This is a genomic window from Sphingomonas melonis DAPP-PG 224, from assembly GCF_000379045.1.
GTDB lineage: Bacteria > Pseudomonadota > Alphaproteobacteria > Sphingomonadales > Sphingomonadaceae > Sphingomonas > Sphingomonas aquatilis.
The window spans coordinates 1993692-2051362 of record NZ_KB900605.1 but is presented as its reverse complement, the minus strand read 5'-3'; the positions used below and the strand labels follow the sequence as shown (position 1 = coordinate 2051362).

At 66.8% G+C, this 57671-nt stretch carries 44 protein-coding genes, 1 tRNA gene and 4 pseudogenes (2 of these 49 cut by a window edge); 26 read left to right on the top strand and 23 right to left on the bottom strand.

Annotation, left to right across the window (positions count from 1 at the left end):
* The 4 genes from panB to SPHME3_RS0110040 all read left to right on the top strand — a co-directional run.
* A protein-coding gene (panB, locus tag SPHME3_RS0110055; RefSeq protein WP_017979294.1) for a 3-methyl-2-oxobutanoate hydroxymethyltransferase crosses the window boundary here: on the top strand, positions 1–548 show its 3' portion. It extends 313 nt beyond the left edge of the window; only the last 548 of its 861 coding nucleotides appear in the window; its start codon lies beyond the left edge, outside the window; the stop codon is at positions 546–548.
* 106 nt (positions 549–654) lie between these two features.
* Positions 655–1377, top strand: coding sequence for a tetratricopeptide repeat protein (locus SPHME3_RS0110050; RefSeq protein ID WP_017979295.1), 723 nt, complete (start codon positions 655–657; stop codon positions 1375–1377).
* A gap of 31 nt (positions 1378–1408) precedes the next feature.
* A complete protein-coding gene (locus SPHME3_RS0110045) occupies positions 1409–2734 on the top strand; it encodes an outer membrane protein assembly factor BamB family protein (protein WP_017979296.1) in 1326 nt (441 codons plus the stop codon).
* 233 nt (positions 2735–2967) lie between these two features.
* Positions 2968–4155: a DUF2252 family protein gene (locus SPHME3_RS0110040; protein ID WP_024310293.1), complete on the top strand. Its 1188-nt coding sequence runs from the start codon at positions 2968–2970 to the stop codon at positions 4153–4155.
* 25 nt (positions 4156–4180) lie between these two features.
* Here SPHME3_RS0110040 and SPHME3_RS0110035 read toward each other — a convergent pair whose 3' ends face one another.
* Complete coding sequence (locus SPHME3_RS0110035; RefSeq protein ID WP_024310294.1) at positions 4181–6649, bottom strand: TonB-dependent receptor domain-containing protein; 2469 nt, start codon at positions 6647–6649, stop codon at positions 4181–4183.
* Positions 6650–6773: 124 nt separating this feature from the next.
* On the opposite strand from SPHME3_RS0110035, the gene SPHME3_RS0110030 reads away from it, so the two are divergent.
* Complete coding sequence (locus SPHME3_RS0110030) at positions 6774–7493, top strand: response regulator (RefSeq protein WP_017979298.1); 720 nt, start codon at positions 6774–6776, stop codon at positions 7491–7493.
* Positions 7490–8863 (top strand): sensor histidine kinase, encoded by a 1374-nt coding sequence (locus tag SPHME3_RS0110025; protein ID WP_017979299.1) that lies wholly within the window; start codon positions 7490–7492, stop codon positions 8861–8863. Before SPHME3_RS0110030 ends, SPHME3_RS0110025 begins: the two co-directional genes overlap by 4 nt.
* 124 nt (positions 8864–8987) lie before the next feature.
* On the opposite strand, the gene SPHME3_RS0110020 is transcribed toward SPHME3_RS0110025, so the two are convergent.
* The 6 genes from SPHME3_RS0110020 to SPHME3_RS0109995 form a co-directional block, all read right to left on the bottom strand.
* Positions 8988–9542 (bottom strand): DUF4189 domain-containing protein, encoded by a 555-nt coding sequence (locus SPHME3_RS0110020; RefSeq protein WP_231292027.1) that lies wholly within the window; start codon positions 9540–9542, stop codon positions 8988–8990.
* A 3-nt stretch (positions 9543–9545) separates the two neighbouring features.
* A complete protein-coding gene (locus SPHME3_RS0110015) occupies positions 9546–10415 on the bottom strand; it encodes a hypothetical protein (protein ID WP_017979301.1) in 870 nt (289 codons plus the stop codon).
* A 121-nt stretch (positions 10416–10536) separates the two neighbouring features.
* A complete protein-coding gene (locus SPHME3_RS0110010) occupies positions 10537–11103 on the bottom strand; it encodes an outer membrane protein (protein WP_231292028.1) in 567 nt (188 codons plus the stop codon).
* Positions 11104–11188: 85 nt separating this feature from the next.
* A complete protein-coding gene (locus SPHME3_RS0110005; protein WP_017979303.1) occupies positions 11189–13462 on the bottom strand; it encodes a TonB-dependent receptor in 2274 nt (757 codons plus the stop codon).
* A complete protein-coding gene (locus tag SPHME3_RS0110000) occupies positions 13428–14387 on the bottom strand; it encodes a FecR family protein (protein WP_017979304.1) in 960 nt (319 codons plus the stop codon). Before SPHME3_RS0110000 ends, SPHME3_RS0110005 begins: the two co-directional genes overlap by 35 nt.
* A gap of 3 nt (positions 14388–14390) precedes the next feature.
* A complete protein-coding gene (locus tag SPHME3_RS0109995) occupies positions 14391–14903 on the bottom strand; it encodes a sigma-70 family RNA polymerase sigma factor (RefSeq protein ID WP_017979305.1) in 513 nt (170 codons plus the stop codon).
* Between the two features lie 283 nt (positions 14904–15186).
* On the opposite strand from SPHME3_RS0109995, the gene SPHME3_RS0109990 reads away from it, so the two are divergent.
* Entirely contained in the window at positions 15187–16455 is a 1269-nt protein-coding gene (locus SPHME3_RS0109990) for an MFS transporter (protein ID WP_231372467.1), read from the top strand.
* A 16-nt stretch (positions 16456–16471) separates the two neighbouring features.
* On the top strand, positions 16472–17596 hold the full coding sequence (locus SPHME3_RS0109985) for a metallophosphoesterase (RefSeq protein ID WP_017979307.1): 1125 nt from the start codon (positions 16472–16474) through the stop codon (positions 17594–17596).
* A 649-nt stretch (positions 17597–18245) separates the two neighbouring features.
* Here SPHME3_RS0109985 and SPHME3_RS0109980 read toward each other — a convergent pair.
* The 4 genes and pseudogenes from SPHME3_RS0109980 to SPHME3_RS0109960 form a co-directional block, all read right to left on the bottom strand.
* Positions 18246–19268 (bottom strand): annotated as a pseudogene (locus tag SPHME3_RS0109980) (IS110 family RNA-guided transposase).
* A 135-nt stretch (positions 19269–19403) separates the two neighbouring features.
* Positions 19404–21806 carry a TonB-dependent receptor gene (locus tag SPHME3_RS0109970; RefSeq protein ID WP_017979310.1) on the bottom strand — a complete coding sequence of 801 codons (2403 nt, stop codon included), beginning with the start codon at positions 21804–21806 and terminating at the stop codon, positions 19404–19406.
* A gap of 102 nt (positions 21807–21908) precedes the next feature.
* Positions 21909–22280, bottom strand: a complete 372-nt coding sequence (locus tag SPHME3_RS0109965; RefSeq protein ID WP_017979311.1) for a winged helix-turn-helix domain-containing protein — start codon at positions 22278–22280, stop codon at positions 21909–21911.
* Between the two features lies 1 nt (position 22281).
* Positions 22282–22488, bottom strand: a complete 207-nt coding sequence (locus SPHME3_RS0109960; RefSeq protein WP_017979312.1) for a TOBE domain-containing protein — start codon at positions 22486–22488, stop codon at positions 22282–22284.
* A gap of 392 nt (positions 22489–22880) precedes the next feature.
* Between SPHME3_RS0109960 and SPHME3_RS0109955 the strand changes: the two genes are divergently transcribed.
* From SPHME3_RS0109955 to SPHME3_RS20040, 8 genes and pseudogenes are all read left to right on the top strand, one after another.
* Entirely contained in the window at positions 22881–23930 is a 1050-nt protein-coding gene (locus SPHME3_RS0109955; RefSeq protein WP_017979313.1) for a potassium channel family protein, read from the top strand.
* A complete protein-coding gene (locus SPHME3_RS0109950; RefSeq protein ID WP_017979314.1) occupies positions 23927–25486 on the top strand; it encodes a DUF389 domain-containing protein in 1560 nt (519 codons plus the stop codon). The genes SPHME3_RS0109955 and SPHME3_RS0109950 overlap by 4 nt, the downstream gene beginning before the upstream one ends.
* A gap of 25 nt (positions 25487–25511) precedes the next feature.
* Positions 25512–26711, top strand: coding sequence for a cation:proton antiporter (locus tag SPHME3_RS0109945; protein WP_017979315.1), 1200 nt, complete (start codon positions 25512–25514; stop codon positions 26709–26711).
* Between the two features lie 57 nt (positions 26712–26768).
* Positions 26769–28010, top strand: coding sequence for a DUF2254 domain-containing protein (locus SPHME3_RS0109940; RefSeq protein ID WP_024310296.1), 1242 nt, complete (start codon positions 26769–26771; stop codon positions 28008–28010).
* Between the two features lie 154 nt (positions 28011–28164).
* Positions 28165–28311, top strand: a pseudogene (locus SPHME3_RS0109935) (transposase); the annotation flags it as partial.
* Positions 28312–28934: 623 nt separating this feature from the next.
* Entirely contained in the window at positions 28935–29552 is a 618-nt protein-coding gene (locus SPHME3_RS0109930; protein WP_017979318.1) for an OB-fold-containig protein, read from the top strand.
* Positions 29553–29582: 30 nt separating this feature from the next.
* Entirely contained in the window at positions 29583–31316 is a 1734-nt protein-coding gene (locus SPHME3_RS0109925; RefSeq protein WP_017979319.1) for a flotillin family protein, read from the top strand.
* A gap of 80 nt (positions 31317–31396) precedes the next feature.
* Positions 31397–32826, top strand: a pseudogene (locus tag SPHME3_RS20040) (transposase).
* Between the two features lie 184 nt (positions 32827–33010).
* On the opposite strand, the gene SPHME3_RS0109915 reads toward SPHME3_RS20040, so the two are convergent.
* Positions 33011–33907, bottom strand: a complete 897-nt coding sequence (locus tag SPHME3_RS0109915) for an aspartyl protease family protein (protein ID WP_231292030.1) — start codon at positions 33905–33907, stop codon at positions 33011–33013.
* A gap of 863 nt (positions 33908–34770) precedes the next feature.
* On the opposite strand from SPHME3_RS0109915, the gene SPHME3_RS0109905 reads away from it, so the two are divergent.
* From SPHME3_RS0109905 to SPHME3_RS0109880, 4 genes and pseudogenes are all read left to right on the top strand, one after another.
* Entirely contained in the window at positions 34771–37170 is a 2400-nt protein-coding gene (locus tag SPHME3_RS0109905; protein WP_017979322.1) for a TonB-dependent receptor plug domain-containing protein, read from the top strand.
* Complete coding sequence (locus SPHME3_RS0109900; RefSeq protein ID WP_018250703.1) at positions 37170–38420, top strand: aminotransferase class V-fold PLP-dependent enzyme; 1251 nt, start codon at positions 37170–37172, stop codon at positions 38418–38420. The genes SPHME3_RS0109905 and SPHME3_RS0109900 overlap by 1 nt, the downstream gene beginning before the upstream one ends.
* 774 nt (positions 38421–39194) lie before the next feature.
* Positions 39195–40318, top strand: a pseudogene (locus SPHME3_RS21745) (serine hydrolase domain-containing protein).
* A 139-nt stretch (positions 40319–40457) separates the two neighbouring features.
* Positions 40458–41543: a serine hydrolase domain-containing protein gene (locus SPHME3_RS0109880; RefSeq protein WP_232479834.1), complete on the top strand. Its 1086-nt coding sequence runs from the start codon at positions 40458–40460 to the stop codon at positions 41541–41543.
* A gap of 115 nt (positions 41544–41658) precedes the next feature.
* Here SPHME3_RS0109880 and SPHME3_RS0109875 read toward each other — a convergent pair whose 3' ends face one another.
* From SPHME3_RS0109875 to SPHME3_RS0109845, 7 genes are all read right to left on the bottom strand, one after another.
* Positions 41659–42768, bottom strand: coding sequence for an ABC transporter permease (locus SPHME3_RS0109875; RefSeq protein WP_017979327.1), 1110 nt, complete (start codon positions 42766–42768; stop codon positions 41659–41661).
* Entirely contained in the window at positions 42765–43898 is a 1134-nt protein-coding gene (locus SPHME3_RS0109870) for an ABC transporter permease (RefSeq protein WP_017979328.1), read from the bottom strand. Before SPHME3_RS0109870 ends, SPHME3_RS0109875 begins: the two co-directional genes overlap by 4 nt.
* Positions 43895–44899 carry an HlyD family secretion protein gene (locus SPHME3_RS0109865; protein ID WP_017979329.1) on the bottom strand — a complete coding sequence of 335 codons (1005 nt, stop codon included), beginning with the start codon at positions 44897–44899 and terminating at the stop codon, positions 43895–43897. The genes SPHME3_RS0109870 and SPHME3_RS0109865 overlap by 4 nt, the downstream gene beginning before the upstream one ends.
* Entirely contained in the window at positions 44896–46491 is a 1596-nt protein-coding gene (locus tag SPHME3_RS0109860) for a TolC family protein (protein WP_231292031.1), read from the bottom strand. The genes SPHME3_RS0109865 and SPHME3_RS0109860 overlap by 4 nt, the downstream gene beginning before the upstream one ends.
* Before the next feature lie 145 nt (positions 46492–46636).
* Complete coding sequence (locus SPHME3_RS0109855; RefSeq protein WP_020486546.1) at positions 46637–47788, bottom strand: L-dopachrome tautomerase-related protein; 1152 nt, start codon at positions 47786–47788, stop codon at positions 46637–46639.
* Positions 47785–48891, bottom strand: coding sequence for an NADH:flavin oxidoreductase/NADH oxidase (locus tag SPHME3_RS0109850; protein ID WP_017979332.1), 1107 nt, complete (start codon positions 48889–48891; stop codon positions 47785–47787). Before SPHME3_RS0109850 ends, SPHME3_RS0109855 begins: the two co-directional genes overlap by 4 nt.
* A gap of 73 nt (positions 48892–48964) precedes the next feature.
* Positions 48965–49660, bottom strand: coding sequence for a type 1 glutamine amidotransferase domain-containing protein (locus tag SPHME3_RS0109845; RefSeq protein ID WP_017979333.1), 696 nt, complete (start codon positions 49658–49660; stop codon positions 48965–48967).
* Between the two features lie 203 nt (positions 49661–49863).
* Here SPHME3_RS0109845 and SPHME3_RS0109840 point away from each other — a divergent pair, with 203 nt between their 5' ends.
* Positions 49864–50742 carry a LysR family transcriptional regulator gene (locus SPHME3_RS0109840; protein ID WP_018250698.1) on the top strand — a complete coding sequence of 293 codons (879 nt, stop codon included), beginning with the start codon at positions 49864–49866 and terminating at the stop codon, positions 50740–50742.
* Between the two features lie 198 nt (positions 50743–50940).
* On the opposite strand, the gene SPHME3_RS0109835 is transcribed toward SPHME3_RS0109840, so the two are convergent.
* Positions 50941–51030 (bottom strand) — tRNA-Ser (locus tag SPHME3_RS0109835).
* 131 nt (positions 51031–51161) lie between these two features.
* On the opposite strand from SPHME3_RS0109835, the gene hspQ reads away from it, so the two are divergent.
* Positions 51162–51560, top strand: coding sequence for a heat shock protein HspQ (gene hspQ, locus SPHME3_RS0109830; RefSeq protein WP_051066254.1), 399 nt, complete (start codon positions 51162–51164; stop codon positions 51558–51560).
* Between the two features lie 42 nt (positions 51561–51602).
* On the opposite strand, the gene SPHME3_RS0109825 is transcribed toward hspQ, so the two are convergent.
* Positions 51603–54389, bottom strand: a complete 2787-nt coding sequence (locus SPHME3_RS0109825) for a TonB-dependent receptor plug domain-containing protein (RefSeq protein ID WP_017979336.1) — start codon at positions 54387–54389, stop codon at positions 51603–51605.
* A 254-nt stretch (positions 54390–54643) separates the two neighbouring features.
* Between SPHME3_RS0109825 and rplU the strand changes: the two genes are divergently transcribed.
* From rplU to SPHME3_RS0109810, 3 genes are all read left to right on the top strand, one after another.
* Positions 54644–54940: a 50S ribosomal protein L21 gene (rplU, locus tag SPHME3_RS0109820; RefSeq protein WP_017979337.1), complete on the top strand. Its 297-nt coding sequence runs from the start codon at positions 54644–54646 to the stop codon at positions 54938–54940.
* A gap of 27 nt (positions 54941–54967) precedes the next feature.
* A complete protein-coding gene (gene rpmA, locus SPHME3_RS0109815; protein WP_018250697.1) occupies positions 54968–55237 on the top strand; it encodes a 50S ribosomal protein L27 in 270 nt (89 codons plus the stop codon).
* Positions 55238–55409: 172 nt separating this feature from the next.
* A complete protein-coding gene (locus tag SPHME3_RS0109810) occupies positions 55410–55973 on the top strand; it encodes a GNAT family N-acetyltransferase (RefSeq protein ID WP_029720448.1) in 564 nt (187 codons plus the stop codon).
* 328 nt (positions 55974–56301) lie between these two features.
* On the opposite strand, the gene gmk is transcribed toward SPHME3_RS0109810, so the two are convergent.
* Positions 56302–56967 (bottom strand): guanylate kinase, encoded by a 666-nt coding sequence (gmk, locus tag SPHME3_RS0109805; RefSeq protein WP_024310297.1) that lies wholly within the window; start codon positions 56965–56967, stop codon positions 56302–56304.
* On the opposite strand from gmk, the gene SPHME3_RS0109800 reads away from it, so the two are divergent.
* Complete coding sequence (locus SPHME3_RS0109800; RefSeq protein ID WP_037476544.1) at positions 56966–57568, top strand: DUF2585 family protein; 603 nt, start codon at positions 56966–56968, stop codon at positions 57566–57568. The two genes, gmk and SPHME3_RS0109800, sit on opposite strands and share 2 nt — an antisense overlap.
* A gap of 58 nt (positions 57569–57626) precedes the next feature.
* Here SPHME3_RS0109800 and SPHME3_RS0109795 read toward each other — a convergent pair whose 3' ends face one another.
* Positions 57627–57671, bottom strand: the end of a protein-coding gene (locus tag SPHME3_RS0109795; RefSeq protein WP_017979342.1) for a hypothetical protein. The gene runs 156 nt beyond the window's last position; the window shows 45 of its 201 coding nt (coding positions 157–201); the start codon falls outside the window, past its right edge — the gene reads right to left on this strand; it ends in the stop codon at positions 57627–57629.

Genomic DNA, 57671 nt, shown 5'->3' with positions numbered 1-57671 from the left:
TCGGCAGCTACGAAGCCTCACCCGAAAAGGCGTTCGAAAGCGCCGCGTGGCTGCTGAAGCAAACCGGCGCTGCGGCCGTGAAGCTGGAAGGCGGCGCGGCGATGGCGTCCACCGTTCGCTTCCTGTCCGAACGCGGCATTCCCGTCATGGGCCATGTCGGCCTGACGCCACAGGCGGTGAACGTGCTGGGGGGTTATGGCGCGCGCGGACGGACCGATGCGGAGGCGGAGAAGATCGTCGGCGATGCCGTCGCCGTCGCCGAAGCGGGTGCGTTCGCCGTCGTGATCGAAGGCGTGATGGAGCCGATCGCGATTCGCATCACGCAAGAGATCGCCTGTCCCACGATCGGCATCGGTGCATCGGCGCAGTGCGACGGGCAGGTGCTGGTCGCCGAGGACATGCTGGGCCTGTTCGAACGTACTGCGCGCTTCGTGAAGCGCTACGACGACATGGCCGGCCGCATTTCCGCCGCAGCCGAAGCCTATGCCTGCGAGGTACGGGCGCGCAGCTTCCCCGGCCCTGAGCAGATCTATCCCGCCAAGGGATGATCGACGCGCAGGCCGACAGCCTGCATGACCTTTTGTTTCCCGGCGGGCGTCGCTAAGAGTGCGCGCCAGTCTTTTATCGTCCGCCCCTTATCGTCCGGAGCCCTCCTTGGCCCTTACGCCGCAAAACAACGATGCGTTCCTTCGCGAAGTCGACGACGAACTGCGCCGCGATCAACTGCTGACCTTCTGGGAACGCTATGGCCGCTGGACCATCGTGGGAATCGTCGCCGCTCTCGCGGCGTTCGGCGGATTCCTGTACTGGCAACACCGCCAGACCGAAGCGGCGGGCGTGCAGGGCGAACAATTGCAGGCCGCCTACGACCAGCTCGGCAACGGCCAGCCCGACGCCGCCGCCAAGGCGCTGGCGCCGATCGCGCAGACCGGCCGCCCCGGCTATCGCGCGCTGGCCCAGATGACCGAAGCGGACATCCTGCTGTCGAAGAAGCAGGACAAGGCTGCCGCCGCCAAGTTCGCGGCGATCGCTGCCGACAGCAGCGTCGCGCAGCCGTTCCGCGACCTGGCGCTGATCCGCCAGACCGTCGCCGAATATGACACGCTGAAGCCGCAGGTGGTGATCGAGCGGCTGCGGCCGATCGCCGTCCCGGCCAACGCCTATTTCGGCAGCGCGGGCGAACTGGTCGCGATGGCCTATCTCGACAGCGGGCGCCGCGACCTTGCCGGCCAGATGTTCAGCCAGCTCGGCAGCACAGAGAGCGTGCCCGAGACGATCCGTCAACGCGCGGTTCAGATGGCCGGATCGATGGGGGTGGATACATCCGCCGCCAAGGTTCGCGTCGTTACCCCCGCCAGCGCCGCGACCGCGCAATAACCCGCCGCACGATAGAGAAGGCCTCGCGTAGATGAAGACCACCATTCGTGCCTCGGTTGGCATTGCGGCCCTGATGGCCTTGTCCGCCTGCGGCGTGTTCAAGGGCGCACCGAAGAAGACGCCGACCGTTGGCCAGCGCGTGCCGATCCTGACGTCGGAAAACGGCATCGAGGCCGATCCGTCGATCGCCGACATCCAGGTGACGCTGCCCGCCCCCGCCGCCAACGCCAGCTGGTCGCAGCCGGGCGGCAATGCCGCCAAGTCGATGGGCCAGCTCGCGCTCGCCGAAACCCCGTCGCGCGTCTGGGAAAGCCGGATCGACGGCGGCTCGGTGCGTGAACGGCTCGCCGCCGCGCCGGTGATCGTCGACAACAAACTGTATATTGTCGATGTGCAGGCCCAGCTGCATGCCTTTGCCGCCGACACGGGTGCCAAGCTGTGGAGCGCCAGCGTCGCGAGCGGCGATGCCAATCGCCCCGCGCGCTTCGGCGGCGGTGCCAGCGTCGAGGGCGGCCGCGTTTTCGCCACCGACGGCCTGGGCGACGTGGTCGCGTTCAACGCTGCGGACGGCAAGGAAATCTGGCGCGCCAAGCCCGGCGGCCCGCTGCGCGGCGCGCCGACGCTGGCCAATGGTTCTGTCTATGTGCTGAGCCAGGACAACCAGATCTTCGCGATCGATCAGAACGACGGCAAGGTGCAGTGGGCGCAGTCCGGCACGCTGGAAACGCAGGGCGTGTTCGGCGTCGCGGCACCGGCCGCCAGCCAGGGCACGATCGTCGCCGGCTTCTCGAGCGGCGAACTCAACGCCTATCGCTACGAAAACGGCCGCGTCCTGTGGGGCGATGCGCTGTCGCGCACCTCGATCACGACGTCGGTGTCGAGCCTGTCGGACATCGACGCCGATCCGGTGATCGACAACGGCCGTATCTTCGCGGTCGGCCAGGGCGGCCGTATGGTCAGCCTCGATCTCGCGACCGGCCAGCGGCTGTGGGAACAGAATTTCGCCGGCATCTCGACGCCGTGGATCGCGGGCGACTGGCTGTTCGTCGTCACCGACAACGGCCGCCTCGTCTGCCTCGCCCGCTCGAACGGCAAGGCGCGTTGGATCGCGCAGCTGCAGCGGTTCAAGAACACCAAGAAGCAGAAGGGCCCGCAGGTCATCTGGTTCGGCCCGGTGCTGGCCGGCAACCGCCTGATCCTGACCAACTCGCTGGGCCAGATCGTCTTCACCTCGCCGACCGACGGCAGCATCGTGAACACGATCGACACGAAGGACAGCTTCGCGCTGCCGCCGGTGGTGGCGAACGGCACGCTCTACACGGTCGGCCAGTCGGGCAAGGTGACGGCGTTCAAATAAGCCGCGCCTCCCCGGCGACGGGATCATGGAACGACAGGGACGCCGCGGCCGCCACGGGCCCGGCGTCCTTTGTGTGTCTGACGATACCCTCTCAGGCACGCCGGAGCGCCGCTATCAGGGGGCGTTCACCCCCGAACCTACTAAAAGTACCATATCGGGCCAGCAATCTTTCGTCACTTTCGGGCGCGCCCGGCGTTGTGATGGGGTCTTTCCTGTCGAGGTCCTGTCCGTCCATGCCGCATCCCTCTGATCGTCTTGCCGTTCTCGAATCCCGACGGACGTTAAAGATGGCGCGATCGGCCCATGCCTATGTGCGGGGCAATACGGCAAAATTCTACGAATGGCTGGCAGCGTCCGACGCGGCACGTCGTGTGCCGGTGGGGCCGGCGGTGTGGATTTGCGGCGACTGTCACCTTGGCAATCTGGGGCCGATCGCCAGTGGCAACGGGTCCGTCGCTATCCAGATCCGCGATCTCGACCAGGCGGTGATCGGCAACCCCGCGCACGACCTCATCCGGCTGGGCCTGTCGCTGGCCACGGCCGCCCGCGGCTCCGACCTGCCGGGCGTCGTCACGATGCGGATGATGGAAGCGATGGTCGATGGCTATGCCGCGGCGATCCACGATCCGACCAGCGGCGACCCCGGCGTCGAATCCGATACCGTCCGCAGCGTCGAACGCGAGGCGTTGGGCCGGCGCTGGCGCCATCTGGCGAAGGAGCGGTTGGATGCGGTGGAGCCGCGCATCCCGCTCGGCAAGAAGTTTTGGGAACTGGCGCCCGAGGAACGCGAGGCGCTGACCGCGCTGTTCGCCGACGAACGCGTCGCGGCGATGATCCTGTCGCTGAAGGGCAAGCCGAAGAATCGCGAGGTCCGGCTGGTCGATGCCGCCTATTGGATGAAGGGGTGCAGTTCGCTGGGCCTGCTGCGCTATGCAGCGATCGTTGCGCTCCGGACGCGCAAGGGCAATTGGTCCTATGCGCTGGTCGACCTGAAGGAAGCGACCGCCCCCGTCGCGCCGGCGGCGCGCGGTGCGGCGATGCCGCGCGACCCGGGCGAGCGGGTCGCCACGGCCGCCCGTCACCTGTCGCCCTATCTCGGCGCGCGGATGATGCCGGTCCGGATGCTCGACCGGTCGCTGTTCATCCGCGAGCTGACCCCGCACGACCTGAAGCTGGAGGTCGAGCAGTTCAGCCGCGGCGAGGCGATCCGCGCCGCCCGCCATCTCGCCTTCGTCGTCGGCACGGCGCACGCCCGCCAGATGGACGCCGCCGCGCGTGCGGACTGGATCGGCCAGCTCGAATCGGGCCGGCACGGACAGCTCGATGCCCCCTCATGGCTGTGGGAAAGCGTCGTCTCGCTCTCCGGTAGCCATGAGGCAGGCTATCTCGACCACTGCCGGCGGTACGCGCTGGCGGCGTAGGCGATCGTGGCTACACCGTCTTGCCCTACACCGTCTTGCGCAGCGTGAAGCTGATCGTCCGCCCCAGCGGATCGAGATAGGCGGACTGATAGCTGAGCGGCGTCGCGCCCAGCCGGTCGCGAACTTGTGGCCGGGTGTTGAACAGGTTCGTGACACCCAGCGAGGCGCGCGTCCCCTTCAGCCATGCAGGCGCAGTCTTCCCACCGAACCGATCGGCGAGATTGGCGAACAGATTGACGTTCACCGTGGCGAAGCTCGGGAACCGCAGGTCGCCCGCGCTGCCCGCCCCCTGCAATGTCGTGCCGCTTTGCCACGTCGTCGTAACCCGCGCGCCAAGCCCCCGTTTGAACACCCCCGCCTGTGCCTCGATTTCGTGACGGCGGCGCCCGCCGCGCAGGTCGATCGCACCGCCATCCAGCAGGTCGAGCGTTGGCAGCCGGTCGTTCAGCACGATCGCGTCCTGCAGATACCAATTGTGGTACAGGCTGACGAATAGCCGGCTGCGTAGATTGTCCCCGGTGCGCGCCATGGCGCTGCCCGGCTCCGCGCGCGTCATGATGGCGCCCGGGTTCGCCCGCATCGCCTCCGCCTCGCTGCTGTACACCCGCATCCGGGCCGCCTGGAATCCGGGGGGCACCGCGCCGAGCGGTCGCGTGAAATTGATCCCCCAGCGCAACTGCCGTTGGCGGGATTCGGCGAAGTTGAGCGGCCGCCCGTCGATCCCCGTCAGCCGGCCGCGATCGTCGCGGATGAACCGGCCGGGAAAGGCCGCCTCGATATCAGGCGTCACGATTGGAAAGGCGGCGATGGGGCGATCGATCCGCGTCGCAACATAATCCACGCTGAGGGTCAGGTCCTTCTGCGCCAGCGGGCGGACGTTGACGCCCAGCCGGACGACATGGCGGTCGTCGCTGCGCAGGCCGGGATTGCCGCCCGACACGCGCGTGACATCCACCACTTCCCGCCGCCCGAGGTCGAACGTCCGGACGTTGGGCGTGACGAGCGTCGGGCCGCCGAGTTGCTCCAGCGTCGGCGCGCCCTCCTCATGCGTGGCGGATGCGATCACGTTGACCGCAGGCACGGGTGACCACGCGAGGCCATAGCCGAAGGTCCGCAGCGTCCCGACGTCCGACAAGTGCTCCAACGCGACATTGGCGTTCAGGCTGAGCGTGCCGAAGGGCGACGGCGAACCCGGTTTGCGGCTGAGGATCGGCAAAGCGATGTCGATCTGTGCCGCCCCCCGGTTGCGCGCGAGCTCACTGATCTGCGTGACGCCGCCGATCGACGACCGGCTGTCGAGCCCCCGGAATGCGACGCCCGCCTGCACGCTCGCCGACAGCGGCCCGGCCGGCAGGTCTGCGATCGGACCGTTCAGCAACAGGTCGGCCCCGGCGAGCGTATCGACGAACCGCGCCGAATCGCGCCGCCCCATGCCGCTGGCGACATCGGTGCGGAGGATGCTGCCGATGCGATCATAGGTGCCGGTAACCGTCCATTGCCACTGCCCTTCGCGGCCGCCGAGCGTGGTGCCGAGATGCGCGACCGATCGCTCGCCATCCCGCCGCAGCACCTCGTCACCGACCCGTCCCAACAGGCTGTGGCTCTGGTTCGAATCGAAACGGCCGTTCAGCGTCGCGGTCGAATCGCCCGACATCCGGCCGCTGATCAGGCCGTTGACCGCGATCTGTTCGGTCTGGGGCAGCAGGGTCCGCAGCCGACCCAGATCGGATGCGCCACCGATCTGGACGATATCCCGATCGCTTTCACGCAGCACCGCGGCGCGACTGTACGTCGCCCCCAGGCTGACGCGCGTATCGCCGCGCAGCGCCAGATAATCGGCATTGCCGATCGCACTATCCCGGCCGCCCTCAGTCGGTGCGACATAGCCGAGCTGCCCGACGCGCGACCGGAAATTGGCGAAGGTTACGATGTTCACGACCTTCTGGTCGGCGCGATAGCCATATTGCAGCGCGAGCTCTTCGGGGAACACCTCCATCCGCTCGATCGCCTCGGTGGGAATGCGCGCGATTTCCGAAAAGTCGGAGATGCGTCGGCCGTTGAGCAGCGTCACCGGCGTGCCGTCGCCACGCCCGCGGTTGCTCGTAACCTGCGGCCCCAGCGCCTCAAGCAGCGCGCCTATCGAGTCCGCACCATAGGCCCGCAGATCGACTGGGCTGAACGTGCGCTCCGGGGGCAGGTTGCCGACCACGGAGCCCCGCGGCTTTTGCGCGGCGACGACGATATCGTCCGGCGTGTGCGCCGGCGCTTTGCCAAACCCGGGCGGCGGGTTCTTGCGAAACCGTTCCTCCAACTCCCGCTGAATCTCCGGCGGAAGCGGCTTGCCGTCCGCGCCGCGAAACTCGATCCGCGGCGCCGCCTTGGCCGCGGGTTTTGCCTCTGGCGCGGGCGCGGGCGGTGCCGGCGCCTCCTGTGCCGCGACACCGCTTGCCGCACCCCCCGTCAGCAGCATCGCCGCCCATCCGTGCCGAACCATCACACCGTTCCTCCCTCGCTGGTATCTCGATGGACAGGGAAGCGGACGCGGGTAGCGAGGCGATGGCGCGCTGGTAGCCGTGGTTGATACGCAAATGCTACACAGCGCTGCTAGAAGGGTCGGCATGCAGTCCGCGGCCATCGCCCCCAGTTCGATCCTCGTCGTCGATGACGACGCCAGCATTCGCGATGCGATCGCCGACTTTTTGGGCGGCCACGGCTATGCGGTGCGCACCGCGCGCAACGCCGCGGCCTGCGATCACGAACTGGCCCAGGCGCCCGTCGACCTGATCGTGCTCGACGTGATGATGCCGGGCGAGGACGGCCTGTCGCTCTGCCGCCGCCTTGCCCCGGCGGGGACGGCGATCCTGATGCTCAGCGCGCTGGATGCGGTCACCGACCGGATCGTCGGGTTGGAGGTGGGCGCGTGGGACTATCTGACCAAGCCGTTCGAGCCGCGCGAACTGCTGGCGCGGGTGCGCGCGCTGCTGCGCCGCCCCGGCGCGGAGCGCGCCGATCCCGGTACGAAGGACGGTGTCAGCTTCGCCGGCTGGTGGCTCGACATGGAGCAGCGGCGACTGCGCGATCCGGCCGGACGCCCGCTGGCGCTCAGCGAGGGCGAGCATGCCTTGCTGGCGGCCTTCGTCCGCCGTCCCGGCCGCATCCTGACGCGCGATGCCCTGCTGGATCTGGCCCGCGGTCTCGATGCGACCTCCTATGACCGCGCGATCGACATTGCGGTCAGCCGCTTGCGCCGCAAGCTGGGGGACGCCGATCCCGCACCCCTGATCGAAACGGTACGCGGCGTCGGCTACCGCTTTCTGCCCACGGTGCGGCCGGCATGAGGCGACCGCCCAGCGCGCTCGTCGCGATCGGCGGGTTCGGCGTCGCCGTGGCGACGCTGAGCGTCGCGACGACCGCGGCGATCGTCATCCTGGCGCCGCAACCGCCTGCACCGCGGTTCAGCGCGGCCGAGGCGGTCGCCGCGTTGCGCCAACCCATGCCCGGCTTCGACCGACGCTGGCGTGCCGATCCGCCATCGGGCACGCGCGTGCCCATGCTGGAAGGGTTGATCGCCGGCGCACTCGGCCGGTCGCCGGGCGATATCCGGGTAACCTGGCCCGATGGGACGCGCCGGTCGAGCATCATGGTCCAGCGCACGACCGTCACCCATGTCCCCCCGCCCGGAGCGACGACGATACCGCCGTCCATCGTCCTGCTGCGGCGGGGCGGCACGCGCTTCGACATGGTGAGGCCCGAGGCGGCTGGCGGAGCGATCCGCGCCGCGCTGATCGGCGTGCCGATGACGGCCTTTGCGGCGAGCGTGCGCCAGCCCGACGGACGCTGGCTGACCGTATCGGCGACGCAGCCGCTGCTGGGTGGCTGGCAGCGGAACATCCTCATCGCGTTGGGCGTCAGCCTGCTGCTGCTCGCCCCCCTCGCATGGATTTTCGCCCGGCGGATGACCCGGCCGTTCCGGATATTGGCCCATGCGATCGATCGTGACGATACGGTCGCAGCCCTGCCCGGCGGCCCACGCGAATTGCGCGAAGCGGCGGCGGCGATCGCCTCGATGCGCAACCGGCTCGCCATCGAAGCGGCCGAGCGCGCGCGGATGCTGACCGCGATCGCGCATGACCTGCGGACACCCCTCACCGGCCTGCGCCTGCGTGTCGAGACCGCGCCCGAGCCACAACGATCGCGCATGGTCGCCGATGTCGACCGCATGCAGGCGATGATCGGTGAGGTGCTGGCCTTCGCCCGCGACGCCGCCGCCCCCGCCGCGATCGTCGAGGTGCGCTCGCTGGTCGCCGCGATCGTCGCGGACGCACATGACGCCGGGGCCAGCATCCGCCTGCTGCCCGGTGAGGATGCGTGGGTGCGACTACCCGAACCAGCCTTTCGCCGCGCGGTCGAAAATCTGGTGCGCAACGCGGCCGATTATGCGGGCGGGGGCGACATCGCGGTGCGGCAGGATGGCGCCGCCGTGCTCGTGTCGGTCGCGGACACAGGCCCCGGCATTCCCGCCGCGGATCGCGAGCGCCTGCTGCTGCCCTTCGAACGCGGCGAGGCCTCGCGCAATCGCGGCACGGGCGGGGCGGGTCTCGGCCTCAGCATCGTCCACGACTTCGCCGCGCAGCACCGCGGCACCTTTACGCTGGATGCTGGCCCCGACGGAGGCACGATCGCGACGCTGCGACTGCCCTCCGCTTGAACGGCGCGGGGAACCACCCGCGCGCAACACCCTGATCGCAGCGGGAGACGGCGCCATACGGGGCATCAGACGTGGTATAGCGCCCACCCGACGGCCCTAGCCTGCAGCCGTCACGCGACCGCGCTCAATCGTCGTAGACCCACTCGGACCATTTGACGACATTGTGGTGGCTGCAATTGACCAGCTGGACGGTGCATTGCTTGGTATTCCAGTCGCTTTCGCACGAATGGCGGACATGGGCGATCGCTTCGTCCTGCGTGCTGCCGGTATCGACGCTGTCATGCCCCACCACCGGCCGGCCGGTCTCCACGGCGCGGGCGACCGCCGCGCATTGGTTGGTGTAGGACAGCATCAGCTGACACGCCGTCCCGCCATTCTGCCGGCAATTCGTCAACACCCCGTCCTGCGCCTCGCGCTTCGAGGGATATTGATAGCTGCCGAACCACACACCCTTGCCCTTGTCATAGGCGATGGCGCCGAAGGCCCGCTCGATCCGGTGGAAGCCTTGCAGGCGCGGCACGGGCGGTCCGCAGTTCGGGCTGCCCTGGGGGACACCGTTGCAGATGAAGGGCGGCCGCACCTGCGCGTCGACCCGCGATATCCGCGACAGACCGAGGGCGATCGCCGGCACCGCCAGGGCCATCGTCCCCCAGAGCACAGCACGGCGTTTGGCCAGCATGTCCTACAGCCCCAGCGCGTTACGCAGGCCGCCGAGGCTCCGCTTCTTCGGCTTCTCGGGCGGCGTGTCGGTGGCGGCGTTGCTTTCGATCTGGGCGCCGGGGCCGCAGCGATGCTGCTTGTCCAGCTCGGCCCCCACGGCGCCACCGGCCGCACTGGCGGCCACGGCCCCCTGCCCGCCGCCGCCGATCTTGCTGCCGAGCAGCCCGCCCAGCGCCATGCCATAGGCCGCCTTCATGCCGCCGTTGACCGTCTTGGAACAGTCGGTGACGTCGCGCGCCTTGGAGGTGTGGACCTTGGGTCCCGTCCCACCGGCGGCGGACGCGGTCGCCTCGCCCGTTGCGGCTCCGGCCGCGCTCTTGTCGACCGTCACTTCGTAGATCGTCGTGCGGTCTGGCCCTTCGAACAGATGGAGCAACACGCAATCGTCCCCGCGCTGCGCGACGATGACGCGCATCCGGTTGCCGAACAGCCCATCGGCGAACCCGTCCGGCGCGACGCGATCGGTCAGGAAGATCAGCCGCCCCATATCCTTGCCGCACGCCACGGTGCCCGTGCAGTCGAACACGGTGCGATAGCCGGCGCGCTGCAACAGCCCGGTATAGTAGCGGCCCACCGCCAGCGTCGGAACCGCCGTGGGCGTCGCATAGTCGATATGCGTGACCCGCCCCTCGAGCGTCCGCACAGCCCGCGTCGTCGTTGCATCGTCGATGCGGGCGATCGGCAGGACCACCTGATCCTCCGCCGGCGGCCGGTAGTTCTTGATCGCGGCACCGGCATAACGCGGCAACAGCGGATGATCCTCACCGGGCCGATCGGCCCAGGCAGTGGAGGCCGTTGCGGCCAGAACGAGCGCGATGGGAATGAACCGCATTGTGATCTCCTGCGTCAGGAATGGACCAAATGGCTGTGTTGCCCGTATAGGACAGATTGATGCAGATCAACCCGCAATGTCAGGTCCCGCTCGGCGCGTCCGCGCGCCGGACGGAACTGCATCAGAACCGGAAGCCGAGGCCGACCACCGCCTGATGTCGGTCGTAGCTGCCCGCATAGTTGGCGTAGCGATATTCGGCCTTCAGCGTCGTGCGATCGCTGATGTGATGTTCGACCCCTGCGCCAAGACGAAACCCGTCGACCGTACCGCTGGTCGTCTGGCGCGCGGCGAACGTCTGCTCGACATTGGTATAGCCCGCCTTGCCATACAGCAGCGTCGCGCCGCCGATCGGTGTTCCGAGACGGCCCCCGACATAAGCGTCTCGCCCCGTCGTCACGCACAGGCTGCTATTGCCGCCGCTCGTCGAATAGCGGACGCTGCACTGGCGGTTCGACGAGCCGGTCAATTCGCCTTCGACGCCGACGACCAGACCGTTCCGCTGCCAGTCATAGCCGATCTGCCCGCCATAGGTCGCGCCGGCACTCCAGTCGCTGAAGCGGTTGGCGCCGTCGACGCCGACGATCAGCGTGACGCTGCCCCCCTCAAAAGGCCGGGCCACGTGATCCTGCGCGGCGGCAGGCGTCGCGCCGATCAGGGCCAGAATCGAAAGGGCGGCAGTCCATCGCATCGTCATTCCTTCGTGTTGATCGTCTCGCACGGTCGCATCGACGTGCTGACACGGAGGAACCGCAGTCCGGGCCGCGAACTTTTTTCTAGAAACGCCGGGTGGCCGAGAGGGTCAGGGTACGCGGACGATATGGCGTGTAATAGCGGGCGGTCGTCGCAGCGAAAGGATTGCCGAAGGCCAGGGTATCGGCACGCACCCCGGTCAGATTGTCGACGTCGAGCGCCAACGTCAGTTGGCGAGACTGGCCGACCACACCGAACCGCCCGATGACGCGGGGCGGCATCCGCCGATCGGCGGGGCCATCCAGCCCCAGATGCGTGGCGCCGGTCAGCTCTACGGACAGGCGCGGTACGACCTGCCACCCGCCCAGCGCCTGCACCCGAGACACCGCCAGCCGCGCCGACAGATCGGGGACCAGCGGCAGATAGCGTGAGGGCCCTTCGCGACGCCGCGGGCGCTGCGCCACCCCACCCGCCGTGATCCGCCAGCCTTCTGTGGCCTGCCAGTCGACGCTCGCGTCCAGGCCGACGATGCTGGCGCGCCCGGCGTTGCGCGTCCCGATCCAGCCTTCGGGACGCAGATAGTCGGACTGGATATCGCTCCACCGGGTGAGGAACAGATTGCCGTCGATGCCCAGCCGCCCGCCGAGCAGTCGCATCCGGCCGCCGAGGTCGATCGCGCGCACCCGATCGGACGCGTAACGCCGCGTCACGCCGTCGTCGGTATTCAATCCGCCTGGGCGATAGGCCGTGGCGATGCGGGCATAGACGATCCGGCCCGGTTCTGGGGTGTAGGATAGCGAGACGTTGGGCGTCACTCCGATCTCGGCCGGCGTGCGGCCGACCGCGCGATCGATCCCGAAGCTGTCGTTGCGTGTTCCCGCGCGAAAGACCCGGAGGCCAAGCCCCAATCGCCAATGCGCCGTCAACGTCGCCGACCCGTCGGCGAATACCGCCGCCTCCGTCACCGCGCGACTGGCGGCCCCACGACGCGTGACGATCCCGTTGCGCGCCAGCCCGACCAGATCGCCCTCGGTCCGCGTCGACAGGAATGCGGCACCCGCCACCCAGACGAGCCCCCCGCCCTCCGCCGAACTGACGCGGATTTCCTGGTCCACCACGCGCAGCATCCGATCGTTGTAGATGGCGATGGGCACGCCGGGGGTGAGGACGCCGCCATCGTAGCGCTGGCTTTGGCTCTGCGTCGTCAGCCCGGTCGCGACGGTCAGCCGCAGCGCCCCGATCGGCCCCGTGATCGATCCCTGATAATGCGACAGGCGCGCCTGATAAGGCTCGGCGGTCGGCACGCTGCGGCAATAGGCGTCGGCGCGATCGACATAGGACGTATCGCGGGCATCGATCGCCTGCCGCACCGCGCTGGCGTCGATCAACCATGACCCGACGGGTGCGGCGCGAACCGCAATCCGCGCGCCGCGGGTCACCGTCCGGTTGAGATTGCGGCGACCATCGTCGTCGTCGATCCAGCCGGGATCGACCGCGCCATAGCCGACGATGCGCAGCCCCAGCCGATCGTGGATCAGCGGCAGATTGACGACGCCTTGCCCGGACGGCCCGATGCCGCCGCCCGCGACTCGCGCCAGGCCGACACCCATATCCGCCTCCACCCGATCCAGCACCGGCCGGTTCGTGACGATCCGATACACGCCGCCCAGCGCGCCCGTCCCATATAGCGGGCCCTGTGGCCCCTTCAGTATCTCGACGCGCGCGACATCGACCAGCCGCAGGGCGGGATCGGCGCCATCGAAGGCGATACGCACATCATCGAGCTGGACGCTGACCGGCGACTGGCTGAAGCCGTTGAAGACGCTGTCGGCGATACCGCGCAGGAACAGCCGGTCCGCGCCCGGCCCCGCCCCGGTCAGCGTCAGGCCGTCCACCGCCCGCGCGACGTCACGCGTCGTGCCGATCGCTCCGCCCCCCACCATGCCCGGGCGCAGGATCGCGACCGGAGCTGGAATGGTGGACATGACCTCGTCGCGCTTGCGGCCGGTGACGACGATGTCGGGCGGCGGCGCTTCCTCGACGGGCGCCGTCGCTACCGGCACTGCCCGGGGGCGCAACCGATAGGCCTGCGGCGCCACGCGCACCGCTTCCCACCCGAGCGGCTCGAGCAATTGCGCCAGCGCGTCCTCTGCGGTCATCCTGCCGCGTAACCGCACCGGCGCCAGCCGTGGCAAGGCGCCATCGCGCGCGATCGAAATCTGCGCCTGCGCCGATAGCTGCGCCAGCGCGCCGGTTAGATCACGCGCGTCGATATTCAGCCGATAGCGTCCGCTCTCCGCCGCTACCGGCGCTGCGGCGAGGCTAACGAGCGGTGCGATCGGCCAGATGTATCGCATCACCGTCCACCCGCAGTGCCAGCCCGGTCAGCGCAGCGAGAGATCGCGCCATCCTTAGCCCGTCGCCTTGTGCGATCATCCCCGAAAAGCGGCGCTCCGCCACGGCATGGTCGACCGTCACCGCCGTTCCGCTTGCCCGCGCGATATCCGCGACGACGAGGCCCAGCGGGACGTCGTCGTACACCAGCGGCCCGCTCCGCCATCCGCCGACCGTGCTCACGTCGATCGGCTGTAGCACGCCGCGACCCTGACCCTGCATGGTCAGCGCACGGCCCGCCACCACCGCCATCGCGTCGCCGCGATTGCGCGACGAGACCGCCACTTCTCCCTCGGCCACCGCGACCCGCACCATTCCCTCGCCAACCGCGATATCGAACCGCGTGCCGACGTCGCGGATTGTATAGCGCCCGGCTTGAACGGTCAGCGGCCGGCCGACATCGTGGCGCACATCGAAGAACGCGCTGCCGTCCAGCGTCAGCGCCTGTTCGCGCGATGCCGGTACGCGAAGCACGCTGCCGGGCGCCAGGATGGCACGCGACCCATCGGCCAAATGGATCGTCCGCACCTGTCCGGGACCGGTACGATAGGCGATGACCGTCGGCTCGCCAGCGCGCCACCCCTGATACAGCAGGCCCAGCACCGCTGCGATCACGACGGCAGCGATCGCGCTCCAGGCGCCCCAGCGCGGACTACGCCGCTCAGGCGTCAGATCCGCGGCTCGAAGATGCAGCGCCGGTCCCGCCGCGTCGATACGATCGTCCACCAGGGCTATGGCGTCATACGCATCGCGATGGCGCGGATCGGCCTCCAGCCAGTCGGTGAAGGCCGCCCAGTCCATATCGTCATCGGCCTGCGCCAGATGCCAGCGCGCCGCCGCTTCGTCGATGTCCGCGCTCATGTCGTCCAGACGCCGCCCGTCCACCATTCCTCAGTCCTTCAGGGCGCGGCGCAGATGCACCATCGCCACCGCAATGTGTTTTTCGACCCCGCTCCGGCTAATCCCCAGCCGCGCGGCGATCTCCGCATGGCTCAGCCCGTCGAACTTATGCATCCGAAAGGCCCGCCCCGCCGCCTCGGGTAGCGCAGCGATCGCCGCGGCGAGCCGCGCCGTTTCCTCCCGCTCCACCATCTGCTGGTCCACAGCGGGGGTCGGGTCGACCGGCTCGCCCCCTGCGCCGCCCCGCTCGACCGCCCACGCACCATCGCGCACGACGCGCCGCCGCCGTGTGCGGATCATGTCGAGCGCGACGTTCTGGGCTGCGCGGTACAGATAGGCGCGGGGATTGGCGATGGGGCCGGTCGCGCCACTCTCCAGTCGCAACCACAACTCCTGCATCGCGTCCTCCGCCAGCGCCGGTTCGCCCAGGCGAGCCGTCAGGAAACGCAGCACCTCGGGCCGAAGCGACGTATAGACGTGGAGTAGCCCGGAATTGGGAAGCAAGCCGATACCATCTTCGTTGCGATTGTGCCGCGACGGGCATGGACCACCGTGATCCGCAGCAATGGCGCCGTTCTTCGCCGCACCAGCGACGCTATGCAACCCTGTGGCTCGGTGGCGGACCGCCCCACCCGACACCGCGACAGCCGATGGGATCATGACAGCGCGGCATCCCGCAGCCTTTTACCGCCGCCCCTCTTTCGTCGGGCTTATTTGATCGAAATCATGTCCGACGCGGATATTTCAAAGTGTTGCTGTGTTGGGGCCGTTCGATCTGGAGGCGGCGATGGCAACGACGGCAGGTACGATCACGACGCCCACCACTGACGGCAAAGCCGATCGCAAACGCGCGACGGGCGCGCTGGCGGCCCTCAATTTCTTCATGGCGGACATGCAGGCGGGCATCGGTCCGTTCCTCGGCGTCTTCCTGCAACAGCGTGGCTGGCAGTCCGGACCGATCGGCACCGTCATGACCGCTGGCGGTGTTGCCGGCATGCTGTTTACCGCGCCGGCGGGCGCGTTCATCGATCATACGACGAAGAAGCGGCTGGTCGTCGTGGTCACCGGCATCTGTACCGTGTTTGCGTCCTTCCTGATCCTGTGGTCGCAGGCCTGGGCGGTGGTGACGGTCAGCCAGGTGGCGACCGCGATTGCTGGCGCCGCGATCGGCCCGGCGGTGGCGGGGATGACGCTGGGCGTCGTCCGGCAGAAGGGGTTCAACGCGCAGAACGGCCGCAACCAGGCGTTCAACCACGCCGGCAACATGATCGGCGCCGGCCTGTCGGGGTGGCTGGGGTGGAAGTTCGGCATGCCCGCGATCTTCTACCTATCGGCCGCCTTTGGCGTGCTCGCGATCATCTCCGTCCTCTCGATCCCCGAACGGGCGATCGACCATCAGGCGGCACGTGGCCTGGAAAAGGGCGACGAAGGGCAGGACGGCGGCAAGGCCGAAGGCTTCAAGGTCCTGATGCGCAACAAGCCGATGTTGATCCTGGCACTGGCGCTCGCCTGCTTCCACCTCGGCAATGGCGGGATGCTGCCGCTGTATACGCTGGCGGTCGTTGGCGCGGGCCAGGGAAATCCGGCGCTGTTCACCGCGACCACGGTCGTCGTCGCGCAGGCGGTGATGATCGCGGCCAGCATCGTCGCGATGAAGGTCGCGGCGGGGCGCGGCTATTGGCTCGTCCTGCTGAATTCGTTTGCGGCGCTGCCGCTCCGCGGGTTTCTCGCTGGCACGATCATCCAGTATTGGGGCGTCTGGCCCGTGCAGGCGCTCGACGGCATCGGTGCAGGGCTGCAGAGCGTGGCGGTGCCGGGCCTCGTCGCCTGCCTGCTCAAAGGTACGGGGCGCGTCAACGTCGGCCAAGGCGCGGTAATGACCGTACAGGGCGTCGGCGCCAGCCTGTCGCCCGCGATCGGCGGGTGGATCGCGCAGGCCTTCGGCTATCGCGCCTGCTTCTTCATTCTCGGCAGCTTCGCGATCGCCAGCCTTGCGCTGTGGATCGGTTTTGCCGCGACGCTGCGCCCGGCCTGCGCCGGCACCGATCAGGACTAGGCGAAAGGACGATCCGATGGGCACTTCAATCTGCTGGGCGCATATCGGCGACCTGCACCTCGACGAGGCCGACGACTGGCAGGGCCTCGGCCGGCTGGAGGCCATCGTCGATCAGATCAATCGCGTCGTCGAGGGGATCGACTTCGTCTTCGTCCCCGGTGACAACGCCAACCACGGCACGCCCGACCAATATGCGCGGATGATGGCCGCGCTGGCCCCGCTCCAGACGCCGTGGCGGATCATTCCGGGCGACCATGATTTCGAACCCGGCGATCTTGCCCATTACGACGCCGCCATCCCCGCCGCCAACCGCCCGGAGGCGGAGACGATCGCGGGCTATCGCTGCCTGTTCCTCGACATCATATCGGCAGGGGCGGGCGGCCCCGACTTCCGCGTAACCATGCACCACCGCAACCGGCTGGCCGAAGAGCTCGCGCGGGCCGAGGCGGCCGATCAGGTGCCGCTGGTGTTCATGCACGCCTATCCCGGCGACCTCGCCGCCGATGGCGATAGCATCGCCCGCACCTTCGCCGACGCGCGCGTCGCCTTCGTCGATACTGGCCACACGCATTACAACGAACTGCTGAACGACGGCCGCGTCATCTACGGCGCGACGCGTTCGACCGCGCAGATCGAGGAAGACGCCGGCCGCGTCGGCTTTGCGATCGTCTGCGTCCATGGCCGCGTGCCCAGCTGGCGCTTCCGTCGTCTCGACGCCGCCTGGCCGCATGTCCAGATCGTCAGCCCATGCGACGCCCGTCTGGTAACGCGCCCCGCCGATCCGCATCAGGTGCCGCGCCCCGGCGCCGTCACCATCGTCGCGCGCATACTGGGCGCGGCGGCAGATGCGACGGTCGAGGTGCGCATCGACGACGATGCCCCCGCCCCCATGCATCGTGCCGACGACGGACTATGGCAGGCGACCGTTTCAGTCGAACGGGCCGGCGCGCATGCCGTCACCGTGACCTGCGGCGACGCTCGCGACCGGATCGACCTTCTCGTCCGCGGCGAACAGGACATCCCCAAACGCCGTCTCCATGCAGGCCTCGGCACCGACGCCCACGCCATCGGCGCATGGCCGATCGCCGGCATCGACGGATTGCAGCTGGGCCCGAACAAGAACGGCGGACCACCGGAATGAGGCGGCCAAGCGCCCGCTCGCCGCGCAATGCGGTCGTCAGTCGACGACGATATCAGGAAGTAACGGCGGAGAGAGAAGGAAGCGCGCTCGCCTCATAAGCCGCTGTATTTTTGAGAATTTTGTCATCATTCCCTCGTTCCGACCATACGACTGGCCCACGGGGCCAGTTGCTTCCTCAACTAATCGACCGAATTAGAGACCGATTTGACGTCCGAGCGGCATCACCCATAGGGAATTTGATTGCCGTCATTCATCGCGGGCTCGGCGGTGCCCTATCTCTGCTATTCGTTCACATCGCAGACGTTAGCTGACCCAGACCACTTCCCCTTGAGGATGGTCTGGCATTGAGATTAAGCGGCTACCCTTCTCTTCAGTCATGACGACCCACGTGTGGACGGCCCTCGTTGGCAAGTACGACTTTCGCCTATCATTGCTGGTTGGTGCGGCCATGTGTCCGACCTGTTGGTGCGGCGCATGGTGCCGCTGGCCGTAATGCCATTCGCGCGTCTCGGGTCCCGATCACATTCACGCGCTTGATGCGCTTGGGTCATTGTGGGTTTTCCCGATCCGGCGGTTCAACCGGCTTGTTGCATTAGCTCCTGATCGCCCTTTCCAACCTCGTCAGGCGCGGTCGCCCGAGCCGTGTTCCTTATGGCGCTAGCGGCTCACGATACCGCTCACCGCTGGCCATCATCGCCCAGATCATGCGGGCGTTCTTGTTGGCGAGCGCAACCGCGGCAACCTTGGCCTTGCGGCGGGCCAGCAGCTGAACAAGCCACGGCCGCTTGGCCCCGTTACGTTCGGCAAAGCGCACGACCGCCATGGCGCCGACGATCAGCATCTGGCGCAGGTACTGATGCCCGGCCTTGGTGATGCCACCGAGCCGCTCCTTGCCGCCGCTCGAGTTTTGCCGCGGCACCAGGCCGATCCACGCGGCGAGGTTGCGACCTGAGCGGAAGATCGCAGGATCGGGAACGGTGGCAACGATGGCGCTGGCGAGCAGCGGCCCCACGCCGGGTATCTCCATCAGCCGACGGCCAAGCTCGGTCTCGCGTGCGCTCGCCAGGATGCGGCGGTCGTTCTCCAGGATCTGCTCCTTTACGATGCGCAGCTGAGCCGCCAGCATCTCCAGGCAGAACCGCGCATCGGCCGGCACCCGCTCGTCAGTCGGGTCGGCGATGACGTCGAGGAGCTGCTCAATGCCGTTCCTGCCGATCGGTGCCGCGATTCCGAACTCGGCCAGGTGCGCCCGCATCGCGTTTGACAGCTGCGTCCGTTGGCGATTCAGGATCAGGCGAACACGATGCAGCATCATCGCGCTCTGCTGCTCGGGCGACTTGATGCCGACGAAGCGCATCGTCGGCCGGGTCACCGCCTCGCAGATCGCCTCCGCATCGGCCGCGTCGTTCTTGCCCCGCTTGACGTACGGCTTCACGTACTGCGCCGGCATCAGCTTCACGTCATGCCCGAGCACTACCAGCTCGCGTGCCCAGTAATGCCAGGTCGCACAGGCCTAGATCCCGACCAGACACGGCGGTAGCTTGGCGAAGAACCTCAGCATGCGCCCGCGCGTCAGCCGCTGGCGGATCACCGCCACGCCCTCCGCATCGACGCCATGCACCTGGAACACGTTCTTCGCGAGATTTAGACCTATCGTAGTGACGCTGCCCATCGTGAAGCTCCTTCCGGCTCTCCGCAGGTTATCCTGCTGAAGGGTTGGAGAGCCGTCCACGTCATCACATTCAAACGTTCGCGACCTGCTTCCGGATTTTGAACCTCTGCCGTTCAATCATCAGCCCGGGAAGATTCACAGCCGGAAGCGGATCGTCCCACCGGCTGTGCGCGGGTCGCTTGGTGTCCCGACGATTAGGCCCGAATTGCCCGCCTGGATCGTGAGGTTCTGGAGGTAGTCGGCGTCGAGCAGGTTGCGTGCCCAGACGATCAGTTCCAGCCCGTCCGCGAAGCGATAGCCGATGTTGGCGTTGGTCAGGTTATAGCCGCGAATATAGGTGAAGCGCGACAGGCTGGGGTCGCCGTTGAAGCCGCTGCGGGAGGCCGTATCGACATGGACGAAGACCTGTCCGTCACCCACGGGGCGCTGATAATCCATCCCGGCGGTGATCGCGAAGCGCGGTAGCGACGCGAGGCGACGGCCGGTCAGGCTGCACCGCGTGGTGGAAGCGGTTTGCACTTCCAGCGGACATGGGCCGGCGGGATAGTCGGTGTATTTCCCGTCCGAATAGGCGAAGCTGGTGCGTGCCCTAAGGCCCGGTAGAATGAGCGCGCTCACTTCCGTCTCGATCCCCTTCACCGTCACCTGCGGGATGTTGGACAGGTAGCCCCGTAGCTGCACCGTCTGCGTCAGCGAGTTCTCGACGACGGTCGCCTGAAAGTCGCGGACCTTGGTGTAGAAGCCGTCGATGTTGAAAATCAGGCGGTCGTCGAACAGCGTGTTCTTCAGGCCCACCTCATAGGTCTCGTTCCGCTCGGGCCGCACGACGGCGGTCGCCAGCACCGGGCGGTTGTTGCTGTCGAGCGGCAGGCCCGACATGTTGATCCCCCCCGATTTGAACCCGCGCGCATAGCTCGCATAGGCCATCGTCGTGTCGGTGACCTGCCACGCCAGGTTGCCGCGGCCCGACAGGCTACCGTCGCTGTCATGCGCTTCATAGCCTTGCGGGCGCAACACGCCGAGGCGGGCGTTAACGAGCGCGGTGTTGGTCGTCGAAAGTCCACCCGAGACGGTGGTGGCATAATAGCCGTCCTTCTCCTCCTGCGTGTAACGCAAACCGACCGTCGCGGTCAGACGGTCGAAGACGCGGTAATTGACCTCGCCGAACGCGGCGTAGCTGAGGCTGCGGAAATCGGTGCGACCGTCCTGCCCGTAACCGTCGAGCAGGTTGGACGGCACCGGCGTTACCACGGCGGCTGCACCCGTGCCGGTCGTGACGGTCGTCCCGATCAGATAGCGGGCGGCGGCCGGACCATAGATGCTGATCGGTCGCCCGGTCAGGCGCTGGCGGAAGCCGTAGAGGCCGACGACATAGGAGAACGGTCCGGTGCCGTTCGAGGCGAGGCGCAGTTCCTGGCTATACTGGTCCTGTCGCGACGGAATGTGCTGCGAGAGCTGGACGGGCAAGCCGGTATAGTCGCGATCGTTTTCCGCATCCCAGTTCCAGAAGCGCCATGCGCTGACCGAGGTCAGCGTGACCGGACCCAGGTTCCAGTCGGTGATCGCGCTCACGCCGCCTTCGTTGGTGTCGACACCCAGCGGGCCGTCGATGTCAGTCTTCCGGTCGTAGATGTTGGTGCTGGGGGGCGCATAGCCGAACTGCGCGGCCAGACCGTTCGACCCACCGAACTGGCGGTTGGCGGCGCGCAAGCTGCTGCCGGTGCGCAGATACACCTGCCCGCAGCAATAGGCCTGGAAATTGGTGAAGTCGGCGATAACACGCATCTGGATCGTGTCGTCGGGCTTGAACAGCAATTGCCCGCGCACCGCCTGCGTGCCGATCGTGTTGGCGGCGCGGCCGGTGCGGACGTTGTCGAGCACGCCGTCGCGCCGGGTCGACACGCCCGAGATCCGATAGGCGATGGTGTCGGTGATCGGCCCCGATGCCCAGCCCCTGGCCTGCACGAAATTATAGTCGCCGTAGGACAGTTCGGCGAACCCCTCGCGGGTGAAGCTCGGCGCGCGCGTGGTGATGTTCAGTGCGCCAGCGGTCGTGTTCTTGCCGAACAGCGTGCCTTGCGGGCCGCGCAGCTCCTCCACCTGCTCGATGTCGGCAAAGTCGAACGCGGCGGTGGCTGGCCGGGCGTGGTAAACCTGATCGACATAGAAACCGACGCCCGGCTCCAGCCCGTCGTTCGCCTGACTGACCGCGACGACGCTCGATCCCAGACCGCGGATGGTGAAAGCGGTGTTGCGCGGGTTGGCCGAGCTGTAGTTCAGCGTGGGGATCAGCGTCGTCAGACCCTGCGTGTTAACCGTATAGCTCTGGTCGATGAGGTCGCCGCCCACCACCGACAAGGCTGCAGGCACGCGCTGCGCATCTTCCGCCCGGCGGCGTGCCGTGACGATGACGTCGGGCAGGCCCCCTTCCCGATCCGGGTCGCTCGCGGTCGTGCTCTGGGTCGTTTGGGCCAAGACGGGTGCGCTGAACGCCGGCATGACCGTCGCACACAGAAGACCCGCGAGCCGCTTCGACATCGACAATACCCCGTTTGCAGCGGCCGTTGTCGCCGCTTTATATTCGGTCGTATATCGATGGTGTATTCAGCCGTATACAGAGATTTACCGGCCCCGAGGCGATCAATCGGGCGCTACCGGCTCCTGCCGCAGATATTGGCGTAGCTGCGCATAGGCCGGGCGGTCGGCGATGGCCGAGGCCTCCCGCTCCATGTCGCGATAGGCTTCGAGGACGGCGATGCCTGTCGGCGATACCCGTGCGCCCCGTTCGCGTCCGCCGCCCTTGATCGTCTCGACCACGACCGGATCGAAACAGCGGTTCATCTCGTCTACCAGCAGCCAGGCGCGGCGATAGCTCATGCCGAGAGCCCGCCCGGCCGCGCTGATCGAGCCGTGTTCGATGATCGCCTCCAGCAGGTCGGCCTTACCCGGGCCCATCGCCAGCGCATCGCCGCAAGCGATCTGGATCTTGAGCCAGAGGGGCCCGAGCTTCATCTTACTTGCCGATCATCACGTCGCTGGCCTTGATGATCACCGTGACGGCGTCACCCTTCGCCAGACCGAGGTCTGCGATCGCTTCTTCGGTGATGCTGGCGGTGACGACATTCCCGCCGCCGATGTCGACCTTGATCGAACCGTTGACGGCGCCAGGCGTGATCGAGACGATCGTGCCGGAGATCTGGTTGCGTGCGCTGAGCTTCATGATGACCCCTCGATTGGATTGCCCCGGTTCTAACCGCACTGGCCGCCATAGCCTATATCGTCCGGAGAACGGGACGAGAGCACGTCCTCCGGCAGGAAGGCCGACGGTACACGTCGCCATGAAGCATGACCGATCGCGCATCGGGATATCCGCGGGACTGTCACTCCGCCGCACCGGCGAATGCCGCACCTGTCTTGTCCTAAAGAGCCGTGGCTGCGATAGCCCTGCGTGGGTGCGCCTTTAGGGGTGCAGGCATGTTGCGCTGGTCGGGCCGCCAGCGCCGATGACCGTGACGGAAGGCCGGACATGACCGATCGCGCGCGCCGTCCCGCGCCTGCCCTTTGCACCTCACGGCATCGATGCCGCCGCGCGGGTCTGCGCACAGGGGCTGCATGAGAGGACGCGGCCATCGCCCGACACATGGCGACGCCACCACCACCGGTGCGTTGCGACGGCGACGGCGCACGCCGGTCTGGCTGTCGCTGCTGTGGAGGGTCGGGCTGGTCCTCGCGCTGCTCGGGATCGCGCTGGCGGGCCATTGGCTCGATCGTGCCGGCCTGCGCGACAATATCGACGGCCACATCAGCTTCGCCGATGTTCTGTACTTCACGATGATCACCGTCACGACCGTGGGTTACGGCGACATCGTGCCGGTGACGCAGCAGGCCCGGCTGTTCGATACGTTCGTGGTCACGCCGATCCGGCTCTTCGTGTGGCTCATCTTTTTGGGAAGCGCCTATGACTTTCTCCTTCGACGTGTGTGGGACGGGTGGCGGATGCGCGTGATCCAGCAGCGGCTCAGCGGCCACACCATCGTCACTGGCTTCGGCACATCGGGCAGCGAGGCCGTGGCGGAGCTGATCCGGCGCGGCGCGGATCCCGCGACCATCGTCGTCATCGACGAACGTGCGGCCGCGATCGAGATGGCCGAGCGGCTGGGTGTCAACGTCATGCAGGGCGATGCCAGCCGCAACGCGACGCTGGACGCGGTGCAGATCGCCCGCGCGAAGGCGGTGATCGTCTCCGCCGGGCGTGACGATACGTCGATCCTGATCGTGCTGACCGCGCGCGGGCTGGCGCCCGGCGTACCGCTGAGCGTGGTGATCCGATCGGAGGACAACGAACCGCTCGCCCGGCAGGCCGGCGCGACGACGGTCATCAACCCGGCCAGCTTTGCCGGTCTGCTGCTCGCCGGCTCGACGCATGGCGAGCATCTGGCCGATTACATCGCCGATCTGGCCGCGCACGGTGGCCGCGTCGCGCTGCACGAACGCGACGTCGCACCGGCGGAGGTGGGCCGGCCGCTGTCCACCCTCACTACCGGTCTCGGCGTTCGCCTGCATCGCGGCGGCACCGCGATCGGCTTCTGGGAACCGCAGGCGCAGCGGCTGGAGATCGGCGACCGGATCGTCGAGATCGTCCCCACGGAGCGCCTGCCATGACCGTCGCCGCATCGGATCGCCCCGACCCCGCCAGGCGCCTCGGCCGGATCGCGCTCTACCGCTGGTGGCGGCGCTCCGTGGTCGGGCGCGTCGATCACGAGGCGGTGCTGGCGCGCGTCATCGAGGAAAGCGGATGGAGCCCGCGCTTCGCCTTCATGACGATGATGTCGGCAGGGATTGCGGTGCTGGGGCTGCTGCTGTCGTCACCGGCGGTGGTGATCGGCGCGATGCTGATTTCGCCGCTGATGAACCCGATCCTGGGCTTCGGCTTCAGCCTGGCGCTGTTCGACTTTCGCGAGCTGCGACGATCGTTGAAGGCACTGATGATCGGGTCGGTCGCGGCGATCGCCTTCACCGCGCTGCTGGTGCTCGTATCACCGTTGCAGGCGCCGACCGCCGAAATCGTCGCGCGGACGCGGCCCAATCTGTTCGACCTGGCTGTCGCGCTGTTCGCCGCGCTCGCCGGCACCTTCGCGATCATCCGTGGGCGTGGCGACACGATCGTCGGCGTCGCCATCGCGACCGCATTGATGCCGCCACTCGCGGTGGTCGGCTACGGCATCGCGACCCGCAATGCGCCGGTCGGCATGGGCGCCTTCGCGCTGTTCGCCACCAACTTCATCACCATCGCCCTGTCTGCCACGGTGATGGCGCGCTTCTACGGTTTCGGCCACCATCTGTCACGACGGCAGAGCTGGGTGCAGACCGGTCTGCTGACATTGGTCTTCATCGTCATGGCGATCCCGCTCGGAATCTCGCTCAACCGGATCGGCCGGGAAGCGCTCGCCACCGCGCAGACGCGGTCACTGCTGTCCGATCGGTTCGGCGCGGACGCCCGCGTGACACAACTCGACATCGATTTCACCGCCCGGCCCATCGTGGTGCGTGCGGTCGTCATCACGCCGCGCCGTTCGATGCAGAAAACGCGCGCGATCCAGGCCGCGCTGGCACAGCAACTGGCCCGGCCGGTGCGGCTGAACCTCGACCAGATCCTGCTCGGCGCAGGCGCCGACGCGCTCGCCGCCCAGCGCGAAGAGCTGCGCCAGGCAGGGGACGCGACCAACACGGCGGCGCAGCATGTTACCGATCTGGCGAACAGTGTCGCGCTCATCACCGGCGTCGCGCCCGATGCAGTGACGATCGACCGGGACCACCATCGCGCCATCGCACCCGCCGCTCCGCTACCCGGCGCCACCGTCGCGACCTATCGCATGCTGGAGCGCCGCGCCGCGCAGCAGAGCGAGGATTGGGACGTGGCGATCGTGCCGCCGCAGGGGCCGTTGCCGGAGATCGTCTTCGCTGACGGCTCCGACACGCTCGACGCCGACGCCGGTGACGCCGTCGCGACTTCGGCTTGGGCGGCGCGACGCTGGAACGTATCGACCCTGGCCGTGCCGGGTCTGCCGGCCGGCGCACCGCCCGCCAATCCGGACCTCGATACGCGGCGTGCATTGGCGATTGCCGCCGCATTGCGCCAGCAGGGCGTAGCCGCAACCCCTGCACCGGCTGCGGGTCGCCGGTTCGCCCTGACGCCCGCCTCAACACCCGCACCATGATCCCCGGACGATCGAAGGACTATTGATGGCAGAGATCGGACTGACCGAATTGGGAACGATGCTGATCGTCGCCTCGCTGGTGGCGATGGTGTCGCGGCGAATCGGCCTGCCTTATACGGCGGGCCTCGTGCTGGCGGGCATCGGCCTTGCTTATTTCCCGGTCGGTGCCGACCTGCCTTTATCGCGCGAGCTGATCTTCAACGTCTTCCTGCCGCCACTGATCTTCGAAGCGGCGATGCAGCTGCGCTGGTCGCGCTTTCGGACGGAGATGCCGCTGACCGTCGTGCTCGCCTTTCTGGCCGTTGCGATCAGCGCCGCCGTCGTCGCGGGCGGCATGCATCTGCTGCTCGGCTGGAGCGTGCTGGGCGCGGCGTTCTTCGGCGTCCTGATCGCCGCGACCGACCCCGTGTCGGTCATCGCCGCATTCAAGGAGATGCGGGCCGAACCGCGGCTGAGCATGGTCGTCGAATCCGAAAGCCTGCTCAACGACGGCGTCGCCGCCGTCGGCTTCGCGATCCTGATCGGCATCGCGAACGGCGAGGCGCTGACCGCCTCTGGCGCCGCGCTCGCCCTATTGTGGACGGTGGCGGGCGGCCTTGCCATCGGCGCTGCCATCGGCTTCGTCGTACTGACCGTCGCGGGCCGCACCGAGGATCATCTGGTCGAGGTGACGCTGACCACCGTCGTCGCCTGGGGATCGTTCCTGCTCGCCGAACACATCCATGCCTCGGGCGTGTTCGCCGCGCTGGCAGCCGGGCTGATCGTCGGCAACCTCGGCCCGCGCGGGTCGATCTCGGTCGCCGGCCGCCAGCATGTTCAGGATTTCTGGGCCTATGCCGCCTTCCTCGCCAATTCGTGCCTGTTCCTGCTGATCGGCAGTCATGAGGCGCACCAGCCCATCGCACTCGTGTCGCTGCCGCTGGGCATCGCCATCGTCCTGACGCTGATCGGCCGCGCGGCGGCAGTCTATCCGCTGGCGTTGCCCTTCGCGCGGTCGGGGCTGCGATTGCCGGCCACCTATCAGCATGTCCTCGTCTGGGGCGGGTTGCGGGGCGCGGTCGGGCTGGCGCTGGCGCTCGCGGTGCCGGCCACCGTTGCGGAGCGCGGGCAGATCGTCGTCGTCACGTTCGGCGTCGTCGCCTTCTCAATCTTTGCGCAAGGTCTGACGATGCCGTGGTTGCTGCGCCGTTGGCGCCTGACCGGATCGGCCGACGCGGACCATTGACGCCCCCGGAACCCCCGATCGATCCCGGCGCTTGAACGCGCAAGGAAGGGGACGACGTTGACCCGATGGCAGTGGCTTATCCGCCTGCTCAGCCGCAGGATGTGGTTCAGGGCGGCACTGGTCTGCGCCTTCGGCGGCGCGCTCGCCCTGGCGGGCGCGTTGGTGGGGCATACGATATCGTACGATTTCGCCGCGAAGATCGGCTCGAAGTCGGTCGACAACATCCTCACCATCCTGGCCTCGAGCATGCTCGCCGTGACGACCTTCTCGCTGACCGCGATGGTCTCGGCCTATTCGGGCGCGACGAGCACGCTCACCCCGCGTGCCGTGCAACTGCTGATCGACGACAGCACCGCGCAGAATACGCTTGCGACCTTCCTTGGCAGCTTCCTGTTCGCGATCGTCGGCATCATCGCGCTGTCGACCGGGCTGTACGGCGAGACCGGGCGCGTGATCCTGTTCTCCGGAACGATCGTCGTCATCCTGTTCATCGTCTTCACGCTACTGCGTTGGATCGAACATATCGCGCGATTCGGCCGCGTCGCGGATACGATCGACCGGGTGGAGCACGCGGCGCTGGCCGCGGTCGACACGATCGCCATGCCTTTGGCCCTGGATGCACGGCCGGACGGCTCGCCCCCTCGCGGCATGATCGCGATTTGCCCGGAGACGGTCGCGCGGGTCACTCATGTCGATATGGCCGTGCTGGGCGAGATCGCCGAGGCCGTCGACGCCGACATCCACATTCTCGCCCTGCCCGGCAAGCTGGTGGAACCCGAACGGCCAATGGCACTCGTCGCCCGTGCGTGCGACGATGACCGTATCGCGCGTATCCGCTCGGCCTTCACCCTGTCGCAGCACCGGGCCTTCGACCATGATCCGCGGTTCGGCCTGATCGTGCTGTCAGAAATCGCGTCGCGAGCGCTGTCGCCGGCGGTCAACGATCCGGGCACGGCGATTGCGGTGATCGAGGCGGGTTCCCGCGTCCTGCGGCGGATCGTCGATCATCAGGCCGATGTGCCGTCGTTGCCCGTTCGGGTGCATGTTCCCGCCATCCAACTCGCCGACCTGCTCGACGATTGGTGCCGCCCGATCGCACGCGACGGTGCCGCCACGATCGAAGTCGGCATACGTCTGCAAAAGGCTCTTGGTGCGCTAGCCGGGCATGCCGAGGACGCCCGTCCCCTCATCCGACGCGCGGCGCAGGATGCCATCGAGCGCGCAACGGTGGCGTTGACGAGCGGCCCTGACCGGGCGGCAATCGAGCGGGCCTATGCGTCCTGTTTCGGTGAGGGTTGACCCACAAACGGTCGTTCAGCGGCGATGTCCGTGTTCCCGAAGCGAGCCGCTCTTGGACGCTGAGGGCGACCATTTCGGATGGATTAGTTCTGACGTGCCCCCCGTTTCTTCATCCATCTGGAACTAGAGACCGGCCCTCGAAGGGACTGACGGAATGAGGCGGAAGCAGTTTTCGGAAGAGCAGATCATCGGCATCCTGAAGGAGGCTCAGGCAGGTGCGGTGGTGATGGAGCTGTGCCGCAAGCACGGGAAGTCGAGTGCGACCTACTATGCGTGGAAGGCGAAGTTCGGCGGCATGGCACCCGCCAAGTTCGCGAACCGTCCCAGCCACGGGCGTGAGGACAAGCAAGCTATTTTATTAACGGCCTAAAACGGGGAGCAGGTCGCATCTGACGTTTATTTCTCAATCCGATGAGAGGTCCAAGTCTCGCCAAGGCGGGGCCGCTCCACATAATAACTTGGCCTTACGGTCGGGATGTCCAGCATCAAGTCTCGATGACTTCTTACCTCTCCCAAGCCCAACACCAACGCATTGGCCCCGAAGCGGCTTTCCTCATCACAGTAGAACTGAATTTCACAATCCCTTTCATGAACGAGTAGCCGCACCGGCTACTCGTCACAAACGTGGGTGCATACGACTGACGCCCGGTTGTCCGGGAAGGTTTACCCGGCAAGATCGATCATCGCTGGCAGACTACCGGCTCACGCAATGTCCGCTAGTGGCCGACACCCGCCAAAGGCAGGACCCCAAAACGGCCATTCACAGGGCGGTTCGATGTTTCCACTTCTGCCGTTCGTTCATCTAAAAAGGGATAGGCAGCGGATTCAGCTGGCGGCTTCAGAGGTCATCGATGACGTTTCCCAGCTGGGTAATACCGCCACGTACCGGGTGGTATCGGTACGCCATCATGATAGTCTCGACGGATGCTAGCCAACTTTCTGACGCCGGCCTATCTACCGTTCGCGATAGCGTTATTCGTCATGATCGGGATTGGCCTGATCGAGGCTGTCGGTCTGGGGCTTGGCCATCTCGACCTGAGTGCTGACGTCGGTGTCGATGGACATCACGGTGTGCTAGACTGGCTGGGACTGAGCGGCGAATTGCCAGTCCTGATCTGGCTGACCTCTCTACTCGGATGCTTCACCCTGACCGGGGTTGCCATTCAGCAGGGGGCTTCCTCTTTTTCCGGTGCACCGATGCCATGGCCGCTGGCTTGTATCGGTGCGCTGATCGGCGGTGGCCTCCTCAACATCGGCGCTGCTCATGGCCTTGCCCGGATCATGCCGGGCTTTGAGAGCAGCGTGATCTCGACTGACGATCTATTGAGACGGCGTAGCACCATTCTGGAAGGCGCCGCGCGGCGCGGGGCCCCTGCCCGGGCGAAAGTCGTCGACCAGCACGGACAGGCCCATATCATCATGGTTGAGCCACACGACGATACGGCCGTCATCAGGACGGGTGAGCGTGCGTTACTAGTCCGCCGCGAGGGGCAGATATTTTTCGCCCTGGCCGAAGATGATTCTCTTCTTCGATCGATCTGATACATGTGACGAATAAGAGGGGGGAAACACATGCCTGCATCGCTACTGAACGTCCTGATCTACGCAGGCATCGTGCTGTTTGCCTTCCTGGTCATCGGCATCATCCTGACCCGTCTTTACCGCCGTGCGACCAAAGATGTCGCGCTGATCCGAACGGGTTTTGGCGGCGAAAAGGTGGTGCTGAACGGCGGCATCATGGTCATCCCCGTTCTTCACGAGCTGATGCAGGTCCGCCTGACGACAGTGAAGCTGGAGGTGTCGCGGCTCAACAAGGATGCGCTGATCACGCTCGACAAGCTACGGGTCGATGTCGTCGGCCTGTTCCATATCAAGGTCAAGCCCGACGCGGAGTCAATCGCAGCTGCCGCACAGACGCTGGGCGATTCGGTGAACAATCCGGATGCGGTCAAGTCACTGCTCGATGGCAAGCTGGTCTCGGCGTTACGGTCGGTAGCCGCGACGATGACGATGGAGCACCTCCACGCCAATCGCGCGGACTTCATCCAGAAGGTACAGGAGGCGCTACTCACCGATCTCGATATGAACGGATTCCACTTGGAGTCGGTGTCGATCACGCATTTCGACCAGACTGCCTTCGAGCATTTCAACGAAAACAACGCTTTCGATGCCGAAGGTTTGACGGTGCTGACGCGCACCATTGAGGAGCGCAAGAAGACCCGCAACGATATCGTCGCGACCAACCGAGTGGCGATCGAGCAGCGAAACCTGGAAGCCAACAACCAGTCGCTCGAGATCGCTCAGGCTGCCGAACAGGCGCGGTTGCTTCAGGAACAGACGCTTTCCGCGCGCCGCGCCGAGCAGGCCACCGCGATCGCGACGGCTGAAGCGGAACAGACCCGCCTCGCCGAAATTGCCCGGATAACGGCCACCCAGGCACAGACCGTAGCGCAGACCGAGGCGGACAAGGTGATCAAGACCGCCACGATCGCGCGCGATGGCGCGATCCAGACGGCGACGATTGAGCGCGACCGTACGATCGAGATCGCGCGCATCACGACCGCTGTGCAGACCGCGCAAAAGTCTGAGGAAGAGTCCACCGCAACGGCCGCCGCTAACGAAGCGCGCGCGCTTGCAGTCCGCGCCGAGGAAAGTGTCGCTACCGCCAAAGCAACGGAAATCGCCAATCGCAACAAGAACGTAGCAGTGATCGCAGCGACACAGCGCGCGCAAGAAGAGGCCGTTCAGATCACCGTCGCCGCCACTGCTGAGAAAGAGGCTGCGGAAGCCCGCGCAAGTGCGCTTCGCACGGAGGCCGTAGCCGAAGCCGATGCCGAAAAGGCACGCGCCGAAGGGCGTGAGGCTGCCTTCAAGGTTGATGCGGCCGGCCAAGCTTCGCTGAACGAAGCCACCAACATCCTCAGCGATGCACAGACCGCACTCCTGATCCGCAAGGCTATGCTAGAGGCCCTGCCCGCGATCATAGCCGCTGCCAGCAAGCCTATGGAGAACATCGATCGGATCAGCATCGTCGATGCTCGCGGCCTTCACGGCGAGGCGCCGGCCGGCGAGCCAGGCGGCAACGGCGGTCAGGTCAATTTGGCAGATGCGGCAGTCTCGGCAGCGATGCGATATCGGGTGGGCGGTCCGTTGATCGATGGGTTGATGGCGGAGCTCGGCATCGCTGGAGGCTCTCTCAATGGGATGCTCTCGGGGACAAGCGCAGCCGTTGAACCTTCACAGAGGTCAATGCCGCTCAACGGCGTGAATCCGGGCAAAAACGACCCCGCTTCAAAACCAGCCTGACCCGATTGTGTCGAAAAGGCCGTCTTGCAGTGATGTTGGTGGTCTGATTCGATCTCTGCGAGGTAAGCGGAGACGGGCCGATGAGGGGCGAGCGGACGGTGGCGCAGGAGGCGCTGTTTTACAGCTTCAGCCTGGAGCGGCACGTGCCGGCGGATCATTTGTTGCGCTCGATCGACCGGTTCGTCGACCTGTCGGGCATTCGCGAGGAGCTGAAGCCCTTTTATAGTGACACGGGTCGCCCCTCGATCGATCCGGAGCTGATGATCCGGATGCTCATCATCGGCTATGGCATGGGCATCCGGTCCGAGCGGCGGCTGTGCGACGAGGTGCATCTGAACTGGCCTATCGCCGGTTCTGCCGGCTGGGGCTGGACGGCGACGTGCCCGACCACTCGACCTTCTCAAAGAACCAGCACGGGCGCTTCCGCGACAGCGACCTGTTGCGCCGGTTGTTCGAGACGACGGTCGCGCGATGCATGGACGAGGGGCTGGTGGGCGGCGAAGGGTTCGCGGTCGACGCCAGCCTGATCCGCGCCGATGCCAACCGCCAGACCGGCGGCCCGGGCAGCGAGGGCTTGGCACCGGACGCTGGCAGCCGTGCGGTGCGCGAGTATCTCGCCGTTCTCGACGATGCCGCGTTCGGCGCCGCGACACCGGTAGTGCCCAAGTATCTGGCACCGGCCGATCCAGCAGCGCGCTGGACCAGCGCGCATCGCGGGCCGGCCTTCTACGCCTACTCGACCAACTACCTCATCGATCTCGACCACGCCGTCATCATGGACGTGGAAGCGAGCACCGCGGTGCGCCAGGCCGAGGTAAGCGCGTGCAAGCGCATGATCGCGCGGGTGCAGGGCCGCTTCGGCGTCTGGCCCGAGCGGCTGGCCGCCGACACCGCTTACGGCTCGGCGGAGATGCTGGCCTGGCTGGTCCACGAGCGCGACATCCATCCGCATATCCCGGTGTTCGACAAGTCCGCGCGCCGCGACGGCACGTTCGAACGCGATGCCTTCACCTACGACCATGACGACGACAGCTACGTCTGCCCCGGCGGCAAGCGCCTAAGGCCCAGGAACCGCAACTTCGCAACCGCCCGGGGCGATGTCGGCCAGGACGGCTTTATCCGCTATCGGGCGCGACAGCAGGACTGAGGCGGTTGCGCCCTGCGGGAACGCTGCACCCCTCCGCCTGCTTTCCAACGATGCTGCGCATCGCCGGAACCTTGGCAGGCTTCGCCCAACATGCCCGCGCGCAAGGTCATCCGCTCGATCCACGAAGGGGCTCGCGACCTGGCCCGCGACATCGCCACCACCGACGCCTACGTCACGTCGCGGCGCCAGCGAAAGAAGGTCGAGATGCTGTTCGCGCACCTCAAACGCATCCTGAAGCTCGACCGATTGCGCCTGCGCGGTCCAAACGGCGCCAGGGACGAGTTCCATATGGCAGCCACCGCCCAGAACCTCCGCAAGATGGCCAAGCTCATCCCGATGGTGAAACAGCCACTACCCGCCTGAGCCGGTCGGCACCCCGACTTCTTCAACGCAATCGGGCCGAAACGGCTGTTGGCCGCGATGACAGGTGGCATGGACCCCGCGGCGAAAAGGTAGCGGTAGGAAAAGATCGCAATCCCGACGCTCAGAATCGTCATACCGGCCCACGCGACCTTCTGCCCCCATGTCGTCGGAGCTGATCGCGTCGTCACGGGCACACAGCGATCCGCCTGGATCGCTGGTCGATCAGCAGCGTGACATGTTGCAAGGCGTGTGCCCCGACCAGAAGTTCCGGATAGCGATCCGACACCCGCACCTCCACGTCCGAAAGCGAGGCTGCGCCGATGCGGAACGGCCCTTTCACCATCGCCTTGCCGGTGCTGACCGTCGTGTTGGTCAGTTTGCCTTGGCCGGCCGACTGGAGGGCACCACCGCCGACACGATCGAACAGCGTTTTCGGCAGCACGAACGACACGTTGGCGCCTGTGTCGAGATTGCCCTCCGTCAGGGTATCGCCAATCGTCACCGGCACGCGGAAGGCCCGCTCGTACGACATGACGCCATTGCCCTCGCCGGAGAGCGCGACGGCGCGCGTGAAGGTGAGGCGACGAGCCGGATAGTCGATGACCAACAGGCCATCGCCGAAGAACGCGCGCCCCAAAATGCCGGAGAACGCCGCTTCTGGGCTAAGCTTGCTGCTATAGTCCCGGGTGACGACCTCGAGATCGCGTCGGACGAAGCCGCCGAGTGCAACGGATGCCAAGCGAACGGTCCGGACTTCTGACGTTGCCACGCCATCCGACGTATGGCCCGATCCGCTCGGGGGAATAGCCAGCGCGGCAACCAAGCCGGCATCGGCACGCCCCATGCCGCTCGCGCCCGTATCGACGGCGAAGACGAACGGCCCTTTTCCATCAACCTTAACAGTCACATAGATCCGACCATCGACGACGCGGAACGGAACGCTCAGAACCGCGCCAATCATTGCTTTGCGCGCCAGGGAACAAACTTTTGGTTTGTCCGGCTCGATTGCGAAAGCGGGCGTTGCGAGACTGGCAATGGCGGTCGCCGCGACGGTCGCTGTCCGTAGAATGCTCGAGTGCATGCTTTCCCCCGAATATATGCGTATTGCCTATGTAATACACACGACGTTTTGGCTCTTCAACAGCGCAAGGGGGAGACGGCGGCGATGATCGACGGAAGGCGGGGGTGATAGAGGCCGCTCAGGAGACCCACAAACGGTCATGCGGAGCCTCCAACCTATCTATCACCCACGGACATTCGGTCTTTTGGTTGGTCAGCCGGCATAAGGGGCGGTCATGTCCGGTGCGGATGCACTCTTTATCGTCGGTGACGTCGTCCATCGACGTGCATCGTCGTCAGACGAAGGCAGCGGCACCGGGGCCCTATGGCTCACGTGTGTCCGAGAACCGATCGGTGTCGTGGCCGCGGTCACCGAGCAGGCACGGCGCTTATGGCAGGTGTTTTAACAACCCTGCCGCGCCCGTGTGTTGCTAATCGAACCAGCGGTTTTCGAGAGACGCAGGGTACGGCCGTTCGCGCACCGGCGACGGCGTATCCTTGGGTGTGCATAGTTTGCACGACGCTTGACCATCAAGTTGCGCTTTGCCCGCTAGATCCTGTTGATCGCAGTCTTCGATACGCTAGCGCAGGAGATGCTGTGTGTGTCGGACTACGTCCAACGTAGGTTCTGGCGCCTGACTGTGCCGAACGCTCGGTTCGATTTCGACAAGAAAGTAACGAGGCGGTTCGCGGCGACCGGGCCCGTTGCAGAACGGCTGGCGCCAGTCCTCCCGTCGCGACTTCTGCTGCCGGTTAGGAGGTGACACATAACGGTCATCGGCCTGACGCGTCTTTGCATTCGAAGCACAACGACACTGCAACAAAGCTGCTCTAGCGCGCAGTCCACAGGCGCCGAGAGAGCCGCCCTTAAGGGACTGTGTCATCATGAAATTCGCTACCGCCAGCGCCGTTGCGGCGCTGCACGTTCTCTTCGCGCCTGCCGTTTCGGCGCAGGTCACTGCGTCCCAGGGAGGCTCGGAGGTCAGTCAGGCCACGATGGATACCGCTGGCGGAGATGACATCGTCGTGACCGGCACGCGGGAGCGCGGTCGTACGCAATTCGATACGCTGGCGCCGGTCGACGTGCTGCCGCAAGCGCTGGTGCAGTCCAGCGTATCGAGCGATCTCACCACCGTGCTGGCGCAGCTGCTGCCGTCCTTCAACGTGCAGCGCCTGCCCGCCGCCGACGGACAGGCGTTCGTGCGCCCCGCGACGCTGCGCGGCCTGTCCGCCGACCAGACGCTCGTCCTCGTCAACGGCAAGCGCTATCATCGCTCGGCTTTGCTGGGAACGCGCGGCGCACAGGCCCCCGATCTCGCCAGCATCCCCACCCTCTCGATCAAGCGCATCGAGGTGCTACGCGACGGCGCGTCGGCCCAATATGGCTCCGACGCGATCGCCGGCGTCATCAACATCATCCTCGACGACCAGCCGGGGATGGAAGCCTATGGCCAGTTCAGCCAATATTATGCCGGGGACGGCAACACCTACCAGTCCGGCGCCCGCGGTGGCATCGCGCTGGACGACAAGGGCGTGATCGTCTTCACCGGCCAGTTCGCGCATGGGGAGGCCACCTCGCGCACCCGTCAGCGTCCCGATGCTGTCGCGTTCCAGGCGGCGAACCCGACGCTCGCGGTGCCGAACCCGGTACAGCGCTGGGGGCAGCCGGACGAAGAGCGCATCAGCGGCGCGATCGACATGCACTATGACATCACCGATGCGGCGAAGGTCTACGCCTTCGGTACGGTGCAGCAGGGCGAGGGGCTGACCGATTTCAACTGGCGTAATCCCAGCAACACCGGCAGCGTCTACAACGCCAGCAGCGTCTTCCCCGGTTTCAGCTTCCGCAGCATCTACCCGGCCGGCTTCACCCCGCGCTTCGGCACGCAGTTCGCCGACCTGCAACTCGTCAGCGGCCTACGCGGCGACCTGTCGGACGCGCTGAGCTACGACCTCAGCGCCTCGGCCGGCCGCAGCCGTATCGACTATACGATCGGCGAAACGCTCAACGCCTCCTTGGGGCCGGCCAGCCCGACGAGCTTCTATCTCGGCCGCCTGACGCAGCGTGAGACGAACCTCAACGCCGACTTCGTCTATCGCCTGCCCGTCGGCGGCATCGAGCCGCTCAATATCGCCTTCGGTGGGGAACGGCGGATCGAGCGTTACGCGGTCGGCGTCGGCGATCCGGCCTCCTATGCGATCGGAGCGGGGGCCGCGACGGGTCTTGCCCCCAACGCCAACGGCTTCCCCGGTTTCGGCCCGCAACAGGCGGGCAACTTCAAACAGACGAGCAACGCGGGTTACGTCGACCTCACATGGCATCCGATCACGATGCTCACCCTCGGCACGGCGGGCCGTTACGAGGACTTCTCGAGCTTCGGCGACAAGTTCACCTACAAATTCTCCGGCCGGATCGAGCCGGTCCAATGGCTTGCGCTGCGCGGCACCTATTCCACCGGGTTCCGCGCGCCCACCCCGGCGCAGCTCAACACACGCGTCGTGAGCCAGGGTCTCGACACCCGGACGTTGCAGGTCTTCAATCAGGGACGCCTCGCGCCGACGGACCCGCTTGCGGTCGCGCTTGGTGCCAAGCCGCTGCGCCCCGAAACCTCGCGCAACATCAGCGCCGGCCTCGTCGCGCAAACGCATATCGGGCTGGGCGGGACGGTCGATCTCTATCAGGTCGATGTCGACGACCGCTTCAGCCAGTCGGCGACCATCGCCATCCCGGCGGGCTTCGCCAACCCCAACCGCTTCACCTCGATCAGCTACTTCACCAACGATTTCAACACCCGGACCCGGGGTGTCGATGTCGTCGTCAGCTATGCTCGCGCGCTCGGCGGCGGTCGGGCCAGCGCCACGTTGGCTTACAATTACAACCGCACCACCGTCCGTAGCGGGACGAGTGCGGCGATCGCCAACGACACGCAACGCCGCATCTTCCAGGAGCGCCTGCCCCAGCATAATGCGACCGGCACGCTCGGCTACGATATCGGTCCAGTCGGCATGATCCTGCGCGGTCGCTATTATGGGCCCTGGACCGATGTGACGGGCAATGCGACCGGCGAGCTGTTCCAGCGCTTCGGCGGCATCGCCCTCTTCGATGCCTCGCTCACCTATCGCATGACGCCGAACATCTCGATCCGTGGCGGTGCCGAAAACCTGTTCGACACCTATCCGGCAGAGGCGACCAATCAGGCCAATCGCGGCCTGATCTATTCGCGAAACGCCCCCTATGATACCGATGGCGGCCGGTACTATGTCCGGCTCGGGTTGAGCTTCTGATGATCGATCGGCGCGCGCTTCTGGCCGGTGGAATGGCCGCCACCCTCCCCCTGCCCGCGCGCGCCGGTGCACTCGCGCATCCCGCCCCGGACGACGAGGCATTCTGGGCGACCGTCGCCGCAGAATATGACCTGCCCCAGGACGTCATCCAGCTCGAAAACGGTAATTGGGGCGCGATGTCCCGCCCCGTCCGCGCCGCCTACGAACAGGCTGTCGCGCGTGTGAACCGCGATACCAGCTATTATGCCCGGCGCGGCATGCTCGCCGACCTTAGCGCCGCCCGCACCGCCGTCGCGGCGGAACTGGGCGTACCTGCCGATGAGATCGCCTTCACCCGCAATGCGACCGAGGCGCTCGAGGCGCTGATCCTCGGCTACAATCGTCTGACCGCAGGCGATGCGATCGTCTATGCCGACCTCGACTATGACAGCATGCAGGCGTGCATGGAGAGCCTTGGGCCGCGGCGTGGCGTTCGCGTTCGTCGCATCGCACTGCCAGAGCCCGCCACGCGCGCCAGCCTGATCGACGCCTATGCACAGGTGATGGCTGACGAACCGCGGCTGAAGCTCATCCTCCTTACCCACCTGAGCCACCGGACCGGCCTGGTGATTCCGGTTCGCGAGATCACTGCGATGGCCCGCGCCCGCGGCATCGACGTCATCGTCGATGCCGCGCACAGTTGGCAACAGCTCGACTTCGCGCTGCCCGACCTCGATTGCGATTTCGTCGGACTGAACGGCCACAAATGGCTCGGCGCGCCGCTGGGCATCGGCATCCTCCATATCCGCAAAGGCGCGCTCCCCCGCATCGACCGGGACCCCGCCGAAGACGCGAACGGCCCAGACACCGTCATGGCCCGGATCCACACCGGCACGCTCGATTATGCGTCCTGGCTCACCGTCCCCGCCGCACTCGCCTTTCAGCATCGGATCGACCGTGCCGCCCGCGCCGCACGGCTGCGCGCGCTTCGCGACCGCTGGGTCCGGCAGGCGCGGACGATCCCCGGCCTCGAGATACTGACGCCGGACGATCCCGCGTCGCATGGCGCGATCACGTCGTTCCGGTTCCGGGGGGTAATCAGCCCGCAGGCGAATGCCGCCCTTGCCCAGCGCCTGCTCGAGCAGCATCGCATCTTTACCGTTCATCGGACAGGAGCCGCCAATGGCGCATGTGTCCGCGTAACGCCGTCCTTGTTCAATTCGGCGAGCGACGTCGACCGTCTGGCGCAGGCTCTGTCAGCCGTTGATTGAAGGCACCCGTGGGCGTGTATGTGATGGGCTGTTGAGGTCGCAATTGATCGCCACACTGCCGAAGAATGGCCGCGGCACCTGGCGATCATAAAATGTCGGAGCATGAGACGTTGCTGATGGTGATATGTCTCAGAGCTTGGATCACTAGGCAGTAGCAATTCGACTTCGCTGCCCTGACCCAATTGCGGTCATTCTGGATGCGCAGATCACATTCTGAAACCGATCGTTCGTTTATGTCAGCGGACCGCTCCCCCTACTCATGGGCAAGCGCGGGACGGATAGGATCAGCGGCCTTGATGGCCTTCGCATGACACCGGCGGCGTGGCATCAACGGCGGCTGCTTCTACTTCCTGCGCCTGCCCCGCACCGGTCTCGAGGTCGATCTGCCACTGGTCGGCCGCTTTCCAATCACGCCACAGCCCGATGCCGGCGTGCGCCCCGACGTGACCGTACCCCTCACGCAGGCCAGCATCGCATCGGGGCTGGATGCACAGCTCGCGCGCGCGATCGCCTGATGAGCGGGTCAGCCGATGTTTGCGTGGTTGGCCAGACCCAAAAGTAAACGGTCGCAGGGACACCGCCACTGCTTAGAAGCGGACGTTCGTTCATCAAACCCAAATTTGCAGGCTGCTGTTGCCGCTTCAGAGCTGAGGACGCCGTACGTCAGACCTTCCGGTACGCACGAAGGTCAATTGCAAATAGCAGGACGGACCGTATTGTAGGCACAACACACCAAGCGATCGGTTATGTCATGACGCTCTTGCGAATGCCCGAATGAACACGACACGACGAACGCTCCTGATCGGCACCGCAGTCGCTGCCGGCTGTGCCTCCTTGCCGGCGCTGGCCAGGAGCCGGCGGCGTACGGCGATGCAAGTCCAGTCATGGATGGCGCTTGCTTCCGTGCCGGGGGCAAGCTGGGCCGTGCTCGACGGCGAAGCGGAGCCCGTCAGCTCTGCGGTAGGATACGCCAAAGTCGGTGAGGCGAACGCGACGACGGAGACGCTGTTCGAAGCCGCTTCCCTGTCAAAGCCGGTCCTGGCGGCTGCCATCCACGACCTTGTCCGCGACGGCAGCGTCGATCTCGACGAGCCTGTGGCCAAGCACATCGATTTCACGACGGATGTCGCGACCAAGGCTACCACGCCTCGTCACCTGCTATCGCATTCCAGTGGTCTGCCGAATTGGCGGACCGAGGCCGGCAGCGATCTGGTGAGCCGGTTCAAGCCAGGCTCTCACTTTCGCTATTCGGGAGAAGGCTACGCACTGCTTGCTCGCCTCGCCGAAAAGTCACCGGTCAGACCGCAGCGGAGGTCGTCCGTTCCCGAATTCTGACGCCTGCGGGAATGACGCGGAGCGGCTATGGCTGGTCGGCCGGCCAATCGCCTCCGGTGGCGTGGGCACACGATGCCGGCGGCGCGTTGATGGCGGACAAGGGTCCCGCGCAGTTCCAGAGGAGCCGAGACGCTGGCCCCCGCCGGTCCGTAGAGGCATGGACCCAAGACGATCGCGTTGCGGGGGCGCAGGCGCTCGGCAAGCCGGCCCTGCCCGTCTTTATGATTCCCAACATGGCGGCGGGACTGTGGACGACCGCGAGCGACTATGCCCGCTTCGTCCGTTTCGCACGCCGCTACCCGGCCATGAATACGCCGACGGTGACCGTCGAAGGCAGTCTTGCCTGGGGCCTGGGGTGGGGATTGGAACAGTCGGGCTCAGACCGCTTCGCCTGGCACTGGGGCGCCAATGACGGTGTCGCCAACCTGTTCCTTCTCGATCTCGTCAGCAACGACGGACTGGTCGTGCTGACGAACGGCGCCGGGGGGCAGCGGGTCTACGAACGAGCCGCCCGCGTCCGGTTCGGACGTGAGTTTGACGCCTTGACGTGGTTGCAACCGTGACGTCGAGGGTGTTCCCGCCTCCGTACAGCCTGCGGCTCTCGACCATCCATTCGTGTTGGCAGCGAAGGAGAGCCGTAGCGTAGCTCTGCTCGCCACCAGCGAGATTGCGGCCACGCTCCAATATCACTAAGTGTTGCATATGAGCAATACAGTCGCTGTACTGAGGCAGGCAGTTTATCGCGGTTTGGCCGCGCTGGTGGTTTGGTCTTCGATTGCGGACGCCAGGACGAACACCACGCTGCCAGATCTGACCACAACCCTGCGTGAGCAGCATGTGGAGAGCGCTTCGGTCGCCGTGATCCGCGATGGGCGGATCGTCTCGACCGGGGCTTGGGGCATGGCTGGCCCCAACCGCGCGGCCACCGTCTCCACACCCTATAATCTCGCCTCGCTGACGAAGCCGCTCACGGCGGAGGTCATCCTGCGGCTGGTGTCGGCCGGCACGCTGTCGCTGGACGAACCGATGGACCGCTATTGGAGCGATCCCGACCTGTCGCGCGATCCCCGGCGGATGAAGCTGACGGTCCGCATGGCGCTGAGCCATCGCACCGGCTTGCCGAACTGGCGCGATGCCAAGGGGCTGGCGTTCGATCACGATCCCGGCACGACCACCGGCTATTCGGGCGAGGGATATCAATATGCGGCGCGCTATGCCGAGCACCGCACCGGGCAATCGTTCGAGACGCTGGCCGGGCGCTGGCTGTTCGCTCCGGCTCACATGCGCGCCTCGGGCTATGTTTCGGCGCAGGGCGAGACGGCGCCGATCGCCGTACCCTATGACGAGGCAGGCAAGCCGCTGCCGGTCGAGCGGGTGACGCAATACAATGCCGCCGATCTGGCGCATGCCACCGCGCGGGATTATGCGCGTTTCCTCATCGCGGCCCGCAACGACCGCGGTCTGACCAGGGTCATTGCAGCCGAACGCAGCAGGTCGCAGGCCGATCTGACGCCCGACATCTGTACCGGAACGAAAGCGAACACCTGTCCGCCCTGGACCGGCTTCGGCCTTGGCTGGCAGCTCCTTGGCTTTCCCGGTGGAACGACGATGCTCCACACCGGCAAGGATGCCGGGGCGTTCACCTTCGCCGCGATCGACCGGGCGAGTGGCGACGGTATCGTCATCCTCACCAACAGCGACAATGGCTGGCGGGTGATCCTGCCCATCCTCGAACGCACGGGCAGCAACCCGAAGCTGATCGCCTTCCTCCGTGGCCAGATGAGCTGACGGGACCGCTCGTGCTGCGCCGCCTGCGGACCGCTGCCAGCAAACTGCGCGCGGGTTGGACGACCGGCGAGGCAGCCCGCCGATCACGAGCGATGCCAACCGTCCCCTCGCGCCGTCAGCCGCGACGCCGAGGCGATCGGTCGATCAGTCGCAGATAGGCGAAAGCGGCGTAGCCAATTGCCAGCACGACCAACGTCAGCAACGGGCCTGCGACCTCGCCGATCGACGCTCGCATCTGATTGAGCGGGACGAAGGCATGCACCCCCGCCGTCGACGGTATCAGCTGCGCGAAGGCGGCCACGAAGCGCGGCATCTGATCGAGCGGGTACGTCGCACCGGTCAGAAAGAAGAAGGGCACCGACGTCGGGCCGAGAATGTAGATCGCCCGCTCCGCCCGGTCGAAGGTGCTGCCCGCCAGCAGACCCAGCGCAGCGACCGCGGTCGCGAAGATCGGCACCACCATCAGCATGCCGGGCACGTTCCCGTCGACCGGCACCCCCTGGATCCAGAAGATCAGGCCGAAGAGGAAATAGCAGCCGAGCATGCCGACCGAGGCGAAGGCGGCGAGCGTGCCGCCGAATTCCGCGCGCCCCATCCGCCAGCACCCCGTCTGCCGCCGCCCGCCCATGAAGGTCGCGGCGCCGAACAGCAGAGTCTGCTGGATGATGATGACGGCGACCGAGGGAAAGACATAGCCCTTATAGCCGCCGGTCCGGTTGAACAGCGGCTCCTCGACGACCGCGACCGGCGGGCCACCGCGATCGAGCTGGCCTCCCGGCAGAAGACGCGTCTTCGCGATGTCCTGGACGACCGCGGTCACCGCCTCGCCGATCGTGCTGGCGCGGAGCAGATAGGTGGCGTTGACCCAGACCGCGATCCCCGATCCGGCCGTCCCGGCCCGCAACTGGCGCTCCAGACCATCGGAGATCAGGATGATGCCGTCGGCCTTGCCGCTGCGCATGTCGGCGCGCGCGGCAGGGAGGTCGTCGGCCACCGCCACGACGTGGATGGCGCGGGTGGCATCCAGGTCGCGGATCATGGCGCGGCTGAGGGCACTGGCATCCTGATCGACGACCACCACGGGCAGCTTGCGCGGTGCCTCGTGCGCATAGGGCGCGGGATAGTAAAAGGCATAGAGGATGACCGCGAGCAGCATCGTGCTGAGCAATGTGCGCGAGGTGAGGATCGCACGCCACGTCGCGATAAAAGCCGCATCGAAGCTCATGCCCGCCCTGCCCGCGCCCGGATGACGGCCAGCGCGCCGCCGCCCGCGATCACAACATAGGCGATCAGCGCCAGGGTCGGCGAAACAGCTGCGGCGACGGTCTGGCCGCTCACCTGCCCCATCTGAAGCGCGATATAATGGGTGAGCGGCAGCACCTCGCTCCAGATCCGCGCAAAGGCATTGCCGCCGTTCAGGGGCAGCGTCGCCCCCGAATAGGCGAGCGCGGAGCCCGCATAGACGGCGCTGGCCGACAGCGCCGTGGCGGTTTCGCGCGTGACCGCCACCAGCAATGCGGCGATGGCGGCGGTCGCGACGTAGAACAGCGTCTGACCGCAGGCGATGAGGACAAGACTGCCCTCGACACGCCAGCCCCGCGCCAGAGTCAGGTAGAGAAGCCAGACCAGCCCCCAGCCGCTGATCGCCACGACATAGGGCAGCAACTTGCCCGCCATCGCCGCCCCCACCCCGCCGCTGTCCTTCGCCCAGGCCGACAGCGACTTGTCCTCGAGTTGGCGACCGAGCGCCATCGCGCAGACACAGGCCGCGATCAGATGCAGGACGGCGGGAAAGATCAGCAGCCCCAGAAACCATTCGAAGCTGACCGGCGCATTGCCCAGCGCCGTCGCCTCCACCACCAGACGGCGGACGCGGCTGGCCGGCACGGCGTGGTTCGGCAACTGGCTGGCCGCGATCGTGGGGAGCGCCGCCGTCACCGCATCACCGGCCGCGCGCGCGACCTGCCCGCCGGCGGTCAGGAAGCTGCCATTATAGAGGATGCGGACGACCGGCTCGCGATGCCGGGCGATGCTTTCACCAAGCCCTGCGGGAATGTGCACGAACCCCATGATCGTGCCGGTGCGGACGGCGCGCCCTGCGGCGGCCTCGTCACGGTAGCTGCCGCCGCGGCGGATGAGGGGCGATGCGTCCAGCGCGCGGATGATCGCCCGGCTCGCGCCGCTGCCGTCGCTGTCGACGATGCCGAGCGGCAGTTGGCGAAACGGCCCCTGCCAGAACAGCGCGGCGACGAGGAATATCAGGATGCCGGGCAACAGCGTGATCCCCGCCAGATCCCAGCGATCGCGGCGAAGGTGCCGCATCTCGCGGGCGAGCGCCCGGCGGAAGGCGGTCATTGCGGCCAGTCGAACAGCACGCTCATGCCCGGGCGCAGCTTGGGTATCGCGGATACGGGACGCAGCCGGATCTCGAACGTGCGCACGTCATAGCCCGACGCCTCGCGCGTTGCGCGCCAGATTGCGAAGTCGCCGCGCGGTGCGACGAGATAGACCCTGAAGGCGGCGTCGCGTTGCAGCGCGGGGATATGGCCGTGCAGCACCGATCCGATGCCGATCGCGTGATACCGGTCCTCGCGCAGGTTGAGCGCGACCCAGGGGTGGTCGATGTCGATGACCTGATAGGCAGGGATGACGGGGCTGACGACCTCCCCCGGCCGCACCAGCTTGCGCGCGACCTCTCCCGCGATCGGCGACACCAGCCGCGTTTCGCGCCCGAGGGCGTCGGCGGTGCGCAGCGCAGCCTCGGCGATGCGGACCTGCGCATTGGCGGCCTGTCGGTTCTGCGGCCGCGCACCCGCCAGCGCCTTGGCATATTGCTGGCGGGCAGCCTCCGCATTGCGGGCGCTGCTGTCGCGGGCCGCAGCCGCTTCGTCGCGGCGCTGGGCGGCGACCACGCCCTCGGCATAGAGGTTGGCGGTACGTCGGCTGGTCACGGCCGCCAGATCCGCCGCCGCCTGCGCCGCCTGCCACGTCGCGCGCAGCGACGCGATATCCTCCGCCCGGGCACCCTCGTTGGTTTCGGAGGCGATGGCACGCGCGGCGTCGAGCGCCCCTTGCGCCTGCGCCTGCCCGCCCGCGATCTCGGGGCTGGACAAAGTGGCGAGCAGCGACCCGGGCCGGACCCGCTGCCCCTCTTCCGCAATCAGCCGATCGACGCGGGCGAGCGCCTTCGTCCCGACATTGACCTCATCGGCATCAACCATGCCCTGCAACTGCTCGGGCGCCGGGCGGCTCGCCAGCCACAGGCCCAGCGCGATGACGATCACGACGATCAACCCCACGACGATCGCGAGCGACCGCTTGCCACGCGCTGGCGGGGTGGTGGCTTCGTCGGTCACTGCTCATCCCCCAAACGTCGATCGGCGCGCGCCAGATAGGTGGTGAAGTCGTCGACCCGGTGGCTGGCCGCGAGCAATCCGGCGAGCGCGAGATCATATTCATAGGCCGCCGCGATCCGCTGGCTTTGCGTCGTCGCCAGCACCGCCCGGGCATCGACGAGCGACGAGGACGGCGCCTCCCCTTCCGCGAAGGAGAGCTGCTGCACCCGCAGATTTTCGCGCGCCGCCGCGAGGTTGCTGTCGAGCAGCAGGAAGGACCGCCGCGCCGCCTCGACCAAATTCCAGGCGCGCACGATCTCGCCCGCGACGTCCTTGCGCGCCTGTGCCGCCGCAGCGGCCGCGGCGCGTTCCTGCTCGCGCGCCGCATCCAGCGACTTCTTGCGGTCGAAATTGGACAGCAGCGTGTAGCGCAGGCTGACGCCCGCGACCCAGTCGGGTTCGGTCGGCAGCGCATGGTCGCGGTTCGCATTGTAGCTGCCGAACGCAAAGGCCTGGGGACGGTATCGCGCCTTCGCCAGGTCGACGCCCGCCCGCGCGATGCCGCGTGCGGCGTCAGCACCCTGCGCGCGCGGCGAGGTGTCGATCCCGCCGAGAAAGGTGTCGACCGGCGGCAACGGCGTCGAATTGACGAACAGCGGCGTCAGCGCCGTTATGCCCTGCGTCTGATCGAGCAGCCGCGCCAACGCATCGGCCGCACTCGATTCCTCGAGCTGCGCGCGCAGATAGGCCCGCTCTGCGGCGTCGCGGGCGACCTGGACCTGAAGCACGCGGGCATGTGGGATGACGCCGTTCTGCTCGAGCTTGCGGGCGTCGGAAAGATGGCGATCGAACCCCGCCAGCGTCTCGCGGGTCGAGCGCGTCAGCTGCGATGCCACTTGCCGCCCGAAATAGCTGCGGACCAGTCCGACGCGGGCCAGGTCGCGGCCCCCGGCCTGCTTGGCCCGCGCCACGTCGACGGCGGCATCGGCGCCAGCCTGCACCGCCGGGATCGCTCCACCGGTGTACAGGGGCATGGCTGCGGTCACGGCGGGTCGGAACACCGTGTCGCGCGTCTGATACTGAAGCGTATCGGGAATGGCCCCGAAGATCGTCGGCAGCGCCGCACCAACCCGCTGGACCACCTGTCCGACGATCTGCTGCAGACCGACGGGGAAATTGCCCGGAAGCTGCGACAGGAAGTCGGCGGCGCCGGTCGCCGCATTGTCCCTCGCGCCGGTCAGATCGACGGACAGCGTCTTCTGATAAGCGATGACGCTGGCGGAGGCGCTGACGACCGGGCGGCGGAGACTGCGCGTGGCATCGGCGATCAATTCGCTTGCGCGCACCGCATGGTCCTCGCCGGACAGGCCGGGGGACGCGTCGTCGAGCTTGGCCAGGGCCGCATCGAAGCTGAGCCCCAGCGGCGGCTGCGCCGCATCCGGCGGCACCATGGTCTGGGCCTCCGCCTGCGCGATCACGGCACAGGCGAAGGATGCCAGCAGCGCCAGCCGTGCCGCCGGACGCCGCATCACGCCACCGCCTTGCCGTCGTGCGAACAGGCCCCGCACAGGCCGGTCGTCAGGCGCTCGCTCCGACAGGACTGGTTCCCGCATGCGATCCCCCTCCACCCATGTGCCTGACAGAGCACAAAATGTCGCAGATGTGGACGGTGGTTACAATAGCGTTACGATCGCGACCCGGCGGTCCAGACCGGCTTCCCCGCCACCGGCCCGGGCGACCATTCCGACAGCGGCGGTGTCAACGCCGCGTCAGCAGTACCGGGCGGCTGCCGACCTTGATGCGAAGCAGTTCATACGGTTTCCGGCGCAGGTCGCGGCCGCCATGAAAGCCGGGCTGGCGGTGAAGCTGGTTCGCGGTGAAATAGAGATAGCCATCGGGGCCGATCGACAGGGTATCGGGCCAGCTGATGCGCGGATCGCTGACCAGGGTCGACCATTTGCCGTGATCGAGCACCCGGATCGCATTATGTTCGTAATCACCGGCGAAGACGCGGCCCCGATCGTCCTCGGCAATGCCATCCGACGCGCCTTTGCGCCCCATGCTGCGAACCGCGCGGGCCAGTGCCTCCTCGGACACCGATGGATCGCGCAGCATCGCCGTGGGCACGGCATGGAGCGTGCGGCCCGACAGCGGCCCGTAATAGAGCATGCTGCCATCGGCGCTCAGCGCGATCGCGTCGCTGGCGATGGCGACCGGCGTCGCGGGCCCGCTGGCCGGGCGGTTCATCAGCACCTTGCCGTCGACGACCGGCGTGAAGCCCGGCTCCGGGTTGGTCGTCGCGTGGCCGGACAGGCGGCGGATCGCCCGTCCGCTGGCGATGTCGACGACGATAATGCCACCGACGCCCGCGTTGCTGCTGTCGGTGATGTAAGCGGTGCCCTGCTCCCCCTGCCGCAGGTCGAAGCGCACGTCGTTGAGATAGGTCGTCGGCAGCACGACGCTTGGGGGAAGGACGATCGTCTTGACCACCCGGTTGGTCGCGAGGTCGATCCCTACCAGCTTTGCGCCCCCGGCCTGGGGCGGCGCGAATTTCGGTGCCGCCGTGTCCAGCACCCACAGGCGGTTCGCGCCGTCGGCGACAACGCTTTGCACCGAGATGAAGTGACCCGCCGGGTTGGCGGGATCAGGGCGATTGGTCGCGGCGTCGGGATAGGGCACCGCCTTGCCATCGACCAGCTCGGCGACCGTGAACGGGGCCTCGTCGCCCCATTGCGGGAAGTTGACGAAGATGCGGCCGTTGGGCGCGACGGTCACACCGGTCGGCATCGCGCCATCGAAGGCTGCGACCCGCTCGATCCGGGGAGCCGAAGCCGTATCGCGGGCCGTCGCCCCGACCGTGATCGAGGCGACGGCAGCGGCGGCGAGTAGCAATGTGGCGGATCGTTTCATCGCGTCATCTCCTTCAGGATACGGCCCGCCTCATGCGGCTCGGACCGGAGATATTGTGGCGGCGCCTTGACCGAAGCGCCGAGTGCGGCGGCGGCGTGCCAGGGCCAGCGCGGATTCCACAAGGCGGTGCGCGCGATGGCGATGGCGTCCGCATGCCCGTCCTGCAGAATCTGCTCGGCCTGCTGCGGATCGGTAATCAGGCCGACCGCGATGACAGGCATCGTGACCGCGTCCTTGACAGTTCGGGCCAGCGGCACCTGATAGCCGGGACCGACCGGGATCTGCTGGCGTGGATCGAGGCCGCCGCTCGACACGTGGATGGCGGCGCAGCCACGCCGTTCCAGCGCTTCGGCGAATTGCGCGGTATCCTCCGCCGTCCAGCCGCCCTCGACCCAATCGGTCCCCGACACGCGGACGGTGACGGGCCGGTCGGCGGGAAACGCCGCACGCACCGCGTCGAACACCTCGAGCGGGAACCGCATCCGGTTGGCGAGGCTGCCGCCATAGGCATCCTCGCGATGGTTGGAGAGCGGCGAGAGGAATTCGTGCAGCAGATAGCCGTGCGCGGCATGGATCTGGATCGCCTCGATCCCAAGCCGCGCTGCCCGCCGGGCGGCATCGGCGAAGGCATCGCGAATCCGCGCCAGTCCCGCCTCATCCAGGGCGACGGGCGCATGATCGGTCGCGGCATAGGGCATCGCGCTCGGCGCAACCGTCTGCCAGCCATTCTCCGCATCCGGCGCGATCTGCGCGCCCCCGTGCCACGGCTTGGCACAGCTCGCCTTCCGTCCGGCATGCGCTAGCTGGACGACCAGCGGCACGTCCGACCAGCGGCGCACACTGTCGATCACGCGCCGCATCGCCTCTTCGGTACGGTCGTCGTACAGACCGACATCGCCGTAGGTGATCCGCCCGTCCGGGCTGACCGCAGTGGCTTCGATCGTCAGGGCGCCGGCCCCCGCCATGGCGAGCTGGCCCAGATGAATCTGGTGCCAGTCGGTCATCGCGCCGTCTTCGGCGGAATATTGGCACATCGGCGCGATGACGATGCGGTTGGCGAGGCTGAGCCCGCCGACCGTCAGCGGTTCGAACAGTCGGGCCATCACGCGTCTCCCGTGGAGGGCAGCGACGCCGCAGGATCGGCGGCGCGCAGCATGGTCTGGAGATTCCGCACGATCATGCCGCCTTGTCCTTGAGGGCGTCCATCACGAGTTCCGCCGTACGGGTCGCGCTCGCCGGGTTCTGGCCCGTCACCAGATTGCCGTCACGCAGGGCGAAGGGGGCGAAGTCCGGGCCTGCCTCATGCTGGCCGCCGAGTTCCTTGAGGCGGGTTTCGAGCAGGAAGGGCACGGCCTGGTCCAATCCGACCGCGCGCTCCTCGCTATCGGTGAAGCCCGCGACACGCCGACCGGCGACGAAGGGCGTGCCGTCCGCCTTCTTGGCCGAGACCAGCCCCGCCGGGCCATGGCAGACGGCGGCGACGATCTTGCCCGCGCGGTCGAACCGCTCCACCAGCTGCGCCAGTTCCGCGCTGCCGGGATAATCGAACATCGTGCCGTGGCCGCCGGGCAGGAACAGCGCGTCATAGCCGCTGGGGTCGATGCTGGTGAATACCGGCGTATCGGCAACCTCGGCCTTCAGCGCCTCGTCCTTCAGATAGCGTTCGACCGAGGCATCGTTCTCGCCGTCCGCATTGACGCTGCGCTGGTCGACCGGCACCGCGCCGCCCTTGATCGAGGCGAGCGTCACGTCGGCACCGGCATCGCGGAAGACGTAATAGGGGGTGGTCAGCTCTTCCAGCCAGACGCCGGTCGGTTCGGTTCCCGGGGTCATGCGATCGGCGGACGTGGTCACCATGAGGATACGGGTCATCGTCAAAACTCCTGCTGCGTGGACGTCGCGAACGCTGGGTGCCCGCCGCCGCACCTGCGACAACGAGGCCATAGGGCTGTGCGATCCGGCAGCGGCGACCGGGCGTTCGTTTCCGTCCTTGTGCACAGTCAGATAAGCTTCTGCCGACATCAGCAAATCCAAGCGGAACGGCGATCGGCCATAAGACAGGTTATGGAAACCCCATGTCCCTGTTGCAGTTGCGCACCTTTGTCGAAGTCTATCGCCGCCGCTCGCTGAGCGACGCGGCCCGCGCGATCGGCATCACCCAGCCCGCCGCGTCGCAGCATATCGCCTCGCTCGAGGCGCAGCTCGGCCACCCCCTGTTCGATCGCCATTCGCGCGGTGTGCGTGCCACGGCAATCGCCGACGATCTGGCTGCGGCGATCGGCGACAGCCTCGATACAGCAGAAACGGCCCTCGCCACGGCGCGGGCGCGATCCTCGCGGATGTCCGGTACGGTGCATATCGCCGCGCCATCGGATCTGCTGGGCGAGATGATCACCCCCCGGCTGGGGCCGCTGCTCGACGCGGGCCTCGACCTGCGCCTCCACATCGGCGGGCGCGACGCGCTGTACAGCCTGTTGCTGGAGGACAAGGTGCATCTGGCCGTGACGGCATCGCAGCCGGACGACCCCCGGCTCGCCTTTCACCGGCTCGGCGATGAGGATTTGCGCGCCGTCGCCGCGCCGGTGGTGATCGAGCGGATGGCGGGCCAACCGCTGGCCGATGCGCTGACACGCATACCGCATCTGGCGTACGATCTCGACCGGCCGCTGTTGCGCGCCTGGCTTGAGGCCAACCGGATTGCGCTGGCCGGTCAGCCTGCCCTGACCGCTCCCGACCTTCGCGTGCTGCGATCTGGGTTGTGCGCGGGGCTCGGCTGGACGGTCCTGCCCGGTTATCTGACCCATGCGCAGCGGGCCGACTGCACGCTCGTCGAGATACCCGCGCCGATCAGGGTGCCGCGAAACACCTTCTACCTCGTCTGGGCGCGTTCGTCGCTGCGGCACCCCCGCGTTGCGCTGGCGCGCGATGCGTTGATCGCCGCGCTTAGGATTTGAGGTCAAATCGACACGACATCGTGGGGCTCGCTTCTCAGCTTATGGATAGCAGCCTCGATTGACGTGACAATTCGTCGATGGACCCCGAGCGCGGATTGGCGTTGATCCCCGCATACGTCAGCGCACGCAAAAACCGCCGATTCCTGCCCGTTTACATCAATTCTCGAATGGTACGGATATGGCCCAAAAAGGCCAAAGTGGCGGAGAGGGAGGGATTCGAACCCTCGGTGCCCGTAAAGGCACGCCGCATTTCGAGTGCGGTACAATCGACCACTCTGCCACCTCTCCGCAGAAGACGTCTTTGGCAGGTCGGTGAGACCCGCAATCCGTCGGTCGAGGGCGGGCCTTTAGCGGCTCGGTTTTCCGGTGGCAAGCGCCGTTGTGCTTGTGCAGCGCGGAAAGACGATTAAATTATGGGCATGCCCCGTCATGACCCTATCGGCACCCTGCCCGCGCAGGGGCGCCCCAATGTCGTCGAGATCGATGCGCCCGCGATCGCGCATGCGCGCTTCTCGATCGGCGATGTCGTGCGGCACCGCCTGTTCGATTTCCGCGGCGTGATCTTCGACGTCGATCCGGTCTTCGCCAATACCGAAGAATGGTATGAGGCAATCCCGGAAGCGGTGCGCCCGCGCAAGGATCAGCCCTTCTACCACCTGCTCGCCGAGAATGTGGACTCGAGCTACGTCGCCTATGTCAGCCAGCAGAATCTGGTCGTCGACGACAGCGACGAGCCGGTCGACCATCCGGCGATCGCCGGCCTGTTCGACGATTTCACCGACGGGCGCTACGCGCTGCGCCGCGAACACCGTCACTGATCGGTCTGCGGGAGGGACGCCGTAGCGCCCCTCCGCGTCTCCTTAGAAGTTGATCGCCGCGCGCGCGTACAGGAAGCGCCCGTTGAAGCCGAATGGCGAGAAGTTGCTGTACGGCAGGAACTGATAGGTCGTCGGATAGCTGCCGCCGACGCTCGCCGGGCGCAGGCCGAACGGCCGGCGATCGGGATAGACGTCGAAGGCATTGTCCACGCCCAGCGTCAGCTGCACGCCCTGATATTCGTAGCTCAGCGAGAAATCGGTGATCCACTTCGGGCGCAGTACCTGATCGTCCGGGCCGAGCAGCGTCAGGCTGGTCGCATCGCTGATCGGCGCGGTCGTTTCGGGCGAGATCACCGAACCATAGCGCGTCGTCCGCGCCGACACGCCGATGCCGGCGATCTTGCCGTCGGTCGCCAGCACCACCTTTGTACGCGGCTGGCCCCGTTCGAACCGGAAGCCCTCGACGCGTCCGAACAGGACGAGGCCGGGGATCTGTGCCAGCGACCCCAGCGTGTTCAGCCGCTTGTCGATCTGGTTCTTCGTGTAGTTATACGCCGCCGAGAAATTCCAGGCGCCCAGGCCGCCCAGATTGGCGCGATAGGTCGCAACCGCATCGACGCCCTGCGTGGTCGTATCCAGGCCGTTGATGAAGAAGCGCGCCGCGCCGACGGTGTTGAAGCCGTTCGCCACCAGCACCTGCTGCACCGCGGCATTCTGCGCCGCCGTGCCGACGCCCGCCGCACCCAGATTTTCGGACAGCACGATGCGGTCGCGAATCTTGATATGGAAATAGTCGACAGTCAGATTGAACCCACGGAACGGATTGAGCGTCGCACCGCCCGACAGGTTGACCGACTTTTCGGGCTTGAGCGGCTGCGAGCCAAGCGCGCGTGCCACCGGGCTGTTCACGGCGACGGTCGACACGTCCACGGGCACGCCCGACAGGAAGTTGGTCGAGGTGGTGGTGAAATATTGCTGGTGCAGCGACGGCGCACGGAAGCCGTTCGACACCGATCCGCGCAATGCGAACCCATCGGTCAGTTCATAGCGCAGCGCCAGCTTGCCGTTCACCGTATCGCCGAAGTCGCTGTAATGTTCGTAGCGACCCGCCGCGGTTGCGGTGAAGCCGGTGAACAGGTCGGCGTCGAACTCCAGATAGCCGGCATAGCTGTTGCGGTTGACGTTGGTGCGGGCCGAGGCCGGCAGGCCGCCGAAGCCCTGCGCACCCGCCGCCGCGGTACGGCCGGGGAAGGAGCAGCTGCCGGTCGCCGCGGCGCCCCCGCCGTACACGCCACCCAGTGTGGTGCAGTTCGCCGCCGTGGTGGTCCGCGTCGCCTGGAAGAACGGGCCCGTCTGGTACGACTGCGGATCGCCGGGGCGGATCTGGAAGATTTCGTGGCGATATTCACCGCCGAAGGCGAAGGTCAGCGGACCCGCCAGCCCGACGTCGAACTGGCGCGACAGGTCGGCATTGGCCAGGATCTGCGAGAAGGCGAGACCGCCGGCATCGAACGAGCGCTGGCTCTGCGGACCGAAGGAGACGTTGACGCTATTTTCGGTCCGGTAGCTCAGCTCGTTGCGGCCGAAGCCGAGCGAGAAGTCGCCCTTGAAGCCCGCGACATCGGCCCGGATGCCGCTGGTCGCCGACAGATCGTCGATGCTCGACTGAATCTTGGGCAAATAGCCGTCCGGCGTCAGGCCAACGAAATTGGCGTTGGTCGGCGTCGTGCCGGGCGTGATCGCCGAGAAGTCGCGGTTGGTCGCCGCCGACTGCTGGCGGAAGTTCGCCGCCGACAGGCCGTCGCGATGGCCATAGGTGAAGAAGGCGTAGAAGTCGGCCGAACCCAGTGGCTGGCCCATGTTGATGAGGAAGTTGAAGTCCTGTGTCTTCGCATCGCCATAGCGGAAGTCGAGGCGGTTGAAGCTCGCTTCGCGCGAATCGAACGTGGTCGACGACGGACGGATGTAGTTGGGCCGCAGATCGTAGCCCTGGCGGTTGGTGAAGTCGCGGTCGCGATATTCGCCGGTGAAGTTGAAGAAGCCGCCGTTACCGATCGGCAGGCCGACGTTGACGCCATAGGTCAGCATCGCACCGTCGCGCGCCTTGCGCTCGCCGTTGCTTTTCGCCTGAAGGTAGCGCGAGTCGGTCGGGTCGAGCGACGGGGAATTACCGAGCAGGCCGTTGAAATTGGCCACCCCGTCCAGCGTCGTCACATATTTGCCGTAGCTCACCTGCGCGCGGCCGCCTTCGCTCGCGGTCTTGAGCTGGACGTTGATCACGCCCGCGATCGCATCCGAGCCATATTGCGAGGACGCGCCGTCGCGCAGCACCTCGACCCGCTGGATCGCGAGCGCGGGGATCATGTTCATGTCGACCGCCGCCGAACCGCGCCCGACGGTGCCGTTGATGTTGAGCAACGCCGACACGTGGCGGCGCTTGCCGTTGAGCAACACCAGCGTCTGGTCGGGGTTGAGGCCGCGCAGCGTCGCGGGCCGCGTCACGTCGGAGCCGTCGGCGATCGAGGGCTGCGGGAAGTTGAACGAGGGGACCAGCTGGTTCAGCGTCTTGTTGAGCTCGCCGGTGCCTGACGCCTGCAGCGCGCTGCCCGAAATGACGTCGATCGGCACGGGGCTGTCGATCGCGGTCCGGTTGGCGACGCGGCTGCCGATGACGACGATCTGGTTGGCCGCTTCGTCGCTTTGCGCCGACGTATCGGCCGTCGCTTCCTGGCTGGGCGCCGACTGCACCGCCTGCGCCCAGGCGGGTGCGGCGAAGACCGCCAGGGATGCCGGCACGGCGACGCCGGCAAGCAAGATTGCGCGCTTCATGATATTCCCCTGTTTCGCGCGGCTTAGTTACCGTCACGATCGACGACACTTTATGTCGCGCTGAGGGCCGGGCAAGTCATCGTCACAGACCTTTCATACGTTTGTCATACCGCTGTTGCTGCGCCGCCACATGATGAATGTCGGCGCGCCCCGCTTCAAAGGTTGACAGAAGCCTGCACATTCCTTAGCTGCCGCCGCTCATCCCGCCGGGTCTCCCTGTGCGGGCACATGTTTTTTGGGAAGTGACTAGAGCCATGTTCGCAGTCGTGCGCACGGGCGGCAAGCAGTATCGCGTCGCCGCCGGAGACAAGATCGTCGTCGAGAAGCTGGACGGCGAAGCCGGCGCATCGATCACGCTGGGTGATGTCCTGCTCGCGGGCGAAGGCTCGGAGCTGAAGAGCGTCGAGGGTCTGACCGTCGCCGCCGAGATCGTCGCACAGGCGAAGGGCGAGAAGGTCATCGTCTTCAAGAAGCGCCGCCGTCACAATTATCGCCGCAAGAACGGCCATCGCCAGAACCACACGATCCTCAAGATCGTTTCGGTCGGCTGAGCCCAGCGCGAACAGGAGTAGAGCAGCATGGCACATAAGAAAGCAGGCGGTTCGTCGCGCAACGGTCGTGATTCGGCCGGCCGTCGTCTTGGCGTGAAGAAGTTCGGCGGTCAGGAAGCGATCGCGGGCAACATCCTCGTGCGTCAGCGCGGCACCAAGTTCTATCCGGGCGCCAACGTGGGCATGGGCAAGGACCATACCCTGTTCGCGCTCGTCGATGGCCGCGTGGCGTTCCACGAAGGCAAGCTCGGCCGTAAATTCTGCTCGGTGCAGATTATGGCGGAAGCCGCAGAATAACGGGCAACCAGCCGGGTTGCCCACCAGGGTGACCCGGTCGCATCTTCCACAAGATGCCAACCAAACAAGGGAGACGGGTCACCCCGGCTCCCTTTTTTCTTGCTCCCCGACCCCGACTGTCCCTGCCGCGTCACAGGCGCGTGGCAGCGGCGTGGCCAAGGAGAGAGCAGGAATGTTCGCGAGAACCAACAGATTGACGCTCCGGCCGGCGTGGCCGGAGGATGCGGCCGAGCTGGCCGCGGCGATCGATCACGAAGCGGTCACCCGGATGCTGAGCCGGGTCCCCTACCCCTACACCCTGTCCGATGCAGAGGCGTTTTGCGCCCGTCCCCATGCACCCGATGATGCACGGATGCTGATCGTCAGCCATGATCTTGCATGGCCCGATGGCGCCCCGGCCATCGTCGGCGGCATTGGCATTTCGGAAATGGATGGCCAGCCCAACCTTGGCTACTGGCTCACCCCCGCCGCCTGGGGGCGCGGCTATGCGACCGAGGCGGGCCATGCCGTCATCGCGATGGCGCGGCACGCGCTGGGTCTGCGGCGCATCGCCGGCTGGCATTTCGCCGACAATCCCGCATCGGGCGCCGTCCTGCGCAAGCTCGGCTTCCGGCCGACCGGGCAGACGGCCGTCAAGCCATCGCTGGGCCGGACCGAACCGGCGCCGTCGATCGCCTACACGCTCGATCTGGACGCGGCAGAAGAGGATCACCCGGCACTGCGTATCGCGGCGTGAACGGGGGGCGTGCCGCGACTCGCCGGCCCGTCACCTCGTTACGCCGATGCACTACCGGCTGGCCCCGCCTCCACCGTCACCCCGGACTTGATCCGGGGCGACGAGATATTTGGTGCGATCGAAGGCCGACGATCGAATATTTGCACGTTGGAATGCGTGAGGAGGACCAGCCATCGCCGCGTGGGAGCGGCCTGCCCTCTTCCATCTCGTCATTCCCGCGCAGGCGGGAATCCAGACTGGCTGACGGTGCAGGGGCTCAGACGCGTTAGCGGTTATGGATTCCCGCCTGCGTGGGAATGACGGAACAGAGAAAGGTGCCCCCCGCCCCTCAATGCTTCTCCGCGACCCGCGTCAGCTTGCGGATGAAGCCGATCAGCCCGGTCTGGCGCGAGCGCTTCAGGCGTTCGGCCGCGAGGATCGTCTTCACGCCGCGGAAGCATTCCTCGACGTCGTCATTGACCAGGACATAGTCATAGCCGTCCCAGTGGCTCACCTCGTTGGCGGCGCGTGCCATGCGCGCGTCAATCACCTCGGCCGAATCGGTGTTCCGATTCGTCAGCCGCGCGCGCAATTCCTCCATCGAGGGTGGGAAGATGAACACGCGTACCACGTCGCCGCCGGCGATCTGGAATAGCTGTTGTGCGCCCTGCCAGTCGATGTCGAACAGCACGTCCTTGCCCGCGGCCAGCATCGCTTCCACCTGCGCGCGCGGCGTGCCGTAGCGGTGGCCGAAGACATGCGCCCATTCCAGGAATTCGTCGTCCGCCACCATGCGGCGAAATTCCTCAAGGCCGACAAAGTGATAGTCCTTGCCGTCGGTCTCACCCGGACGAATGCCGCGCGTCGTAGCCGACACCGACATCTCGAGGCCGGGCTCATCCGCGAGCAATTTGCGCGCGATGGTGGACTTGCCGGCGCCCGAAGGCGAGGACAGAACGAACAACATGCCGCGGCGGCGGAAGTTGTGCGGATCATTGGGGGAGGAGGACGGCATGCGCGCTACTGGCGTAGCCGCGGGCCGGGCGTCAAGCGTGGGCGCGTGGTTGGCGGCGAAAAGTGGCTGGCTGATCGCCGCCGTGCTAGTGCTGACTGCGACGACATTGTTCGTCATGGGCCGCTCGCCGATCTGCCCCTGCGGCCGAATCGCGCTGTGGCATGGGGCGGTGCAATCCGACCAGAACAGCCAGCAGATCGCCGATTGGTACAGCCTCAGCCATATCGTCCACGGCCTGCTCTTCTATGCGGCGGGCTGGCTGGCGCTAGGTCGCTGGCCATGGACCGCCCGGCTCGTTCTGGCCGTGGCGATCGAATCGGGTTGGGAAATCCTCGAAAACTCGCCGCTCATTATCGATCGCTATCGCAGCGTGACGATGGCCTGGGGCTATAGCGGCGACAGCATCCTCAATTCGCTCAGCGACATCGGCTGCATGATGCTGGGGTTCGCGATCGCACGGCGACTGCCCTGGTGGGCGAGCGCGGTGCTGGTCGTGCTGCTGGAACTGGTGGCATTGGTCGCGATCCGCGACAATCTGACACTCAACCTCATCATGCTGATCGCGCCGGTCGAGGCGATCCGGCAGTGGCAGATGGGTTAGCGGCAGCCCGTATGAAGCGTGACCCCTGCGATATCGCCGGGGCCACACCAACCCTCGATCAGATCTGGCCGCGCGCCGCCTTGCGACGATCATAGGCCTTCTT

Coding starts and splice junctions, on each gene's coding strand:
- SPHME3_RS0110045 (WP_017979296.1), top strand. CDS start 1,409: ATGAAGACCACCATTCGTGCCTCGGTTGGCATTGCGGCCCTGATGGCC.
- SPHME3_RS0110040 (WP_024310293.1), top strand. CDS start 2,968: ATGCCGCATCCCTCTGATCGTCTTGCCGTTCTCGAATCCCGACGGACG.
- SPHME3_RS0110035 (WP_024310294.1), bottom strand. CDS start 6,649: ATGGTTCGGCACGGATGGGCGGCGATGCTGCTGACGGGGGGTGCGGCA.
- SPHME3_RS0110030 (WP_017979298.1), top strand. CDS start 6,774: ATGCAGTCCGCGGCCATCGCCCCCAGTTCGATCCTCGTCGTCGATGAC.
- SPHME3_RS0110025 (WP_017979299.1), top strand. CDS start 7,490: ATGAGGCGACCGCCCAGCGCGCTCGTCGCGATCGGCGGGTTCGGCGTC.
- SPHME3_RS0110020 (WP_231292027.1), bottom strand. CDS start 9,542: ATGCTGGCCAAACGCCGTGCTGTGCTCTGGGGGACGATGGCCCTGGCG.
- SPHME3_RS0110015 (WP_017979301.1), bottom strand. CDS start 10,415: ATGCGGTTCATTCCCATCGCGCTCGTTCTGGCCGCAACGGCCTCCACT.
- SPHME3_RS0110010 (WP_231292028.1), bottom strand. CDS start 11,103: ATGCGATGGACTGCCGCCCTTTCGATTCTGGCCCTGATCGGCGCGACG.
- SPHME3_RS0110005 (WP_017979303.1), bottom strand. CDS start 13,462: ATGCGATACATCTGGCCGATCGCACCGCTCGTTAGCCTCGCCGCAGCG.
- SPHME3_RS0110000 (WP_017979304.1), bottom strand. CDS start 14,387: ATGGTGGACGGGCGGCGTCTGGACGACATGAGCGCGGACATCGACGAA.
- SPHME3_RS0109990 (WP_231372467.1), top strand. CDS start 15,187: ATGGCAACGACGGCAGGTACGATCACGACGCCCACCACTGACGGCAAA.
- SPHME3_RS0109985 (WP_017979307.1), top strand. CDS start 16,472: ATGGGCACTTCAATCTGCTGGGCGCATATCGGCGACCTGCACCTCGAC.
- SPHME3_RS0109970 (WP_017979310.1), bottom strand. CDS start 21,806: ATGTCGAAGCGGCTCGCGGGTCTTCTGTGTGCGACGGTCATGCCGGCG.
- SPHME3_RS0109965 (WP_017979311.1), bottom strand. CDS start 22,280: ATGAAGCTCGGGCCCCTCTGGCTCAAGATCCAGATCGCTTGCGGCGAT.
- SPHME3_RS0109960 (WP_017979312.1), bottom strand. CDS start 22,488: ATGAAGCTCAGCGCACGCAACCAGATCTCCGGCACGATCGTCTCGATC.
- SPHME3_RS0109955 (WP_017979313.1), top strand. CDS start 22,881: ATGAGAGGACGCGGCCATCGCCCGACACATGGCGACGCCACCACCACC.
- SPHME3_RS0109950 (WP_017979314.1), top strand. CDS start 23,927: ATGACCGTCGCCGCATCGGATCGCCCCGACCCCGCCAGGCGCCTCGGC.
- SPHME3_RS0109945 (WP_017979315.1), top strand. CDS start 25,512: ATGGCAGAGATCGGACTGACCGAATTGGGAACGATGCTGATCGTCGCC.
- SPHME3_RS0109930 (WP_017979318.1), top strand. CDS start 28,935: ATGCTAGCCAACTTTCTGACGCCGGCCTATCTACCGTTCGCGATAGCG.
- SPHME3_RS0109925 (WP_017979319.1), top strand. CDS start 29,583: ATGCCTGCATCGCTACTGAACGTCCTGATCTACGCAGGCATCGTGCTG.
- SPHME3_RS0109915 (WP_231292030.1), bottom strand. CDS start 33,907: ATGCACTCGAGCATTCTACGGACAGCGACCGTCGCGGCGACCGCCATT.
- SPHME3_RS0109905 (WP_017979322.1), top strand. CDS start 34,771: ATGAAATTCGCTACCGCCAGCGCCGTTGCGGCGCTGCACGTTCTCTTC.
- SPHME3_RS0109900 (WP_018250703.1), top strand. CDS start 37,170: ATGATCGATCGGCGCGCGCTTCTGGCCGGTGGAATGGCCGCCACCCTC.
- SPHME3_RS0109880 (WP_232479834.1), top strand. CDS start 40,458: ATGAGCAATACAGTCGCTGTACTGAGGCAGGCAGTTTATCGCGGTTTG.
- SPHME3_RS0109875 (WP_017979327.1), bottom strand. CDS start 42,768: ATGAGCTTCGATGCGGCTTTTATCGCGACGTGGCGTGCGATCCTCACC.
- SPHME3_RS0109870 (WP_017979328.1), bottom strand. CDS start 43,898: ATGACCGCCTTCCGCCGGGCGCTCGCCCGCGAGATGCGGCACCTTCGC.
- SPHME3_RS0109860 (WP_231292031.1), bottom strand. CDS start 46,491: ATGCGGGAACCAGTCCTGTCGGAGCGAGCGCCTGACGACCGGCCTGTG.
- SPHME3_RS0109855 (WP_020486546.1), bottom strand. CDS start 47,788: ATGAAACGATCCGCCACATTGCTACTCGCCGCCGCTGCCGTCGCCTCG.
- SPHME3_RS0109850 (WP_017979332.1), bottom strand. CDS start 48,891: ATGGCCCGACTGTTCGAACCGCTGACGGTCGGCGGGCTCAGCCTCGCC.
- SPHME3_RS0109845 (WP_017979333.1), bottom strand. CDS start 49,660: ATGACCCGTATCCTCATGGTGACCACGTCCGCCGATCGCATGACCCCG.
- SPHME3_RS0109840 (WP_018250698.1), top strand. CDS start 49,864: ATGTCCCTGTTGCAGTTGCGCACCTTTGTCGAAGTCTATCGCCGCCGC.
- hspQ (WP_051066254.1), top strand. CDS start 51,162: ATGCCCCGTCATGACCCTATCGGCACCCTGCCCGCGCAGGGGCGCCCC.
- SPHME3_RS0109825 (WP_017979336.1), bottom strand. CDS start 54,389: ATGAAGCGCGCAATCTTGCTTGCCGGCGTCGCCGTGCCGGCATCCCTG.
- rplU (WP_017979337.1), top strand. CDS start 54,644: ATGTTCGCAGTCGTGCGCACGGGCGGCAAGCAGTATCGCGTCGCCGCC.
- rpmA (WP_018250697.1), top strand. CDS start 54,968: ATGGCACATAAGAAAGCAGGCGGTTCGTCGCGCAACGGTCGTGATTCG.
- SPHME3_RS0109810 (WP_029720448.1), top strand. CDS start 55,410: ATGTTCGCGAGAACCAACAGATTGACGCTCCGGCCGGCGTGGCCGGAG.
- SPHME3_RS0109800 (WP_037476544.1), top strand. CDS start 56,966: ATGCGCGCTACTGGCGTAGCCGCGGGCCGGGCGTCAAGCGTGGGCGCG.
- gmk (WP_024310297.1), bottom strand. CDS start 56,967: ATGCCGTCCTCCTCCCCCAATGATCCGCACAACTTCCGCCGCCGCGGC.